This window comes from Paenibacillus dakarensis (assembly GCF_001373415.1).
GTDB classification, from domain to species: Bacteria; Bacillota; Bacilli; order Paenibacillales; family Paenibacillaceae; genus Paenibacillus_AQ; species Paenibacillus_AQ dakarensis.
In genome coordinates, this window is record NZ_CDSE01000016.1 from 1 (window position 1) to 57,671 (window position 57,671).

60 protein-coding genes, 1 tRNA gene, 1 other RNA gene and 1 riboswitch (1 of these 63 running past the window's edge) are annotated in these 57,671 nt (G+C 44.5%); of the genes, 20 read left to right on the forward strand and 42 right to left on the reverse strand.

The window, feature by feature from the left end; translation table 11 throughout:
* Positions 1-1,088, reverse strand: a 1,088-nt coding sequence (locus tag BN1234_RS04350; protein ID WP_054955436.1) for an ammonium transporter, incomplete at its 3' end; no start/stop codon positions are given.
* 291 nt (positions 1,089-1,379) lie between these two features.
* On the opposite strand from BN1234_RS04350, the gene BN1234_RS04355 reads away from it, so the two are divergent.
* Entirely contained in the window at positions 1,380-1,811 is a 432-nt protein-coding gene (locus BN1234_RS04355) for a MerR family transcriptional regulator (protein WP_054955437.1), read from the forward strand.
* Between the two features lie 27 nt (positions 1,812-1,838).
* Positions 1,839-2,513, forward strand: a complete 675-nt coding sequence (locus tag BN1234_RS04360; RefSeq protein WP_054955438.1) for a zinc metallopeptidase — start codon at positions 1,839-1,841, stop codon at positions 2,511-2,513.
* A 170-nt stretch (positions 2,514-2,683) separates the two neighbouring features.
* Here the strand turns inward: BN1234_RS04360 and gltC are convergent, their stop codons facing one another.
* Entirely contained in the window at positions 2,684-3,607 is a 924-nt protein-coding gene (gltC, locus tag BN1234_RS04365; RefSeq protein ID WP_054955439.1) for a glutamate biosynthesis transcriptional regulator GltC, read from the reverse strand.
* 58 nt (positions 3,608-3,665) lie between these two features.
* A complete protein-coding gene (locus tag BN1234_RS04370) occupies positions 3,666-4,292 on the reverse strand; it encodes a rhomboid family intramembrane serine protease (protein ID WP_054955440.1) in 627 nt (208 codons plus the stop codon).
* Positions 4,293-4,414: 122 nt separating this feature from the next.
* Here BN1234_RS04370 and tpx point away from each other — a divergent pair, with 122 nt between their 5' ends.
* The gene (tpx, locus tag BN1234_RS04375; RefSeq protein ID WP_054955441.1) at positions 4,415-4,933 is read left to right on the forward strand and encodes a thiol peroxidase; all 519 of its coding nucleotides are present in this window, start codon (positions 4,415-4,417) and stop codon (positions 4,931-4,933) included.
* A 73-nt stretch (positions 4,934-5,006) separates the two neighbouring features.
* On the opposite strand, the gene BN1234_RS04380 is transcribed toward tpx, so the two are convergent.
* The 3 genes from BN1234_RS04380 to BN1234_RS04385 form a co-directional block, all read right to left on the reverse strand.
* Positions 5,007-5,399 (reverse strand): DUF1499 domain-containing protein, encoded by a 393-nt coding sequence (locus tag BN1234_RS04380; RefSeq protein ID WP_054955442.1) that lies wholly within the window; start codon positions 5,397-5,399, stop codon positions 5,007-5,009.
* A 167-nt stretch (positions 5,400-5,566) separates the two neighbouring features.
* Positions 5,567-5,757: non-coding RNA, 6S RNA (gene ssrS, locus BN1234_RS21750), on the reverse strand.
* Between the two features lie 35 nt (positions 5,758-5,792).
* Positions 5,793-6,602 (reverse strand): YesL family protein, encoded by an 810-nt coding sequence (locus BN1234_RS04385; protein ID WP_054955443.1) that lies wholly within the window; start codon positions 6,600-6,602, stop codon positions 5,793-5,795.
* Between the two features lie 176 nt (positions 6,603-6,778).
* On the opposite strand from BN1234_RS04385, the gene BN1234_RS22595 reads away from it, so the two are divergent.
* The gene (locus tag BN1234_RS22595; RefSeq protein ID WP_211751792.1) at positions 6,779-6,883 is read left to right on the forward strand and encodes a YjcZ family sporulation protein; all 105 of its coding nucleotides are present in this window, start codon (positions 6,779-6,781) and stop codon (positions 6,881-6,883) included.
* A 95-nt stretch (positions 6,884-6,978) separates the two neighbouring features.
* Here BN1234_RS22595 and cshA read toward each other — a convergent pair whose 3' ends face one another.
* The gene (gene cshA, locus BN1234_RS04390) at positions 6,979-8,562 is read right to left on the reverse strand and encodes a degradosome RNA helicase CshA (protein WP_054955444.1); all 1,584 of its coding nucleotides are present in this window, start codon (positions 8,560-8,562) and stop codon (positions 6,979-6,981) included.
* Positions 8,563-8,853: 291 nt separating this feature from the next.
* Between cshA and BN1234_RS04395 the strand changes: the two genes are divergently transcribed.
* From BN1234_RS04395 to BN1234_RS04405, 3 genes are all read left to right on the forward strand, one after another.
* The gene (locus BN1234_RS04395) at positions 8,854-9,675 is read left to right on the forward strand and encodes a YitT family protein (RefSeq protein WP_054955445.1); all 822 of its coding nucleotides are present in this window, start codon (positions 8,854-8,856) and stop codon (positions 9,673-9,675) included.
* A 171-nt stretch (positions 9,676-9,846) separates the two neighbouring features.
* A complete protein-coding gene (locus BN1234_RS04400) occupies positions 9,847-10,041 on the forward strand; it encodes a hypothetical protein (RefSeq protein ID WP_054955490.1) in 195 nt (64 codons plus the stop codon).
* A 284-nt stretch (positions 10,042-10,325) separates the two neighbouring features.
* Positions 10,326-11,492, forward strand: coding sequence for a putative glycoside hydrolase (locus tag BN1234_RS04405; protein WP_054955446.1), 1,167 nt, complete (start codon positions 10,326-10,328; stop codon positions 11,490-11,492).
* Between the two features lie 137 nt (positions 11,493-11,629).
* Here the strand turns inward: BN1234_RS04405 and pfkA are convergent, their stop codons facing one another.
* The 3 genes from pfkA to BN1234_RS04420 form a co-directional block, all read right to left on the reverse strand.
* Positions 11,630-12,601 (reverse strand): 6-phosphofructokinase, encoded by a 972-nt coding sequence (gene pfkA / locus BN1234_RS04410; protein ID WP_054955447.1) that lies wholly within the window; start codon positions 12,599-12,601, stop codon positions 11,630-11,632.
* Between the two features lie 20 nt (positions 12,602-12,621).
* Positions 12,622-13,704, reverse strand: a complete 1,083-nt coding sequence (locus BN1234_RS04415) for a tetraprenyl-beta-curcumene synthase family protein (protein WP_054955448.1) — start codon at positions 13,702-13,704, stop codon at positions 12,622-12,624.
* Between the two features lie 218 nt (positions 13,705-13,922).
* Positions 13,923-14,120 carry a cold shock domain-containing protein gene (locus BN1234_RS04420; RefSeq protein ID WP_054955449.1) on the reverse strand — a complete coding sequence of 66 codons (198 nt, stop codon included), beginning with the start codon at positions 14,118-14,120 and terminating at the stop codon, positions 13,923-13,925.
* Between the two features lie 184 nt (positions 14,121-14,304).
* On the opposite strand from BN1234_RS04420, the gene BN1234_RS04425 reads away from it, so the two are divergent.
* The 5 genes from BN1234_RS04425 (at position 14,305) to BN1234_RS04445 (ending at position 18,226) form a co-directional block, all read left to right on the forward strand.
* Complete coding sequence (locus BN1234_RS04425) at positions 14,305-14,538, forward strand: hypothetical protein (RefSeq protein WP_054955450.1); 234 nt, start codon at positions 14,305-14,307, stop codon at positions 14,536-14,538.
* A 4-nt stretch (positions 14,539-14,542) separates the two neighbouring features.
* The gene (locus BN1234_RS04430) at positions 14,543-14,728 is read left to right on the forward strand and encodes a hypothetical protein (protein ID WP_054955451.1); all 186 of its coding nucleotides are present in this window, start codon (positions 14,543-14,545) and stop codon (positions 14,726-14,728) included.
* 196 nt (positions 14,729-14,924) lie between these two features.
* On the forward strand, positions 14,925-16,715 hold the full coding sequence (gene pepF / locus BN1234_RS04435) for an oligoendopeptidase F (RefSeq protein ID WP_054955452.1): 1,791 nt from the start codon (positions 14,925-14,927) through the stop codon (positions 16,713-16,715).
* A gap of 83 nt (positions 16,716-16,798) precedes the next feature.
* Positions 16,799-17,119: a LapA family protein gene (locus BN1234_RS04440; protein ID WP_054955453.1), complete on the forward strand. Its 321-nt coding sequence runs from the start codon at positions 16,799-16,801 to the stop codon at positions 17,117-17,119.
* A 72-nt stretch (positions 17,120-17,191) separates the two neighbouring features.
* Positions 17,192-18,226, forward strand: coding sequence for a M42 family metallopeptidase (locus BN1234_RS04445; protein WP_054955454.1), 1,035 nt, complete (start codon positions 17,192-17,194; stop codon positions 18,224-18,226).
* Between the two features lie 139 nt (positions 18,227-18,365).
* Here BN1234_RS04445 and BN1234_RS04450 read toward each other — a convergent pair whose 3' ends face one another.
* From BN1234_RS04450 to hemE, 7 genes are all read right to left on the reverse strand, one after another.
* Positions 18,366-20,312: an ABC-F family ATP-binding cassette domain-containing protein gene (locus BN1234_RS04450; protein WP_054955455.1), complete on the reverse strand. Its 1,947-nt coding sequence runs from the start codon at positions 20,310-20,312 to the stop codon at positions 18,366-18,368.
* 47 nt (positions 20,313-20,359) lie between these two features.
* Positions 20,360-21,163, reverse strand: coding sequence for a DUF92 domain-containing protein (locus tag BN1234_RS04455; RefSeq protein WP_054955456.1), 804 nt, complete (start codon positions 21,161-21,163; stop codon positions 20,360-20,362).
* 24 nt (positions 21,164-21,187) lie between these two features.
* The gene (locus BN1234_RS04460; protein WP_054955457.1) at positions 21,188-21,811 is read right to left on the reverse strand and encodes a fumarylacetoacetate hydrolase family protein; all 624 of its coding nucleotides are present in this window, start codon (positions 21,809-21,811) and stop codon (positions 21,188-21,190) included.
* Between the two features lies 1 nt (position 21,812).
* Positions 21,813-22,589 (reverse strand): glycerophosphodiester phosphodiesterase, encoded by a 777-nt coding sequence (locus BN1234_RS04465; protein WP_054955458.1) that lies wholly within the window; start codon positions 22,587-22,589, stop codon positions 21,813-21,815.
* Positions 22,590-22,643: 54 nt separating this feature from the next.
* A complete protein-coding gene (locus BN1234_RS04470) occupies positions 22,644-22,841 on the reverse strand; it encodes a hypothetical protein (protein WP_156337143.1) in 198 nt (65 codons plus the stop codon).
* Between the two features lie 316 nt (positions 22,842-23,157).
* Positions 23,158-24,108, reverse strand: a complete 951-nt coding sequence (hemH, locus tag BN1234_RS04475; protein ID WP_054955460.1) for a ferrochelatase — start codon at positions 24,106-24,108, stop codon at positions 23,158-23,160.
* 46 nt (positions 24,109-24,154) lie between these two features.
* Positions 24,155-25,210, reverse strand: coding sequence for a uroporphyrinogen decarboxylase (gene hemE, locus BN1234_RS04480; protein ID WP_054955461.1), 1,056 nt, complete (start codon positions 25,208-25,210; stop codon positions 24,155-24,157).
* A gap of 233 nt (positions 25,211-25,443) precedes the next feature.
* Between hemE and BN1234_RS04485 the strand changes: the two genes are divergently transcribed.
* On the forward strand, positions 25,444-26,655 hold the full coding sequence (locus BN1234_RS04485) for an MFS transporter (RefSeq protein WP_156337144.1): 1,212 nt from the start codon (positions 25,444-25,446) through the stop codon (positions 26,653-26,655).
* A gap of 98 nt (positions 26,656-26,753) precedes the next feature.
* Here BN1234_RS04485 and BN1234_RS04490 read toward each other — a convergent pair whose 3' ends face one another.
* The 7 genes from BN1234_RS04490 to BN1234_RS04520 all read right to left on the reverse strand — a co-directional run bounded on the left by BN1234_RS04490 (position 26,754) and on the right by BN1234_RS04520 (position 34,577).
* Entirely contained in the window at positions 26,754-28,160 is a 1,407-nt protein-coding gene (locus tag BN1234_RS04490; protein ID WP_370733785.1) for an N-acyl-D-glucosamine 2-epimerase, read from the reverse strand.
* A gap of 122 nt (positions 28,161-28,282) precedes the next feature.
* A complete protein-coding gene (locus BN1234_RS04495) occupies positions 28,283-29,128 on the reverse strand; it encodes a Gfo/Idh/MocA family protein (protein ID WP_054955463.1) in 846 nt (281 codons plus the stop codon).
* Positions 29,128-30,204 (reverse strand): Gfo/Idh/MocA family protein, encoded by a 1,077-nt coding sequence (locus BN1234_RS04500; RefSeq protein ID WP_054955464.1) that lies wholly within the window; start codon positions 30,202-30,204, stop codon positions 29,128-29,130. The genes BN1234_RS04495 and BN1234_RS04500 overlap by 1 nt, the downstream gene beginning before the upstream one ends.
* 18 nt (positions 30,205-30,222) lie before the next feature.
* On the reverse strand, positions 30,223-31,047 hold the full coding sequence (locus tag BN1234_RS04505) for a carbohydrate ABC transporter permease (RefSeq protein ID WP_054955465.1): 825 nt from the start codon (positions 31,045-31,047) through the stop codon (positions 30,223-30,225).
* Complete coding sequence (locus BN1234_RS04510; RefSeq protein WP_054955466.1) at positions 31,048-32,004, reverse strand: carbohydrate ABC transporter permease; 957 nt, start codon at positions 32,002-32,004, stop codon at positions 31,048-31,050.
* An 88-nt stretch (positions 32,005-32,092) separates the two neighbouring features.
* Positions 32,093-33,403, reverse strand: a complete 1,311-nt coding sequence (locus BN1234_RS04515) for an ABC transporter substrate-binding protein (protein WP_054955467.1) — start codon at positions 33,401-33,403, stop codon at positions 32,093-32,095.
* Between the two features lie 241 nt (positions 33,404-33,644).
* Positions 33,645-34,577: an AraC family transcriptional regulator gene (locus tag BN1234_RS04520; protein ID WP_054955468.1), complete on the reverse strand. Its 933-nt coding sequence runs from the start codon at positions 34,575-34,577 to the stop codon at positions 33,645-33,647.
* 156 nt (positions 34,578-34,733) lie between these two features.
* On the opposite strand from BN1234_RS04520, the gene BN1234_RS04525 reads away from it, so the two are divergent.
* On the forward strand, positions 34,734-35,900 hold the full coding sequence (locus BN1234_RS04525; protein ID WP_054955469.1) for an acyltransferase family protein: 1,167 nt from the start codon (positions 34,734-34,736) through the stop codon (positions 35,898-35,900).
* 203 nt (positions 35,901-36,103) lie between these two features.
* On the opposite strand, the gene BN1234_RS04530 is transcribed toward BN1234_RS04525, so the two are convergent.
* Positions 36,104-36,736 carry an O-methyltransferase gene (locus BN1234_RS04530; RefSeq protein WP_054955470.1) on the reverse strand — a complete coding sequence of 211 codons (633 nt, stop codon included), beginning with the start codon at positions 36,734-36,736 and terminating at the stop codon, positions 36,104-36,106.
* Positions 36,737-36,921: 185 nt separating this feature from the next.
* Here BN1234_RS04530 and BN1234_RS04535 point away from each other — a divergent pair, with 185 nt between their 5' ends.
* The gene (locus tag BN1234_RS04535) at positions 36,922-38,070 is read left to right on the forward strand and encodes a THUMP domain-containing class I SAM-dependent RNA methyltransferase (protein ID WP_054955471.1); all 1,149 of its coding nucleotides are present in this window, start codon (positions 36,922-36,924) and stop codon (positions 38,068-38,070) included.
* Between the two features lie 141 nt (positions 38,071-38,211).
* Positions 38,212-40,182, forward strand: a complete 1,971-nt coding sequence (locus BN1234_RS04540; protein WP_054955472.1) for an LTA synthase family protein — start codon at positions 38,212-38,214, stop codon at positions 40,180-40,182.
* 197 nt (positions 40,183-40,379) lie between these two features.
* Here BN1234_RS04540 and BN1234_RS04545 read toward each other — a convergent pair whose 3' ends face one another.
* From BN1234_RS04545 to BN1234_RS04595, 11 genes are all read right to left on the reverse strand, one after another.
* Positions 40,380-40,646, reverse strand: coding sequence for a hypothetical protein (locus tag BN1234_RS04545; RefSeq protein WP_054955473.1), 267 nt, complete (start codon positions 40,644-40,646; stop codon positions 40,380-40,382).
* Between the two features lie 81 nt (positions 40,647-40,727).
* Positions 40,728-40,949, reverse strand: a complete 222-nt coding sequence (locus BN1234_RS04550) for a YuzB family protein (RefSeq protein ID WP_054955474.1) — start codon at positions 40,947-40,949, stop codon at positions 40,728-40,730.
* Positions 40,950-40,977: 28 nt separating this feature from the next.
* Complete coding sequence (locus BN1234_RS04555) at positions 40,978-41,280, reverse strand: iron-sulfur cluster assembly accessory protein (protein ID WP_054955475.1); 303 nt, start codon at positions 41,278-41,280, stop codon at positions 40,978-40,980.
* 80 nt (positions 41,281-41,360) lie between these two features.
* Positions 41,361-41,636, reverse strand: coding sequence for a YkvA family protein (locus BN1234_RS04560; RefSeq protein WP_054955476.1), 276 nt, complete (start codon positions 41,634-41,636; stop codon positions 41,361-41,363).
* A gap of 167 nt (positions 41,637-41,803) precedes the next feature.
* Positions 41,804-43,006 carry a M14 family metallopeptidase gene (locus BN1234_RS04565; protein WP_054955492.1) on the reverse strand — a complete coding sequence of 401 codons (1,203 nt, stop codon included), beginning with the start codon at positions 43,004-43,006 and terminating at the stop codon, positions 41,804-41,806.
* Positions 43,007-43,163: 157 nt separating this feature from the next.
* Positions 43,164-43,970, reverse strand: coding sequence for a glutamate racemase (racE, locus tag BN1234_RS04570; RefSeq protein WP_054955493.1), 807 nt, complete (start codon positions 43,968-43,970; stop codon positions 43,164-43,166).
* 342 nt (positions 43,971-44,312) lie between these two features.
* Positions 44,313-44,651 (reverse strand): YtxH domain-containing protein, encoded by a 339-nt coding sequence (locus BN1234_RS04575; RefSeq protein ID WP_054955477.1) that lies wholly within the window; start codon positions 44,649-44,651, stop codon positions 44,313-44,315.
* 21 nt (positions 44,652-44,672) lie between these two features.
* A complete protein-coding gene (locus BN1234_RS04580) occupies positions 44,673-45,125 on the reverse strand; it encodes a hypothetical protein (protein ID WP_054955478.1) in 453 nt (150 codons plus the stop codon).
* A 237-nt stretch (positions 45,126-45,362) separates the two neighbouring features.
* Complete coding sequence (locus BN1234_RS04585) at positions 45,363-45,782, reverse strand: DUF86 domain-containing protein (protein WP_054955479.1); 420 nt, start codon at positions 45,780-45,782, stop codon at positions 45,363-45,365.
* 68 nt (positions 45,783-45,850) lie between these two features.
* Complete coding sequence (locus tag BN1234_RS04590) at positions 45,851-46,138, reverse strand: Dabb family protein (RefSeq protein WP_054955480.1); 288 nt, start codon at positions 46,136-46,138, stop codon at positions 45,851-45,853.
* Between the two features lie 138 nt (positions 46,139-46,276).
* A complete protein-coding gene (locus BN1234_RS04595; RefSeq protein WP_054955481.1) occupies positions 46,277-47,716 on the reverse strand; it encodes an NAD(P)/FAD-dependent oxidoreductase in 1,440 nt (479 codons plus the stop codon).
* Between the two features lie 102 nt (positions 47,717-47,818).
* Positions 47,819-47,918: riboswitch (purine riboswitch) on the reverse strand.
* Positions 47,919-48,207: 289 nt separating this feature from the next.
* Here BN1234_RS04595 and BN1234_RS04600 point away from each other — a divergent pair.
* Entirely contained in the window at positions 48,208-48,816 is a 609-nt protein-coding gene (locus tag BN1234_RS04600; protein WP_054955482.1) for a helix-turn-helix domain-containing protein, read from the forward strand.
* A 172-nt stretch (positions 48,817-48,988) separates the two neighbouring features.
* Here BN1234_RS04600 and BN1234_RS04605 read toward each other — a convergent pair.
* Positions 48,989-49,072 (reverse strand) — tRNA-Leu (locus tag BN1234_RS04605).
* Between the two features lie 173 nt (positions 49,073-49,245).
* Positions 49,246-50,229 (reverse strand): copper amine oxidase N-terminal domain-containing protein, encoded by a 984-nt coding sequence (locus BN1234_RS04610; RefSeq protein ID WP_156337145.1) that lies wholly within the window; start codon positions 50,227-50,229, stop codon positions 49,246-49,248.
* A gap of 595 nt (positions 50,230-50,824) precedes the next feature.
* Here BN1234_RS04610 and BN1234_RS04615 point away from each other — a divergent pair.
* Positions 50,825-51,892, forward strand: coding sequence for a lytic polysaccharide monooxygenase (locus tag BN1234_RS04615; RefSeq protein ID WP_054955483.1), 1,068 nt, complete (start codon positions 50,825-50,827; stop codon positions 51,890-51,892).
* A gap of 283 nt (positions 51,893-52,175) precedes the next feature.
* Complete coding sequence (locus tag BN1234_RS04620; RefSeq protein WP_054955484.1) at positions 52,176-53,330, forward strand: acyl-CoA dehydrogenase family protein; 1,155 nt, start codon at positions 52,176-52,178, stop codon at positions 53,328-53,330.
* A gap of 93 nt (positions 53,331-53,423) precedes the next feature.
* On the opposite strand, the gene BN1234_RS04625 is transcribed toward BN1234_RS04620, so the two are convergent.
* From BN1234_RS04625 to BN1234_RS04635, 3 genes are all read right to left on the reverse strand, one after another.
* A complete protein-coding gene (locus tag BN1234_RS04625) occupies positions 53,424-54,413 on the reverse strand; it encodes a hypothetical protein (protein WP_054955485.1) in 990 nt (329 codons plus the stop codon).
* Entirely contained in the window at positions 54,410-54,904 is a 495-nt protein-coding gene (locus BN1234_RS04630) for an RNA polymerase sigma factor (RefSeq protein WP_054955486.1), read from the reverse strand. Before BN1234_RS04630 ends, BN1234_RS04625 begins: the two co-directional genes overlap by 4 nt.
* Before the next feature lie 149 nt (positions 54,905-55,053).
* On the reverse strand, positions 55,054-56,889 hold the full coding sequence (locus tag BN1234_RS04635) for a UbiD family decarboxylase (RefSeq protein ID WP_054955487.1): 1,836 nt from the start codon (positions 56,887-56,889) through the stop codon (positions 55,054-55,056).
* A gap of 155 nt (positions 56,890-57,044) precedes the next feature.
* Between BN1234_RS04635 and BN1234_RS04640 the strand changes: the two genes are divergently transcribed.
* A complete protein-coding gene (locus BN1234_RS04640) occupies positions 57,045-57,557 on the forward strand; it encodes a hypothetical protein (protein ID WP_156337146.1) in 513 nt (170 codons plus the stop codon).
* Between the two features lie 30 nt (positions 57,558-57,587).
* Here the strand turns inward: BN1234_RS04640 and BN1234_RS04645 are convergent.
* Positions 57,588-57,671, reverse strand: part of the annotated coding region (locus BN1234_RS04645) for a glycosyl hydrolase family 95 catalytic domain-containing protein (RefSeq protein WP_054955489.1) (this coding region is incomplete at its 5' end). Its footprint extends 1,789 nt past the window's final position; 84 of its 1,873 annotated nt are in view.

The following is a 57,671-nucleotide window of genomic DNA, read 5'->3' on the forward strand; positions in this document are numbered from 1 at the left end:
CCCGCCACACCGTGAACAGAGAATGCATAAACCGGATCATCTACTCCTTTGCGTTCGAACCACTGGGCTGTAAAGAAGGTAATACTTCCGGCTACTGCACCAATAACAACCGCTGCCCAAGGTTCAACGAATGCACAAGCCCCTGTAATCGCCACAAAAGCGGCAAGCACACCATTCAGCATGCTTGGTATGTCCCCTTTGCCCAGAACCATCCATGAAACCAATAAAGATGCAAGAGCTCCTGCAGCCGCTGCAATGTTCGTATTGAGGGCTACAAAGCCGAAGAATCCGTCCGCTAATGCTGATATGGTACTGCCCGGGTTAAATCCGAACCAGCCAATCCATATAATCAATACACCGAGAACCGAAAGCACTTGATTGTGCCCAGGAATGCTGTTCGGTTTGCCATCTTTGTTGTATTTTCCAAGGCGGGGTTTGAGCAAAACTGTTGCAACTAATGCTGCGGTGGCACCGGTTAAATGTACAACTGTGGAGCCGGCAAAATCCTGCATTCCGAGGTTTCCAAGCCACCCTCCACCCCATACCCAATGAGCAACGACGGGATAGATGACGATGGTAAATAAAACACCAAATATTATATAGACACTTAGCTTTGCCCGTTCTGCCATACCTCCACAAGCAATCGCAAGTGAGACAGCGGCGAAGGAGAGATGAAATAAGAACATGATTGTGGTTGGAACATCATAACTAGCCAATGAATTGAAAGATGCCGCCATATTATCTCCGCTTAGAAAGAAACCCTCCAGGCCGAAGAAACTATTTCCGTTGCCAAAAGCCAGACCAAATCCCATTGCCCAAAAAGCAACTACACTGATCCCGAATGTCAACATTGTCTTACCTGCAACATGACCTGCATTTTTCATTCTTACTGAACCAGCCTCAAGCAGTGCGAATCCGGCCTGCATAAAAAATACAAGTAATGCAGCCAAAAATACAAATACCGAGTTTAATCCAGCCTGAAGTTGCGTATTCGTCGCTTCCCCCTCTGCGAATGCACTAACCGGGAAAGCAAGCAAGGCACCTATAGAACTTATGCACATGATTGACCCTAACAACCTCTTTTTCATTCTCCCCACTCCTTAATGTAAGATTATATAACACCAAAATGCTTGTTAATTGTCATTATAAGCACATGATTAACGTTGGGCAATGGATTAATAGTCAAATATACGCATTAATCCATCTTTTATGTTATATAATATAACATAGGAATGAAATCATTCTAGAAAACCGCATTAAAGCATAACGTTTGACTGTATGGTTCACATTCATGTATCATATTTCTAACAGGAAATTATATATTTATAAATCATACAGGCCTGCGGGGTGATAAAAACGTGAGAAGTATTAGTGCACGCATGAATCTGTATCGCATAGGTGAACTGGCCAAGGCGGCGGGGGTTAGTGAGAGAACGATTGACTATTACACCAAGTTGGGTTTGATCCACCCTGAGAAACGAACTGTTAAGAATTACCGTTTATACAGTCATGAAACTTTAAACACGCTTAAACGTATTAATCAATTAAAACAAGAGAAATATACCCTGGAAGAGATTAAGCTTACGCTGGAACGCTGGAAATCCGTTGCTGAAGACGATGAAGTAACCGATAAATTGACCAGACTGGAAATTCAGATTCAGCAGCTGGAACGGGAAGTGAAGGAACTTAATCCGCTGCTGAAGGACTTGAAGCCTAATCAAGCACGTGCGGCATTAACCAATCTGCTTCCAAAGGGTGCGGCTTGCATTGAGTCGCTTCAAATATTACTCAACCAATTCACATCAATGTAGTGACAATATTAAATTGGAGGTTATTCAATGGACCCTATGTTTTTTCTTATTATTATCGCATTTATATTCACCCTCGTTGCTCAATTCCGGGTAAAGGGAACCTTTAATAAGTGGGCACAGGTTGAAAATGCAAATGGCATAACCGGTTATGAAGCAGCACGTCGCATGCTTGACTCTAACGGCCTTCAAGATGTGCCCATCGAGCCTGTGCCCGGTGCTTTGACAGACCACTATGATCCGATTAAACGTGTTGTAAGATTGTCTGAACCTGTGTATTATGAGCGTTCGATCTCCGCTGTCTCTGTTGCATGCCACGAAGTTGGCCATGCCATTCAGCACAAGGTAAGCTATCCAATGCTTGTTGCCCGTCATAAAATGTTCCCTATCGTTAATTTCGCTTCCGGTATCGCTCCGTTCCTGTTCATTGCCGGATTCCTGTTCCAGGCCTTCAATCTGATCGGACTTGGTATCATCTTCTTCTCGGCTGCTGTGGCTTTCCAGCTCGTTACACTGCCAGTCGAATTTAACGCTAGTAACCGTGCACGTGAAATCATGGTGTCCGAGGGTTATATTACGAACGAGGAAGAGCGCGGTGTAGCTAAGGTCCTGAATGCAGCGGCTTTAACTTATGTAGCAGCAGCTCTTCTATCCTTGCTGGAACTGCTCCGTTATATTATGATCTTCCTTAACAACCGCGACTAAAGCAAAAGATTTGAAACAAGCATGAAATACTCCTCTTGCGACAGACAGGTGAAATTATTGAACCTGTTTCCGTAAGGGGAGTTTTTTTGGGGGCAGCATATGAAGAAAAGGGTTCCGGAAGGATTAATGATCCTTCCGGAACCCTTTATTAAATTAATAATTAATAATTACTATGTGGTACAATCCTTAGCCGGCTTGGTTGTGGAATCAAGCCCAAAATAATTAAGCAAAAATGTTCTAAAGGCTTGAGCCACAGGAGATAGTTTCTCATCCGTACGATGAATAAGTCCAATGGAGCGAGTTACTTTAGGTTCAGTAATAGCCACTCTCGCCGGGTGCAGCGGATTCGTCTGGAACAGCGCCATTTCCGGAAGCAGACTCACTCCCATACCTGCTGCGACCAGACCACGGATCGTATCCGTCTCCTCTCCCTCAAATGCAATTTTCGGTGTAAAACCAGCCTCGAGACAAGCATGCCATACAATCGGACGAAGGGAATAACCCTTGCTAAAAAGAATAAAACGCTCATCTTTAAGCTGCTCAAGTTTAATACTTTTTTCATCCGCGAGCGGATGATTGGGAGGCAGGATAGCAAATAACTCTTCTGTCAGCACAATATCACCCTCAACCTGGTCATGTCTTTCCGGAAAAGGGGATACGAACGCCAGATCAACCTCGGCAGAGATAACATCGCGAATAAGTGTCGGGTACATACCTTGTTTAAAGCGAAATTTCACATTCGGGTATTTCTTGCGAAATTCAGCCACGACTGACGGAATCAGCTGTATCCCAAGGCTATGGGGAAATCCTATCCGGATTTCACCCTGCTCGGGGTCTAGAAACTCATGAATCTCTGTCACTGCACGATCCAGATCCTTCATAATGCCTTCCACTCGTTTGCAAAACAATTGTCCGACAGGAGTTAGCTGTAGATTACGCCCCTTTTGCATGAACAGATTCACGCCAAGCTCTTCTTCCAGCTGATGAATCTGGCGGCTTACCGCTGACTGGGCTACATGAAGCTCCTCTGCCGCTTGAGTAACGTGTTCTTTCTGCGCAACCTTTACAAAGTATTGCAACTGTCTTAATTCCACGCAATTATCGCTCCATTCTACATTCCCTTACTACTTCTTTAATATAATTCCTACACGTTCACGATGTGCGTCGTTTGAATATACGAATCATTAACCCGTAAATGAAGAAACCGCCAATCAATCCACCAAAGTGGGCCATAAATCCGATCCCCGGGGCAAACGAAAATATAATACCCATGATCAGCAGTGTAAAAAGCATCTTTCTTGACGCTTCATCCAGCATATTACGCTGGAACAAGGCAATGTATAAAAACGCCCCGTACACGCCATAGATTGCGCCTGAGGCACCGACAAGCACTACTACTGAGTCATTGACATAGTTGTAATTGTAATACGCAACACTGATGATATTGCCGAGTATCCCGCTAAGCAGATATAATAACGCATACCTCATGGATCCCATAATCCGCTCCAGCGGCGGCACAATCACCAGCAGTGCAAAACTGTTAAAGAACAGATGATCGAACCCGTTATGCAAAAAAATAGCCGCAATATAACGCCACCATTCGCTGCGAAACGGCTCGATGTTCGTAACAGCTCCATATTCAAGCAGAGTAAATTCGTTTGTAGACCCGCCATTGAACGTCAAGATCAGGAACATGACGATGTTTGCGAGTAGCAATAACGAAGTGACAGGATAATATCTCAGATAACTTTTCCAATTTTCATAACGAACAAATATCATGGCATCCCCCTATCCCTTAATCGAAACCCATGCTCGCCTTAGGTGGACATTCCCTTTTTAAAAAGATTATAATGTACCTTGAACTCGATCACCAAACTTTGATATTCAAGGAGGAGATATTCATGGCTCAAGAACGTACAGGTGTTGCAACATTCAAAGGTAACCCGCTTACACTAATCGGACCCGAACTTCAAGTAGGTGATACAGCTCCTGATTTCACAGTCAGCAAAAATCTGCTGGAAGATGTTTCTCTTAAGGATTTCGCAGGTAAAATCAAATTGATCAGCGTAGTCCCTTCCCTGGATACTGGCGTATGTGATGCACAGACACGCCGTTTTAACGAGGAAGCAGCAAGTCTCAGTGAAAATGTTGTTATCCTAACTGTCAGCGCAGATCTGCCATTTGCTCAAGCTCGCTGGTGCGGAGCTGCGGGTGTTGACAAAGTCATCACGCTGTCAGATTATAAAACCCGTTCTTTCGGGCAAGCTTATGGCGTACTGATTAAAGAGTTCCAACTCGACATGCGTTCCATCTTTGTTGTCGATCAGAACGATAAGATTTCGTATGTGGAATATGTCAGCGAAATGACTGAGCATCCAAATTATGAAGCAGCAATTGAAGCCGTTAAATCATTGTCATAATCATCATCGTGCGTCTACATATTATCAGCCGCACTTTTAAAAGCGGGAGAGCAGCTCTCCCGCTTTTTCATGTTTAACCTTCGATTTTGTGCTTGGCAAGCTTTTTGTCCAGAACTGAAAAAAGATTTATAATAACTCGATAGTTCGCTCCCAAGTCACCCAAGGAACCACGGGAAGCTGAATACATATCAACAGCGGACCGTACCGGGCCTGTTCCAAGTACAGATACGGTAATATCCAAGGTTCGTCCAAATGAGGTCTTCTTCTCTATTGTAATTTCGCCAACGGACTGAACCTCATGAAGCACTTTGTAACCTGGTACTTTTTTGAGTGTTGAGGATACTTCTTCAAAACATTTCTCTTTTGAGAGATTGTAATAACGCGTTTTCAGCTTGGGGTCTTTAGCACGGTCGCTTGTGCCGTCATAGCTGCGCACGATCCCCGTTAGAACTCGTTTTAATGACAAAGACCGTTCCTCCTTTATAAATGACCGTTCCCTTTTCACTCTCTAGTTTAACATTGTTTAAGCTCCCAGCAAACCTTTATTCTATGTAAATTAATGTACTTTTATTATAAAAAAAAACGCCCCTTCATATCGAATAACTCGAATGAAGAGGCGTTTCATCATAAACTATGTAACCCGCCAATGCCGTCCGGTAACATTGTCTTCGAACCTGCGTAAACAGGTGGGTGACCTCAGATCCGTATATGAATTCCCCTTGTCATATAGACAGGGCTGTTCAGCCACGAAACAATGTCGATCTCCCGAGACATCGTCATTGGTTCAAAACAACGGATTACCGAAACGTACATCGCAGGATGTAGTCTTATTATAGGGTCTTTTTCCGAAAAAGTAAACCTATGATTTTCTCGATTTCGACGGTTTATCGTCTGATTTCACATGGTCCATCTCTTCAAGCATCGCTTTTTCAGCAGATTCTTCCTCTTCCAACTGCTTCATTCGTTCTGCCTGCTCCTGCATCTTCAGGTATGTTCCATAGAAGTTAAAGAAGGCCAGTACAGCCATAAGAGAGAACAAAAAGAAGATAAAGAGGACAGGCATCTTCGTACCGATGAATATTAAGACAGCGCTTCCGGCCAATGTCGAAAAGACACGGAATGGACGAATCAGTGTGAGCAAAACCGCATTTTTTAATAATTGAACGGTTTTCATCTCGTAATGCACAACCATAGAGAAAAAGTTAAACATCGACACAAACAATACCAGAAGCAGCACTAACATGATAATACCGACAAGCTGCATTCCCTGAAGTTGTGTCATATAAACCGTGTAATCCACATACATGATGACGAATAGCAATGTGTATACAAAGCCACCGATCATTGCTTGTTTGTAGTTTTCTTTGTAACCTTTGAAAAAAGTCTTAAAAATCGGAATGTCCGGGTCACCCATGACCCATTTTCTCACTACTGTGAACAATGCTGCTGTTGCCGGAAATACTAGAAATGGGGCCAATATTCCCATCACCCAGTTAGCCATTAGCTGTTCATTGTGAGCATCAGGTGTTTGCATTGCCATTAAAATCTTTGTAAACAGCACAAATAAAAAAGGCGATGAACATAGCACCCATAAAATATTGGTGAAAGCTATGCGGGTAATCCATTCGGTTATTTTATATAAGCCACCCATGGCTCCCTTCATTTCCAAAACGTTTCCTCCTCACTAAATCTCATGCATGTATATATTAATATAACCTATTATATACATCCGTGACCAGAGCCTAATTTAGATTAGAATAGTCATTCATCCAAACTCCGTGAGCATTTCCCCCATATGATATGGACGTAGTACATTACAACCTTACAAAAAGGAGCTGAATGTTGATGTCTTGTTACGGTGGCGGCGGTTATGGCTACGGTTCTGCTGTAGGTATTGTATTGGTTCTCTTTATCCTGCTGGTAATTATCCTCCGGGCTTTTTACATCTAAAAAGATAACCATTCCTCATTCAAAAAAAGACGGGGATGCCGGAATTAGTCGGCATCACCCGTCTCTTTATGCTATGCGGAAATTTCCCAATCCGATTAGCCTTTGTATGAATCGTCATTGCTGCGGTTAGGACGACGATCTCCGCTGTTCGTACGCGGTTTACGGTCACCGCTATTGTTGCGATCACGGTTGTATCCGCCACTACCGTCACGGTTGTATCCGCCCTTGGAGTATCCCCCGCGTCCGCTACCACTGTTGTTACGGTCACGGTTGTATCCACCGCTGCTGTTACGGCCGTATCCACCACCATTAGAAGGTTTACGTCCGCTGCGGATATCCGGTTTCCGGCGTTTAGCACGAATCGGATCTTCCGGTGTAAGCTGTACTTCTGCTTCTTTTTTAGCATCGCCAGTCAATAGCTTCATAGCCGCTGCAAGCAATTGTACAGAGTCATATTGCTCCAGAAGCTGAATAGCCAAACCTTTATACTCGTTAAGCTCACCATTCTCGACAATTTCGAGAACCCGCTCTGCTGTAACACGCTGTTTACCTTCAATAGCCTCAGCCATCGTAGGAAGCGGTTTGCGCGGAATACGGTGGCGTGTTACACGCTCGATAAAGTGTAAATGATCAATTTCCCGAGGAGTTACAAAAGACCATGCAGTACCTTCTTTACCAGCACGTCCTGTACGTCCAATACGGTGTACATAGCTTTCCGGATCTTGAGGAAGGTCAAAGTTCACAACATGGGAAACGCCTGACACATCAAGACCACGTGCAGCTACGTCTGTCGCAACCAAAACATCGATGCTTCCGTCACGGAATTTACGCATTACGGTATCACGCTGATGCTGGGACAAATCGCCATGCAGGCCGTCCGCAGAATAACCGCGTTTTTGCAGCGCTTCAGCCAATTCATCTACCCGGCGCTTCGTACGTCCGAATACGATTGCAAGCTCTGGAGATTCCATATCAATCAAACGGCTGAGAGCTTCAAATTTTTGACGCTCCGGCACTTCGATATATGCTTGATCGATCAATGGAGCAGCTACATGTTTAGGAATAACGGATACATGTTCGGGATTTTTCAGGAATTGCTGTGCAAGCTTATGAATGTTAGGAGGCATGGTGGCTGAGAATAGCAAAGTCTGACGTTCTTCTGGTACTTGCTTCAAGATGGATTGAATATCCTCCATGAAGCCCATATCCAGCATTTCATCCGCTTCATCCAGAACGACGGTTTGAACATCGTCGAGGCGGATCGTTTTTCTGTTGATGTGATCAAGCAAACGCCCTGGTGTTCCGATAATAATCTGAGGCTTCTTTTTCAAAGCGCGGATTTGACGGCCGATATCTTGACCGCCATAAATTGGAAGGGAGCGAATCCCTTTAAAACGGGCTAGTTTACCGATCTCTTCGGCAACCTGAATCGCCAATTCACGAGTCGGGGTCATTATGAGTGCAACAATCCGTTCCTCTTCTTTAGAGATCTTACTGATCAGTGGAAGGCCGAAAGCAGCTGTTTTACCAGTACCTGTCTGCGCTTGTCCAATCATGTCTTTACCTGAGATTGCAATTGGAATAGACTGTGATTGAATCGGAGTGGCTTCTTCAAAGCCCAGCTCTGTTATTGCCTGGAGCACCTGGGGCTCCAAGCCAAAATCTGCAAATGTTTTCAATAGGTTCATACTCCTTCTATATAGTGGACATACCACTTTCTTCTCTGTATTCTTAAGTAGCGGTAACGTTCATAGGCTTTCCCGGCCCGCAGAATCTTCTGCACAAAGGTGAGCCGTTGTTTTTTCTTGCCGCCAGTCCTTGGGTCGGCTAATGTATAATCATCCTGTTAAGCATCCAAAGTTTTCATAGTAACGGACTACTCAAGAATATCCAACACTCATTATACCACAAAACAAATCTGGAATACCAGCAAGCTCCTTTTACTCATACTACTTCAGAGGTGATACCTTTTGCTTAAACAAATTTGGAGCTATGTCGTCATTCTATTCAGCGGGCTCGTCATTGCATGCGGATTTAATCTTTTTTTGATCCCTCATCATGTACTTAGCGGAGGGGTATCCGGCCTTGCCATGCTAATCGGCTACTTCTCCCCATTTAATATTAGTGTCATGTATTTTGTACTTAATATTCCAATCCTGATTGCAGGATGGATAAAACTGGGTAAACGGTTTATATGGCTCAGCATCGTGTCCGTTATCGTGGTTACGGTCTTGCTGGAGATTATTCCAGTTACCCCTGTTGCTTCTGACATGCTTTTATCTTCTGTATTTGGCGGTGTTCTTGTAGGAGTCGGCGGAGGCTTGTCCTTTCGCATTGGAGGCTCAACAGGAGGGTTTGATATCATCGGCTCCATCGTTACCCGTTATCGGGACTTTCCGGTCGGAACCTTGCTTGTAGGAATGAATACCTTGGTAATTCTTGCCGTGGCCTATCTCGAAGGAGACTGGAATCTGGCCCTGGCATCCATGCTGTCGATATATGTTACCGGAAAAGTGATCGACCTTATTCATATCAGCCACATCAAAGTGACGGTGTTCATTGTTACAGATCGAACGGAGGTACTGCTTGACCAATTACTCAAACGGCCTCGTGGAATTACGAAGATCAAGACCGAGGGTGCCTTTAGCCATAAAGAAAAAGACATGCTTATGACCGTTACGACAAGATATGAGCTTGCAGAACTAAAAAGTATTATTACAAAGACAGATCCAGAGGCTTTTGTTAATGTTGTTGAAACGGTTGCGGTCATGGGGCAATTCCGCAGAAGTTAGTTTTTTCCAATCCTAAAGATAAACATCAATAATTTGTGGTATAATATCCGTGTACAGTCCTTACAATATTCTTGAGGAATTCTTAACAGCCCTCAGCAATTTTCTGAGCTTTTCCGTTTTACTGCAGACGTCCAGCCTAACCTAACGACTAGGAAGGAAAGGGTGATTTTTGTGGAAATGGAAACTGTAAAACTGTCAGAAATCGTCTTGAAATGGTTTCCGGACATGATGCCTTTCTTTAGACAGAACGAGCTCAATTCCGTAATCGTTCTGCGGGACGGCTTAAGTATTCTGGAAGAGGACGATGCATTAGAGATTATTCAATACAGTATTTATGAGCATCAGAATCAAGCGTACCTTCATTAACATTTTTATAATCGTCAAAAGATTTTACTGTAAGTGCCGTTTTTCCCGGGTATCGACCGTGGAGAGGCGGCATTTTCCACCTTTTCTCCCTACAAAATTTCTATCCTTTTCTTAACTTTCCGTTTAATCCCTTTCGTTTTCGTTTAAAAACACAAGGTAACTGGTTTATATAAAAAACCCCCGTCAATTACAATCTCATCTTCTAAGTAACAAACCTGTTCTTTTTATTAACTGGATTTCCATTATAATCAATTCGGGAATGCATATAAGGGAGAGAAGCAATTATGAACATCATCTTAGCATTACTGATCTGGGCAGCAGGAGGTATGGGAACAATCCCACAAACAGACGGACAGGCGGTCAGTTTGATTCAAAGTTCCGTAAATTCCGCTATGCAGCAGAACAAAGAAAACACGAATGCTAGTCCACAATCAGCGGTTAAGGAAGACCCCCAAGAAGAAGCGCCTAAAGTTAAAGGAGTTTATGTTACTGCATATAGTGCGGGTGGATCACGCATGAATGAGCTCGTTGATTTATTAGACAAGACGGAATTAAATGCGATGGTTATCGACATCAAGGATGATGAAGGATACATAACTTATAAGACAGATAACCCTAAACTTCTGGAAATGGGAAAGCCTCAGCCGTTCATCAAGGATATGGATAAATTAATGAAGCGGCTTGAGAAGCATGATATCTATCCTATTGCGAGAATTGTGGTGTTCAAGGATACGATTTTAGCCAAGAAAAATCCCGAGCTTTCATTCCGAAAGGCTGATGGCAGTGTATGGGCGAATGGCGGTGGTGACAGCTTTGTTAACCCATACAATAAAGAGGTGTGGGATTATAACATTGAAATCGCCAAAGAAGCAGCCAAACTCGGATTCAAGGAAATCCAGTTTGATTACGTACGTTTTCCGGAAGGGTTCGAGAAACGCGCTGACTCTCTAAAATACACAAAAAATGATCAATCGCGTGTAGATATTGTCTCGGAATTTGTGAAATATGCCCGTAAAGAACTGGCTCCACTCGGCATTCGAGTGTCTGTTGACATTTTCGGGTATGCTGCTTCTGTTCCTGCTGCTGAAGGAATTGGCCAAGACTTCGTTAAAATTTCCAAGCATGTCGATGTAATCAGTCCTATGGTATATCCGAGCCACTACACCACCGGATGGTTTGGTTCCAAAGTACCCGACAAGGCACCTTACCAGACGATCAAAGGCTCCATGCAAGATACTCATAAAAAACTTGACCCGCTTGGTTCGTATAAACCGATCATCAGGCCTTGGATTCAAGATTTTACAGCCAGCTGGCTCGGCAGCGGCAACTATATGAAATATGGAAAGAAAGAAATTGAAGAACAGATCCGGGGGCTCAAAGACATGAATGTTGATGAATACCTGCTCTGGAATGCAGCAAACCGTTATACCAAGGACGTAAATTACAAGTAAACTGTACTGATGAATATGATCGAAAAGTCCGGCATTTCTTGCCGGGCTTTTTTTATGCTCTCTAGAATCCCTTAACAAGGCATGTTGAACCTGAAAAAGTCCCGCAGGATTTCCTGCGGGACCGATAACACTAAAGCTTACTGAGACAGGCGCAATGCAAGCTCGTACATATCCATATCGAAATCTTTCTTCGTATTTACGACTTTATCAATATCCGTAAGAACGAGTTCGCCTTTAATGAGGCCACAGCCCTTATCGGACTCCCCTTGAATTAGACTGCGGACAGCAAAGTCACCTAATCTGCTTGCAAGGTTACGGTCAAACGGAGTAGGAGCTCCACCACGCTGAATATGACCCAGAACCGTTACACGTGCATCAATGGAAGCATGACGCTGCTTAAGCTCCTCAGCGATGTCTTCCCCACGTCCAACACCTTCGGCCACAATAACAATACTGTGACGCTTGCCTTTCTCGAAATTCTCTCTCATCCGATTGGCAATTTCATCCATATTATACGGTACTTCCGGCACCAGAATCGCCTCAGCACCTGAAGCGAGACCTGCATGTAATGCAATGTCTCCACAATGACGTCCCATAACCTCTACAACAGAAGAACGGGCGTGTGACGACATGGTATCACGCAATTTATTAACAGCGTCGACCACTACGCTTACTGCAGTGTCAAAACCAATTGTGTAATCGGTGAAAGAGATGTCATTGTCAATGGTACCCGGCAGTCCCATCGTTTTGATTCCCAGCTTGCTTAGTTTATTCGCACCTTGATACGAGCCATCACCGCCAATTACAACAAGGCCATCAATACCATGCTGATTCAGTACATCCGCACCTCTCTGCTGGCCTTCAAGCGTCTTGAATTCCGGACAACGAGCAGATTGGAGGATGGTTCCCCCGCGTTGAATGATATCGCCCACACTGCGCAGATCCATTTTGTAAATCTCGTTGTTGAGCAAACCTTGATATCCTCTTTGAACTCCATACACTTCAAGCCCATAATACAAACCGCTCCGAACAACGGCACGCAATGCTGCGTTCATCCCTTGGGAGTCTCCCCCGCTTGTTAATACTGCGATTCTTTTAACTTCTGCCATGTAGTTATTCCTCCTTATTGTCACTCATTCTTATGTCTGCGGATCCACTGACTGTTGACAAAAAAGAAAAGACGCGTCATCGGACTTCCCTTCATCAACCGTCTGGATATGGAGCGAACTAATTCTTGTTCGCTGACTTTGGGATCGGATAAATATAAAGCCAGTAATCCCTCAATGATCATGCGATGAAAAGAGGCTGACGGGATATTCCCGATGTCCTTCCGCGCCCACTCAACAATGGAGGTGATACGGTTCAGCATCGTTTCGGCGTCTTCATAATAATTGCAGAAGTTGAGATCGCCCCCGATTCTGTCTTCATCCTGATCGATTAGATAATCCAGCATAATGTGGAGACTGCATACATTGGGAAAATAAGATGCATGAATGGCAGACGCATCCTTATCGTCCAAAAACGGGTCCGTTGCAGCCAAAAACAACATGAATACCCCAAGAGTGGAACCTGTTGCAGCAGCAAATTCATTCCATCTCAGATGAGGTGTCAGATGGGCATGCTGTGACCACCAATCCAATAGTGCAGCCTCTCTTTTTTCCGGGTGGATATGCTTATACACCTGCAGATCAACATACAGCTTGGCCAAATCAAGTATGTACAGCTTGGCGGCTTCATATCCTGCAAGTTGACTAATACATTCTCGACAGGTCTGTACCAGGCGTCCAAGATAACCGCCGTCTTCTTTTTCCGATCGCAGCAAATAATAATCCGCCGCCTCCCGATCCGGAGATACAGCATCAAGCATGGATTGATGCAGCTGTCTGAAATCTGCAGGGTCCAGGGAAGTACTGCGATCGCATAAATTATCGAGATAGTCACTAATCGTTTGATATGCCACAATTAATGGAATCAATATATGCTTATCTGGTAAGCTTGCCGCAGCATAAACCGCTCCGCCCTGACAATGAAATTTTTTGGTCTCAATGCTGGCAAGCGCCTGCTTTCGGAGTTCTTCGTCAGGAATTTGTTCGGCGTCTAAACGCCACTTTTCCAGCTCGGCTTCCACTTCCGGGAGTATGTATTTATACACTCGGCTCATAAGGCTAACCGGACTTCGCGGAACTTTGCGGCTCAGCTCTTGATCATTCAATGAACTCTGCCTCCACATGGTTGTCTTATTTTATAATATCCAAATCAAACCTATTATAATATGATCATCAATTTTGCACAAATAACACATATCACATCATTTATTATAAACGACAAAAAGACGCAGATCTTGTTCAAGATCTGCGTCTTCATGCCTAGTAAACAAACGTTCTGATTAAGAAATTTCTTAATCTATAAGATCTCCAGAATGGAGTTAACTTACAGTTTAGTTACGTTGGCAGCTTGAGGACCACGGTTACCTTCAGTGATTTCGAATTCAACCTCTTGGCCTTCTTCCAAAGTTTTGAATCCATCTCCTTGGATTGCGGAGAAGTGTACGAATACGTCTTCGCCACCATCAACCGAAATGAAGCCGTAACCTTTTTCTGCATTAAACCATTTAACTGTACCTTTCAAATGAACAACCTCCTAAAAATACCGCCATCTATGGCGAATACAGATATTATATCCCATGTTTTCTCACAATGCAATCTGTCATTTTTTCTCAAATGGCCTTTTTTTACGTTTTTCTTATTTGCTTTTCCGGCAGATAGTGCGTTATCATTTACGAAAAAGCCCAATTGTAAACGGAGATATGCATATGATAAAAAAACATGAAATTTACAAGAAAGACAAGTGGAACATGATGACGGTCGAGGTTCAGGGCCGGTATATTATTCTCCGGGAAATTTCCGACCAATGGGGAGAAGAAACACATACTTTCATGAGCCGGCCAGCCTTAGTACAATGGGCTGAAAACCGTTTTTCTAAAGAAGAATATGAAGGAGAGGAAGAAGAATGGCAGCGCATCATGAACGCCATCAAGCAGGTATAGCCTGATGGATTACACGAATGCGGTAATCTTCATTATTCTTGCTTTCAGCCTTGGGCTTATCATGATCATGAATAAAGACCGTATACCTCAGAAGATTCGGAGAGGAATGGCCTTGACCTCTATCGCCTTGATCCTGTTTGCCTTCTACATTATTGTATATAGTTTGTTCACGATGGGTTCCTCTTCCTAATTAATGGATGAAAGCAATGAGCGCGCGGCATACTATCCTGAGAAGTTTTTAACGAGGAGGTATACCCATGAAGTCTGGAAAAGCACTTTGCCTGACTTTGGCGCTCATTCTCCTTCCCTTTCCTGTTATACATTCTGACAGTTCTGCAGAAGGAGCCCGGTCTATATCATACTCTCATCATTTAAGGAGGATTCACATGGATAAGATTCTGAAACGTTCAGAAGTACCTGCCGAGCATCAATGGAAACTGCAGGATTTATTCCCGGATCAACAAGCTTGGGACAATACTTACAGTGAAGTTCAGCGTTTAATGAAGACCGCAAAGGATTTTCAAGGCAAGCTAGACAATGCTGATTCCATCAAAAAGGCTTTTGAGCTTGAAGATGAACTGGGCCTGCACACCGAAAGATTGTACGTTTATGCCCATATGCACCATGATGAAGATACTGCGAACCCTACATATCAAGCGCTTACGCAAAAAGCAAGAAAACTCAGCGTTGAGGTTGGGGAAGCCCTATCCTTCGTCACTCCTGAAATCCTGGCACTTTCAGAAACCGAACTTGATAAGCTGATTGCTGATCCTTCGTTAGCAGATTACAAATTTACGCTCACGGAAATGAAACGCGAGAAAGCTCATATTCTGTCTAAAGCAGAGGAAGCGCTTTTGGCTCAGGTAGGAAATTTGTCTTCTGCACCGCAAACGATTTTTGGAATGATCAATAATGCTGACATGAAATTCCCGAAAATCAAAGACGAGAACGGTAAAGAAGTGGAATTGACACACGGCAGTTACATCCAGTTCCTTGAAAGCCCTGACCGCAAAGTGCGCGAAGCCGCATTCAAAGCGGTTTATGAAACATATGGTAAACAAAAGAACACCATTTCCGCTACACTCACGGCCAACGTTAACAAGAATATTTTTTATTCCCGTGTACGTAAATACCCTTCCGTTCTGGAAATGTCTCTGTACGGAGACAACATTCCGAAGGAAGTATATACAAACCTGATTGATACAATTCATGAAAGCCTGCCCCTTCTCCATCGTTACATGAACCTTCGCAAGAAGCTTCTCGGTGTAGATGAGCTTCATATGTACGATCTCTTTGCACCTCTGGTGGATGAATACAAAATGGATATTACCTACGAAGAAGCTAAGAAGACGATCAAGGAAGGCCTTCACCCTCTCGGTGAGGATTATCTGAATAATCTTCAGGACGGTTATGACAACGGCTGGATTGATGTATATGAGAATGAGAACAAACGAACAGGTGCTTACAGCTGGGGCGCTTACGGCACACACCCTTACGTTCTGCTGAACCATAAAGACAACCTGAACAGCATGTTCACATTGGCACATGAAATGGGCCACGCTTTGCATTCGTTCTACTCAGACACAAACCTGAAATATCGTGACGCCCAATATACCATTTTCCTAGCTGAGGTTGCTTCTACAACGAATGAAGCGCTCTTGATGGATTATTTGCTCAAGAAATCAACCGATCCGAAGGAAAAAATGTACCTGCTTACGTATTATGCAGATCAGTTCCGTACAACGGTATTCCGTCAAACGATGTTTGCCGAATTTGAGAAGATCGTCCACGAGCGTGCTGAAAGCGGCGACTCCCTGACACCACAGGAGCTTTCCGAAATCTACTATGACCTGAATGTTAAATATCATGGTCCAGACATGGTTGTAGACAAGGAAATCGGCATGGAATGGGCACGTATTCCTCATTTCTACAACAGCTTCTATGTATATAAGTACGCAACAGGCTTCTCGGCAGCAACCAGCTTCTCCAAACAGATTCTTGAAGAAGGCCAGCCTGCCGTTGACCGCTACATCGGGTTCTTAAAGAGCGGCGGCAGTGATTTCTCCATTAATATTCTGAAAAAAGCAGGAGTGGATATGTCCTCGCCTGAACCGATCCGGGAAGCGATGAGTGTCTTCGAAAATGTCATTTCTCAAATGGAAGAGCTGACAAAATAAGAAATTGATCGAGCGAATCCTGTAATAAAATCCCTTGCCCATGCCGGCAAGGGATTTTATACTGTGATGGAGGAGGTATCCAAATGAAAATTCAATGGTCTCTGATTGCCGGACTCTTATTCGCATTACTAACGGCGATTTTTGCCGTCATTAATGTCAACCCTGTAAATGTAAATCTATTTTTTAGAACCGTTCAGATCCCTCTGATTCTGCTCATTATCGGCTGCACGCTGATCGGAGGCATCATTGTCGGCTCATACGGCATATACCGGCAATACCGGATGCAGAAAGAGATCAAACTCCTGACAGGACAGCTTATACATATTCAGGAAGCCACAGGCTACACTCCCGATCTCATAAGAGACCAGGAAGCTAAACCCGAAGATCAGAGTGATCTCTCCTAATAGTTAATAATCCATAGAAATCATCTTCTATCATCAATAGCCAATCATTTTCAAGTTAGGAGTGTGTACTACATGTCGATACAACCCAATGAAAATTACGTTCTATCCTTACTCAAAGAATTACTAGATACACCGAGTCCTACCGGATATACTCAGCGTATTATGAAACGAATCGAGCAGGAAGCTGCTTCTCTCGGCGTGCAATTGAACTGGAACCAGAAAGGCGGAGCCATTCTGACGGTACCCGGTCAAGATGACAGCTATACCATCGGTTTGAGTGGTCATGTGGATACACTCGGCTCCATGGTACGTGCCATTAAACCGGAAGGTACTCTCCGTCTGACGAGAGTCGGAGGCTTCATGATGAACAGCATCGAGAATGAATACTGCATCATCCATACCCGCAGTGGACAAACCTATACAGGAACCATTCTATCGACGCAACCGTCCGTTCACGTATATGAAAATGCCCGGACTTTTGATCGTCATGAAAGTCACATGGAGGTTCGAATTGACGAGCTTGTAGAAACGGCAGACGATGTGAAAAATCTCGGGATATCAGTAGGCGATTATGTCTCTTTCGATGCTCGTGCTGTTATTACACCAAGCGGCTACATAAAATCCCGCCACCTTGACGACAAAGCAAGCGTAGCTGCACTGTTTGGTCTGCTGGAATCCATGAAGCGTGAAAATTGGAAGCCGCGCTGTAATGTGAAAATTATGATCTCCAATTATGAAGAGGTTGGCCACGGAGCAGCTTATATCCCTTCTGACATTAAAGAAATGATTGCTGTTGATATGGGCTGTATCGGAGACGACCTTAGCTGTAAGGAGACCGATGTGTCAATCTGTGCCAAGGATTCGTCCGGTCCTTACGATTATGAGATGACAGGACGTCTTATCGAACTGGCAAAGGCTGAAGGAATTCCTTATGCAGTTGATGTATATCCTCATTATGGTTCAGATGCCTCGGCAGCCCTTTCCGCCGGAAACAATATCCGCGCTGCACTCATCGGGCCTGGAGTTCATGCCTCCCATGCCATGGAACGTACACATAAACAGGCTGTGCTGAATACAACCAAACTGCTTGCAGCTTATGTAAAGTAAGTTTAAGAAATGAAACAGGGGCTGCCCGGAAGTGATGAACAACTCGCTTCATGGTTGAGAATTGATCAACCATGAACATGAAGTTGTTTATCTTCCGGGCAGCCCCTTCTTTATATGCTTGCTAATTGAAGCTCAACTCTTACCCCTTGCTCTGCTCAATCCGTTCAGCCAATTCATTGAGATAAGTCCAGCGGTCCATCAGGCGCTCCAGCTCTGCTTCACCAGCCTGCAGCTCGTTCATTAATTCCTGTAGTCGTGAAGCATCACTTGCAGCGGTTTCCATTTCAGACTGAATCCTGGCTATTTTTGCTTCTTCAGCCTCAATCAGCCCGTCGATCTGCTCATATTCCCTCTGTTCGTTATAGCTGAATTTAATCTTCTCACGCGGCGCTTCTTTTGTTGAAGAAATCGCTTGTTCTCCTTGTCCCTTATTAGGACTGCCAGCCGGTGCTTCCCCTTTCTTCGGTGAAGATACTCCTCCGTTACCATGACGGGCCATCCACTCGGCATATTCACTATAAGAACCGACGTGCACCCGGATCTGTCCATCGCCTTCAAATGCCATAATCTTCTCCACTGTCCGGTCCAAGAAAAACCGGTCATGGGATACAACGATGACGACACCTGGAAATTCGTCAAGATACTGCTCCAGCACGCTTAATGTCTGAATATCCAGATCGTTAGTCGGCTCGTCAAGCAGCAGGACATTGGGCGCGCTCATTAGAACCCGAAGCAAATATAATCTCCGCTTCTCCCCGCCTGAGAGTTTCGCAATAGGAGTCCATTGCAGTGCAGGCGGAAACAAGAACCGCTCTAGCATCTGAGCTGCCGTTATGGTTGCTCCCTCAGCCGTACGCACGACTTCAGCTTCATCCTTGATATATTCGATAACACGCTGATTACCATCCATATCCTGATGTTCCTGAGTAAAATAACCCAGCTTAACGGTTGGTCCTGTAATCACTTCTCCCCGGTCGGGTTCAAGCTTGCCCGCAATCAGGTTGAGCAGAGTGGATTTCCCGCTTCCATTCGGTCCTACAATACCGATTCGATCTTCGGGAACGGCAATATAAGAAAGATCATCAATCAGAATTTTATTACCAATCTGCTTATGAAGATGATCAATCTCTAATATCTTCTTGCCAAGTCGTGCAGAAGCTACTGAAACGTCGAGCTCAGCAGAAGAATGAACAAGCTCTTGTTCCTTTAACGCTTCAAAACGTTCAATTCTAGCCTTCTGCTTAGTCGATCTGGCTTTTGCTCCCCGGCGCATCCAAGCCAGTTCATGGCGGAACAGATTTTGTCGCTTTTGTTCAGCAGCAGCTTCCCTCTCCTCCCGCTCTGCCTTTAACTCGAGAAATTTGCTATAGTTCGCTTCGTATCGGAACAGACGTCCATGGTCCAGCTCCAGCATAACATTGGCTACCCGATCCAAAAAATATCGGTCATGGGTAATCATAAGAAGCGCACCGCGGCGTTTCTGAAGATATTGCTCTAACCAAGCAACAGAATCGTTATCAATATGGTTAGTTGGCTCATCTAAAATAAGCAAATCAGACGGCTGAATCAATGCAGCTGCAAGTGCTACACGTTTTCTTTGCCCGCCGGAGAGAGAACCCATCCTGGCCTCATAATTGCGGATTCCTAATTTGGACAGCACCGTTTTAGCATCACTTTCAAGCTGCCAGGCCTGCAGTGCATCCATGCTTTGATTAAGCTTCAGCAGCTTTTCCTGCAGCTCCTTATGCTCAGGATTAATCTCTAACAATTCCATCGTTTCCGTATAGTCGCGAATGAGCTTCATCTCTGGGAGATCCCCCGAAAAAACCTGCTGCAGGACCGTATTATCCGGATCGAATTCAGGATTTTGAGCCATATACTGAATTCTAATCCGGTTTCCTAGCGAGATTTTCCCGGAATCAGCAGGCTCAAGCCCTGCAATAATCTTTAGAAAAGTCGATTTCCCTGTCCCATTTACACCAATCACACCAATTTTATCTTGATCCTCCATACCGAAGGAAGCATCCTGAAACAATATTTTATCGCCATAGCTTTTGGTTAACTGTTCAACCGTCATAATATTCATCGATTCATTTCCCTACTTGTCATTGGATTTAAAAACGTTTATGGCATTTACAACAATCCTGCTGCGAGCCATGCTACAAGCCCCCCGATCATCGAGCTGATCAGGTTTACAGCATCATTCGTCATCCAGCTCCACCCGCCGGAGCGTTTCGTTTGTTCACCGCAATGTTGATGAACCTCTACGGCTTTACCACATACGGAGCATTGGTACATTTTCTGTACGGTTGCACCCATCCATGAATCGGTGAATGCGCCAGCTAACCCGCCCAAAAGTCCTGCCGACACATAAGTCATGAAATGAGATTCCAGCCCTGACCACTGGCTGAACAACCAGGCACCGGCACCGATTACAACTCCACCCAAGGCAGCCGCCATGGAACCAAGCCATGATACCCCCCCTGATGTTCCTGCCGGAAGCTGCTTTCCATTCAGGATAGATCTAGGAGGCTTTCGGCTTAGACTCCCGCATTCCGTAGCCCATGTGTCTGCCGTAACCGTAGCCATGACGCCAACGAAGAGAAGTTTCCATGCCTCATGTGGATATATAAAATGCAAAAGACACAATACCATACCGATTCCACCATTGGCGAATACCTGTCCTGCATCACGATTTCCTGTTTTGGCGTATGATTTCTCTAAATCCTGTTTACTGCTCTGCCGGTATTTGGACAGCACCGTAGATGTGAAGAAAAAAAGAAGCAGGGTTCCAAACCAAAACAGGTTCCCTGCTCCATAATAAATCGTACCCATAAGAATGGCTGCTATCGCTCCAGATCCGGATAACGATTGTTTCTGATAAGCTGCTCCTGCTACTATTAGTGCACCTAATGCACCAACCAGCCAGTTTAACACTTAACCACCTCTATATATCTGGATCTACCCGATTTCACAGCGACCAAGCCGCAAATCGCCCCAGAATAATTCAAAAACATCTCCGCGTTCTACCGGACCCACTCCAGCAGGTGTACCCGTAAAGATCAAGTCTCCCTTACCTAAACCATAGTTTTCACCAATGTAGTCAATGATGTCCTGGAGTGAGAATATCATGTCTGCTGTGTTGCCGCGCTGTACTTCTTCTCCATTTTTCAGCACTGTAAAATCAACATCAGACAGGGAATCATTTCCCGGGAAAGGAATGGAGGGAGTCAGAGGCGCAGAGTTCCTGAATCCTTTTGCTGCAGTCCAGGGATGTCCCTTCTTTTTAATGACAGTCTGAACATCTCTCAAGGTAAAGTCAATGCCAAGCGCCATAAATTCGATCAGCTCATCTACTTTCATCCCTGGAACATACTCCTTGGACGCTTGAATGACAAGCTCCCCTTCAAAATGAACCGTACCACGACCCTCCGGCATCACCAAGACACTGCCATCCAGTGGAACAACCGCATGAGACGGCTTGAGAAAAATCATAGGCTCGTCCGGCACATCATTACCTAATTCAGCTGCGTGAAGCCGGTAATTACGGCCAACACAATATACGTTATTGACTAAAGCACACATCTTAGAACCATCCTCTCCATTTTCGCCAAAACGGAATACGCGGTGCAAATTTGTTCAAAAATAACTGTCCCCAGGTATCGGGCCGATTGGTACATATCATGATCTCCGGATTCATCCTGGCCAGGGCTGCCATACTGCGTCTATCATCTACCGTCCAGGCCATAGGTGTAATCCCGTTTCTGATCAGTTCAGCTGCAAAAGATGCATCAAGATGAGAATACCCGATGGACAGAAAGGAACAGCCCATTTTTTTCAATCGGGACAATAAGTCCCGCGGGTGTGCATCGATAATCAGGCCAACTTGTACATCAGAGTCTATATCCTTGGCTCGAAGAAGCGCTTTGGGCTCAAATGATGTCAGGACGACGTCGGACATCATCTGATGTTCACGAAGTCTCGTAAGTACAGTTGCCTCAAGCCCCGGGTACATATCTCCACTCGTCTTTAATTCAATATTCAGTTTCAAGCGTCCTTTAACGAGTGCCAGCACTTCATCCAAAGATGGAACTTGTTCCCCTTGAAACTGCCGGCCTTTCCATAACCCGGCATCCATAGAGCGGATCTCCTTCCAGGTAAGATCCTTCACCTTTCCTTTCCCGCTGGTCGTCCGGTCAACCGTATAGTCATGAATAACTACCGGAACACCATCTTTTGTTAACTGAACATCAATTTCCATCCAATTGACAAAAGGCTCATTCATCGCCAATTTAATGGCGGCTTTCGTATTCTCTGGCGCTTTAGCGGAAAACCCGCGGTGAGCCACACATAAATTGTTCACGTTAGATCCTCCTCCGTGATTCTGCTGCTGCCACGTTATCCGCCCTCACAATAATCACTGCGTTTGGTGAGTCGTAATTAAATAATCATAATGAGAGGAATCCAATGTACCCGGATTATAGTTTAAAGGTACAGGATTCGGAACCTCTTCTTCTATATTAAAATAATAAAAAATTAAAATAGCAATAACAATAATAAGAAACAAGTTAATAAAGGTCCATACACGCAGCTGAGTTGTTTGTTTTGTCTTCATTTTTTCTTTTTTTCTTTCTATACGTGATGGGTACATAATCCACCCCTATTCCCTTCTCATATGCGGCTCACTATGAGCTCTTCTATTATAGCAAATAACCATCAACCAGCAGAACAGAAACCATTTCGTATCCCGCCACATTCAGGAAAAAGAAATACTATAAGGAACTATAAGCAATTTTGCAAATAATAAACAATAACCCTCCGGCAGGCCGGAGGGTTATTTATCTTATAACATCAGCATGATGCGCAGAATACTCAGATGAATAATTTACTTTCAGCCTGCACAGCCTTCAATTATAAATACTGATGATCTTTTACTCAGCGCTCGCTTGCTCCCATGCCTTGATGACACAATCACTCAATGTCTCCATGTAAAGTGGATCACTATTGAGCGAGTCGATCCGCTCTAAACGCATGTCCATCTCTTTAGCGACTGCTTTTGCCTCGATATCCAGGTCATACAGCACTTCAAGGTGATCGGATACGAACCCGATGGGAGCTACAAGCACATCCTCAACTTGTTCCTGATTCAGAGCCTGAAGAGTGTCCAGAATATCAGGGCCAAGCCAAGGTTCATGTGTTCTTCCGGCACTTTGCCATGTGAACTGCCACTTTCCTACCTTCGCTTGTTCAGCAACTGCTTTAGATGTTTGAAGCAACTGGTCCTGATATGGATCCCCCATAGACAGGATTCGCTCAGGCAAGCTGTGGGCGCTAAATAATACACGGACGTTATCCCGTAGTGCACCTGCTTCCTCAAACAGATCAAGCTTAGCACTTACCCGCTTGGAAAGCGCCTCAATCAACGATGGATGCAGATGATAGCTTTCGACAAAAGAGATGCGGAGTCCCATTTCGTCAGCTTTTGCCTGGGCACGCTTCATATAAGTACCCACACTCATAACAGAATAATGCGGTGCAAGAACGATGCCGACCGCTTGCTTGATGCCGTCCTTCACCATCTGTTCAACACCATCTTCGATAAAAGGAGCTGCATGCTTAAGCCCCTGATAGCATACAAATTCTACACCTTCTGAACGCTTGTCACGGTTAAGCGTATCCTGCAGCTTACGCACTTGATTATCCGTGTTCTCACGCAGCGGAAATACGCCGCCAACAATGGCCTCATACCGGTCAGTCAATTCCTTAAGCTGCTCTTCAGAAGGTTTGTTTCCGCGCCGAATATGTGTGTAATATGCCTCAATATCCTCCATACTCTCAGGAGTTCCGTAAGACATAACCAATACCCCTATTTTATTACTCAATGTAATCACCTCTACTGTTTAGAGTACCTGCAACTATTTACCCGATTTATGGACGAACCGTCTCTTTAAGCGCCTCAGCCGAATACTCATGAATGTATTCTGTTAGTTCACGCAGCTTATCCAATGAGGCCTCAGGGAACAACCCATGCCCTAAATTGAATATATATCCCGGTTCCTGGATTCCCTCATCGATCAATTCTTTCGCATACTGTTTAATAACTTCTATAGGCGCAGTCAGAACGGTAGGGTCCAGGTTCCCTTGCACAGCATACTTCCCGTTTAGCCGCTTACGTCCTTCCGGAATAGAGACCCTCCAGTCCAGGCCAATAACATCGGCTTGCAGTCCGGTTAGTGTCGGGAGCAGTTCACCCGAGCTGACGCCTGGAAAATAAATTTTAGGTACATTCAAATCCTGAAGTTCGGCAAAAATACGAGTAATCGTTGGAAGCACATATGTCTGGAAATCACGAGGAGAAAGTGCACCTACCCAGCTGTCAAAAAGCTGAAATGCCTTTCCACCGTTAGCGACATGGGCTCTTAAATATGTAATGACCATATCTCCAAGCTTGTCCATTAAAGAAAACCATACCTTAGGTTCACTGTACATCATTTCTTTCGTACGTAAATAATTTTTGGATGGACGGCCTTCAATTAAATAGCTTGCAATGGTAAATGGTGCGCCCGCAAACGTAATGAGCGGAACGTCCAGCTCACGGTCAAGAATACGGATCGTTTCAAGGATATGCCCGAGATCACCCTCCACATCCATGGGGCGAAGTTTCTCAACATCAGCGCTGCTGCGGATCGGATTATCAATCACAGGACCGATGTTCTTCACGATATCAAAATCTACTCCAATCGATGCTACAGGATTCATAATATCCGAATATAAAATGGCAGCATCTACGCCAAGCTTACGAACAGGCATCAAAGTTACCTCTGCAGCCAGCTCAGGCTGTTTGCAAATCTCGAGAAGTGAATATTTCTCCTTAATTTTACGGTATTCCGGATCATATCGGCCTGCCTGCCGCATATACCATACGGGAACATGCTCCACTTCCTGCTTTCGACAGGCTCGTATAAATTGATCATTATATGCCATGACTATGCCCCCATCAATGTATATAGAATATTCTAAAATCCATTATGCCCTTTTTAAAAGACAGTAACAACCGTCTTATCTGGTATTCATATGAATATCCGATGACAATACTATGACATTATTTACTTTTGGGTATATATTTATTGTGCTATACTGAAAAAACGGCATTTTTTGAAACTATACTTTTTCCTCTGTTTTGGGAAGGACAGCTTAGAAAGGAAGTGAAGAGCTCCTTGCAAACATGGAAAGTAAACCTCATTGTACTATGGTTCGGGCAATTTTTGGTCAATGCAGGTATGACTATGATTACTCCCTTTCTGACGTTATACCTGGCACATGATTTAAACGTAGTAGGAGAGCATGAGATAGGAGTATGGGCAGGCATGATCTTCGCCGCCAACTTTTTAACTTCATTTATTTTTCAGCCTATTTGGGGAAAGGTTGCAGATAAATACGGCCGCAAGCTTATGCTTCTACGGTCAGGATTCGGTATGGCTATCGTTATCGCTTGCATGGGATTCGCTACACATCCTTGGCATCTCCTTGTGCTTCGCCTGCTGAATGGTACGATCTCCGGTTTCAATCCGGCTGCCATTTCTCTTGTATCCGGCACAACACCCAAGAACCGAATGGGCTTTTCGATGGGGATTATGCAATCCGGTCAAGTTGCCGGTACCATTCTTGGTCCTTTGATCGGTGGATTACTGGCAGATTGGGTCGGTTTCCGTCCGATATTTTATATTACAGGTACGCTGATCTTCGCAGCATCGATGCTCGCTCTATTTCTCGTTAAAGAGAATTTTAATCGTGAAGAAGCTGCACAGGTTCCTCAAGTTTCGGTGTTAGGCGGTTTGAAAGAACTGAGCCACACTCCACAGCTTCCTGCATTGTTCGCTGTTACCTTTCTGCTTCAGTTTGCTATGATGAGTCCGATGTCCCTATTACCGCTTTATGTGCAGAAGCTTCACGGCTCAGCCGTGGATATTGCGCTCTGGTCAGGATTTGTCATCGCGGTTACGGGATTATCCAATATGATCGCCTCACCGATTCTTGGCAAACTAAGTGATAAGGTCGGGGCTCACCGTATATTAACCTATGCACTTATCGGTACAGGTCTCACCTTGATTCCCCAGGCGTTTGTCCAATCTGTATGGCAGTTAATCATTGTTCGGTTTATGATGGGAGTATTTATGGGCGGATTGCTTCCAAGCGTAAATGCGTTGATTCGCTCCTACACACCAGATGGCATGGAAAGCCGTTCATTCGGTTTTAACACCAGCGCTCTTGCCCTTGGCAATATGCTTGGTGCAATGATTGGCGGATTTTTATCCGGGTTTATCGGTATTGAGGGGCTCTTCCTCGTCTCGGGAAGCCTGCTCATCATCAATATGATCTGGGTTCGAACCAAGCTGTACGCCAAAAAGCGTACGCCGAATTTCAGATAGATAACAATTAGATAGTGAAATATTAAAAAACCCAGCATACGAACGGATTCCTGATCTATAGGAAGCCGGACGTATCTGGGTTTTATTTTGCTCGAGTTCTATTTATTCTTCTTATTTACAATAACAACCGTATCGTCTGCAATCACGTTGGCAGGCTGTTCCTTATTATATAACCAGTAAGATGGTGTATCCGTTACATGTTGAATCCTCAAACGAAACTCCTTCTTAGGCAGCTGGTCGGACTGAATAATCAGCATGTTACCGTCAGAAGTTATATCATCTGGTGCGATTGGAATTTCACTATTGTCTGTAACGATTACTAAACTGCCGGGAAGCTTGGCAGAATAGGCATCAATTCGTTTTTGAAATGAAATGATCACTTGATTATGATGTGGACGAGAGATTGTGACGGGTACAGGCGCTTCTTCGTACATGTATTTCCCTAGATGATACTCGTACGCAGTCCATGTCTTCATTCCCATTTCTAGCGCTTCTTTTCCGAGCGACTTATACCAATTTCGATCTTTTACCATCCAGAGACCTGAGCCAATGTCTGCTTGAACACCAAGCGGTATATCTGAATGTACAGCCCGAATTTGATCTACAAAATTTTGATATTGCTTAATATAAGTTGGAGGCAATGCCTCTTGGGATTTCATCCAATCAGGCCAGTGCGTCTGCAAAAAGTGGACGTCAGGACGAACAGTTGAAATCATCTCAGCAGCGTCAAGACCTTGTATTTCCCTTAATTTAGACACAGAATCAGAACCTGCATCGATGGCGAGTGACCAGGTGGCAACGCTTATGTCTTTCCTGACAGCTCGAATACCATTTTCCCCGTTGATTACCTCATTTAAAAAACCATTCACAGCTTTCACTCGAAACTCAATCCAGTCGCGATAAAGCTCTTGGTTCGTAAGATAGTAATCAGAATGATTCGGATCTGTGAAATTTGGTGTTCTGTCATAGCCATACTGATGTTGAAATGCGGATTTAGCGATTGGACCAACATCACCGTAAACTCCGCGATTAATACCATCCCATTCAGGGAAATAAGGCTCCGCGATTTCAATACCATCAAAAGGAATGTCTTTTACCAAACCCGCAAGCTTCTTTTTCTTCCAATCCACATAATCCGCACTGTGTGGAGAAAAACGATAGTAGCCATCATTCACAGGAGTCAGAAGTTCCATCTGCCAGCTACGCCATTCCGGAGGGAAATTTTCAACAGAATAAGATCCATTACCTAGGACAAGAGCCCATACGAATAACCCTCGATCTTTAAGGGTTTCAACGAGTTCACGGTTCACGTGGTTCTCATTGACAACAAAATACCGTACTGTAGTGTATCCATTCTGTACAAACTCATCTGCAATACTTTCAGCAGAGCGATCTTGATAGTATTTAAAACTCGGATCGAACTGAATAGAGGCACCCGACAGACCAGACTGCCTGTCTTTTCCTTGGTTTTTCTTATCAGCGTGTGCTTCCGTTATGGGAAGCATTGAAATGAGAAGACAAGTGATAAGCATATATCTTCCTACTTCGCGGATGAACCGGAACTGGTGAGCATTGTACACAGATACTCCTCCTTATCAAACTGCCAATTTGATATTTCTGGGCTCCCTTACGAATTTTGCGGCAGCTCCACCCATTCATACGGACGGGAAGCCGCCTTCATTCCATATTCTATAATCGTAATGATAGAGATTGTTTGAGAAGAAGAAACTGATATCCGGCCTGTATCAAAAAACGTGATCAGATCCTGAATAAATAAATTAAAAAAGTCCGATTCCGGCTTCGTTATTCTACAGCTTCCAGAATGATAATTAACAGCCATTGTGAAAGGACAATCTGCACCAAGGTGATGAATGGTCGCCTGTCTCCCATCGTCGAACTCGATTAAAAGCGCTGGCACAGATGTTGTACCGATATACATCACTCGCTTCGGCTCAGAACCCATCATGGATATGATAGGTTCTATCTGGTGAATGGAGTAGTTCTCAAATGCCCCCGGTCCCCAGCTGGAAATAACCTGAATCCCCTCACGCTCCATCTGAATATATTCAGTTGCGAATCGCAAAGCCGAGGAGGAATACAGCGGCGTACCATGCTGTTCCGCAAGCTCAAACAATCGAATAGCCGCCTCACGATCAGGTGCAAATGTCTTATCTATATAGGTTGGCTTTCCTGATCTCAGCGGTAATTGTGCAAGTGCTTCATGCTGTTCAGGATGGTCGGGAGACAGGATCACTAAATAATCGCTCTCATTCACGACCTCTTCAATGGTATCCAGCAGTTTAATATTATTTTGCAAGCACCATTCCGCATTCGTTAAACCATGATCGGCGTTCTTCGCGCCATACGCGCATGTTACCTGCATTCGTCCACCAGAAGTGCTGCGAATCCATTCCGGATACTTATTCGCATGCCATTCGTCTAAATAATAATCGATAAAACCAATCTTTTTCATTACAGCACTTCCTTCTTCAAGAAGGATACTTCTTCCCCTTGCTCGGAAGATTGGTAGATGGCTTGAATAATTTTCGAAGTCAAGATAACGGTATCAATATGCGATGGTAACTTCTCACCCGACTTGATACAGGCAAGGTAGCTGTCAATTTCATTCTGAAAGTGATTCGTCTTTGTATATTTAGGTGTACTATCCAGCAATGCACCATGCTTCGCACTGTAAATCGTGAATTCTCCTCCGTACTGCAGCCGGATTCCCGCCTTATCACCCAGGAAGTCGATATACATCTCCTCAACTCCTATGTTCTGCGCCCAAGCTCCGTTAACCGTAATAGAAGGGCCCGATGTGCGGATCAATGCAGTCACATAATCATCAACATCATAAGTACCGGAGAAATTCGGTGGTCCTGCCCACATGTTGAGATAGCTGTAATTCTCTAAATCTCTACCCAATTTTGAATACGTCTGTCCTGACACGGTCTTAGGCTCCGGATCACCTGCACAATACATCACAAGATCTAGGAAATGAACTCCCCAATCAATAAGAGCCCCTCCTCCGGCGACAGCCTTCGTCGTAAAATCCCCACCCAATCCCGGAATGGAACGGTGAGCGCGAAAACTAGCGTATACGTGGTATAGTTCGCCCAGCTCCCCATCTTCGATTAGCTTCTTTATAATATTAACGCCTGTATTAAAACGATTCACCACACCAATATTCAAAATTCTGCCGGTCTCGTGCTGAACTTTTTGCATTTCAAGCGCTTCCTCATAGGTTCTGGCAGCCGGCTTTTCGCAGAGCACATGCTTTCCTGCTCTCAAACAATCCATAGCGATTGAAGCATGACAGTTGTTCGGTGTGCATATGGAGACCGCTTCAACTTCCGGATCGTCCAGAATTGCATGATAATCATCAATCGCGATCCCTAAGCCGTATTGTTCCACGGCCTTCTCTGCCCTGTCTTTGCGAATATCACAAAAATACTTTATCTCAGCATCCGGATTTGCAAGATAAGCCGGAATATGGGCATTATTGGCTATCGTGCCGCATCCTATAATTGCAATTATGATCTTACTCATGAATGTGTGTCCCTCCTATTATTTAAACCCGGTTAAGGCAGATCCGGATTTCATGAAATATTTTTGTCCGAAGAAATAGATAAGTATCATAGGTACCGCCATGATCGTAGATGCAGCCATGAGTTTCTCCCATTGTGCTCCGTGATCTTGCTGAAAGCTTTGCAGCCCGACGGTTATCGTCCATTTCACTGAATCGTTCAAATAAATCAAAGGTCCCATGAAATCCACGTAAGACCATACAAAAGAAAATAGCGCAACTGTTGCAAGGACTGGTTTCAAAATCGGCAGGACGATTTGTAAATATATCCGCGGTTCAGAAGCCCCATCAATTTTGGCTGCCTCTGATAACTCCATAGGCACCCCTAACAGAAACTGGCGCAGCAAAAATATGAAGAATGGTGCTCCAAAAAAAGCTCCAATGGTGAGCGGCATAATCGTATTTACCCAGCCAAGCTTCGTGAAAATAATATATTGAGGAATCATTTGCACTTGAGCAGGCAAAATCATTGTTGCTACAACGATGGTAAATATGATATTACGTCCTTTCCACGGAATCCTGGATATTGAATATGCAACGAGTGGAGCAGCAAATAATTGTCCGATTATATTAATTATGCATATTATAAAAGTATTCATCATATAACGGGTAAACGGAATTGCCTCAAACGCCGCTTTATAATTAGACCACTGAAACGTCTCAGGCAGGATGCTTGGTGGAAACTTCAGAATTTCCTCTGGCGTCTTCAATGAGGTCATAACCAGCCATACGAATGGAAATAAGAATATAACTGCAAATAGAATAAGCACAAAATGCGGTAAAATAGTCCGTAACCTGACAGCCATTTACTCACCTCCGTAATAGACCCAGCGGCCTGATGTTTTTAAAAGAATAAATGTAATCAGCAATACGATAATAAAGAGAATCCAAGCAAGTGCCGAAGCATACCCCATTTTTAGAAATACAAATGCCTCCTGATATAGATTGACCGCATAGAACAATAGTGATTGTTCGGGTCCGCCCAGTGAGTTACCGCCGGCAACCTTTCCGCCAGCCAAAATATATGACTCTGTGAAAATTTGAAACGCTCCAATTAAGCCCATGATGAGTTGAAACAGGATAATCGGTGATAACGCAGGAATTGTGATTTTCCAGAACCTATACCACCCGTTCGCGCCGTCAACTTGAGCAGCTTCATAATATTGCTTAGGAACACCTTGGAGGGCTGCCAAAAAGATAAGAGCGCCTGCTCCAGCTCCCCATAAACTCATTAAGATAAGCGATGGTTTGGTAAACCGCGGATCTAGCAGCCAGGCAGGATCAGGAAGTCCGAGCGCACGCAAAGCCATATTAATCAAGCCGAAGTCCGGGTTTAGCATCCAGGTCCACAAGAGTGCGCTCGCCACAATCGGTATAACCGACGGTAAATAATAAATTGTCCGGTAATAGTTAATCCCTTTGACTTTGAAGTTAAGCACCACAGCGATCAGAAGAGATACAGCCAGAGTGATCGGTACAGAGATAAATGCCATGAAAAATGTATTTCCAATTGACTTGTAGAACCGATCATCTGCAAATATCTGCTCATAGTTCTGGAATCCAATCCATTTCGGTGAATTGAACAAATCATATTCTGTGAGACTTAAGTAAAATGATCCGAAAAATGGATACACGGTAAATGCCAGAAAACCGATAATCCACGGAGAAGCAAATGCCAGGCCAATGAAAAAATAATGACGTTCCTTCTTCGACCAGCCTGATTTTGTTTTCTTCTGCTGGTTTGCTCGTGTGGAGCTTATCATTCTCGTTGCTCCTCCTTCCATTCATGCATAACCCTCAGATTCGCCCCATACATGACTGGGCCCAGGGCGAATCTGAGATCTATTGAAATTATTTCACTAATGGCTGAATCTTTTCCTTCACTTTGCTCAAACCTTCCTCTATACTGATCTTCCCTCTTAGAATAGCGTTATACTGATCCGTGAATTCCGTCATATACTCATTTGTGAACGATGTAGCAGGGAAAGATCGTAAATTTTCGCTTGAAGAGTAGTCCAAGAACTCCTTAAATCCAGGAACATCTGCATAGATTGGATTGGAGAAAGCCGAAGTCCTGGTCGGTAAATTACCGATGGCTGCTGTGAACTCTGCCATTTGCTCTGCATCTGTAATCCACTTCAAAAACTTCCAAGAAGCATCCGGATTTTTGACCCCTTTCGGGATATAAAATACGCTGGTCGTCACATTCCCCGAGTTCTTTAGCTCAGGCTTATTTTCATCATAAGGAATCGGCGCAATTCCATAGTTCAGATTAGGAGCAAATTGTTTAATAAAGGTTGGTAACCACTCCCCGTCAATCGTCATTGCGTATTTGCCTGAGAAGAATGGATTCTGGGCAGACATATATTGACCTAGACCGGATGAGAATCGGTCAAGATTTTCAGAACCATATTGGTCCCATATTTCCTTCGATAGCTTTATGGCAGACTTGATGCCTTCATGATCAGGTGTCACCTGTTTAGCAGCCTCATCATAAAACGAACCATTAAAAGCGTAGGAGAATGTGTATGTATCCATTCCTGGCCACAACCCCAATCTCTGAAGACGCCCACCCTCCTCCACAACACTTAAAGCCTTGATGTATTCCTTCAATTCGCTTATTGTTTCCGGAGGACCATCAAAGCCCGCTTCCTTCAAAATATCCTTGTTGTAAAACAACATCGAAACGTGCATGGCAATCGGAATAGCATATGTTTTGCCTTCATGTTGCGAAGTGCTGATCGCTGCCGGCACAAAATCTTTCAAGTCCATACTATCCTTGGCTATATAATCATCCAGCGGCATCATCGCTCCACGCAATCCCCAAGGAACTACGTCTTGCCCGAACTGCGAAGCAATATCCGGCGGGTTACCTCCTGTGATCGCGGTAAGCTGTTTCTGATAATCACTTTGGGACAACCCTTTAACCTTGATATCCGGATTAGCTTCATTCCACTTGGTAATCAATTTCTCTAATGCTTCAGCTTCAGGCCCCGTCCACCCGTACCAAAAGCTGAGCTCTACTGCTTCTTTAGGAGATTCACTTCCCGGTTTACTTGTTGAACCGGCAGGATCACTCGTTTTTTGATCACCCCCACCTGAGCAGGCTGAAATGATTGAGATCATGAGAACAAGACACCAAATCAACGATTTTCTTTTCATCCCTCTTCCTCCTTTAAGCAACTTGAGTTCCATGCAAAATCAAACTTTAGAAGCGCTTACATTAATCCAAACAACACCCTTGTTTCATAAAGTTATATTAATCTTCCCTCCCGCAACCGTTGACTCAACAACTGGCCCCTGATCCAGTTATCTGTAAGAATTATGGATATATTAGCATTTAAAAAGTGCTGTTCATTTCACTATCGTGTTAAAAAGTAGGATTATCGTACGGAAATCAGTTCTACTTGATAGCTTGTTTCCGAAACTCAGTTGGAGATATACCTGTATACTTTTTAAATATTCTGCAAAAATAAGACAGTTCATTAAATCCCGTAGAGTAACAGACATCGGTTACGGATAATTCAGGTTGCTTCAACAGGCTCATGGCTTGAAGAATCCGAAGGTCCGTGACATATCGATTAAATGTTTTGCCTGTCCATTCTTTGAACAAATTGCAGAAGGTAGACCTCGATAAATTTGATATTCCGCACAAAGTATTCAAATTCAAATCTTCGTCATAATGATTATTGATATAATCAACCACTCGCGTCATGATCCCTCTATACTTTTCTAATTTCTCGAACCCTTCCCTTATGATCTCCCCGTTAACTTGCCGCACCAGTATGGAGAGCAAAACAAGCAAGTTAGCTTTTAAGGAGATTTGAAAAAAAGGAAGCCGTCTTTCATATTCCATGAGCATTTCTTTCATTACATTTCTGACTGTAACCTCAGTTACACCATCTAACGAAATCTTGGACTGGACGTTCATTTCTTTACGAAGAAAATGCTCAAGAAATGCAATATCAAAGAAGTTATTCTCAACAGGCATACCCTGCAATCTTTCATTTACAAAGCTCGGCATAAATTCACACCCGTATATTTCAATCTCGACTTGGGGTGCTATGGTCACGCTGTGTAATGTAAAAGGAGGAATAACAAAAATATCTCCTTTCGATATCTCGTAAACTTGATGATTTACCGTATGCATAAATGAACCTTTTGCCACATACCAGATTTGAAAATAATCATGACAATGCGTCCAGAGGCTTTGTTGATAGGTCAATTTATACATTTTGCATGGAAGACCTTCCAACATTTCCATTTTTGAGTTAAAATAAACAACACCTGATCCAGTTAATTCATCAATGTTAACTTGACTCCAATAAATATCCAAATTTTTCCCTCCCCTGATCAATTTCCACCTTTTTCGGAAAGCGTTTGCAACAATCCAATAATCTCATCATAGAAACAATTCCCTTATAAACAATTATCCCTATAAAGTCCTTAACGTGTACAGTATTCCTATTTCAGTGGGAGCTGAATTAATGTTATGAAAATTGTATATTTAGACGGTTTAAGAGGCACTGCTGCCTTTATTGTGGTTGTAGCTCATTTTTTCCAAGTATTTATGCCTTCTGTATTTGAGGGTAAAAAAGAGATTGAGCATTTCGCGTTTGAGGGCTTAGCAGCCCGTACTCCAATGAACCTTATATTTAATGGTAACTTCTCTGTGTGCCTATTCTTTGTTTTGAGTGGATATGTGCTTAGCTGTAAGTTTTTCAAAACAAAAAATAACTCTGTTATTCTGTCTTCTGCAATCCGAAGATACTTTCGCTTAGCTGCGCCTGCCTTTTTTTCCGTGATTCTTGCTTATTTGATTATGATCATGGGTCTCGGAGCCTTTGATAACATACGTGAAATCACATTATCTTCCATGCCGGATCCCTTTGCTGCAGACGCTCGCCTGCTAACCATGCTGCAGGAAAGCTTGTTCTATACTTTTTTCACATACGGTTCCGGCTATAATCCCGTACTTTGGACCATGACCTACGAACTATTTGGATCCTTTCTGATCTTTGCTTTTCTTCTGACTTTAGGCAGACGGAACATTCGTTTTGCGGGGTATGCTATCCTCTTCTATTGGTTTATAGATTCATACTATCTGGGATTTATACTCGGCATGCTTCTGAGTGATTTAAAGAACAGTGAAAGGGACTGGTTAGCTTATATTAATAAGCCGTGGATTAACTTCTTCATGTTAATTACCGGGGGTTTTATGGGATCATTTCCCTATATCAATCCTCAGGGTACAATGTATTCATTTCTCGTGTGGGAATCTTCTGACTTTTCTTTTTTTGTGTTCTATCATGTGATTGGATCATCCCTCATCATAACGGCCTTATTGAATTCGAGGCGGATGCAATCCCTATTTAGTCTCAAATTGTTCGCTTATCTCGGTAAAGTGTCCTTCTCACTATATCTCGTACACTTCACCATTATTTGTTCATTTGGCAGTTTTATATTTTTAATGTTAAGTCCATATCTTGCTTATTCGTTAAATGTAATCCTAACAATCACAATTACACTTCCAGTTATTTTTGCGATAGCGCATTTGTTTTACAGATTCATTGATGCCAAGACGCTTTACTGGCTCGCACGATGGACTGATCAGCTATTTAACGCAAACAAAAGTACGAGAAGGGACCTTCCCATGTAAAACAAACAGGTCTGTCTCACTAAATCTACGATCTTGAGGACGACCATCTTTCTGCTCTGAGGCGCTACGAGCAATAGGCCAAAGACAGAAATGGCGGTGCGGGGATAAGTGATACACTCCCCGGCACCGCCATTCTTTGTTTCTGTAATTATCATGAAGTGAGACGTCCAATCGTGGAGCTAATTTACTTATGGGATGAATTTTTACTTCACCCGTGCAAGTATAAGTCCATCGTATGCCGGAAGGAGCGTGCTGGTAAGCCGTTCGTCTGAGGCAATCCGTTCATTAAAATGTCTGACCGCCTGTACGGATGGGCCATTCTTCTCCGTGTTCAATGTCCGGCCGCGCAAGAAGCAGTTATCTCCCGCGATGATTGCACCCGGATTGGCAAGTTCTATCGCATAATCCAGATAAACCGGATAGTTCTCTTTATCCGCATCTATAAAGAAAAAGTCAAAGCGTCTTCCTTCACGCTTGAGCTCTGCCAAGCTATCTGCCGCAGGTCCGATCCGGTACTCAACCATCTCCCGGAACCCCGACTTTTCCAGATGAGATCCCGCAAGAGCTGAATATTCTTCTTTTAGCTCCAGTGAAGTCAATCTTCCGCCCTTACCTAATCCACGGCAAAGACATATGCCGCTGTACCCGCCTAGTGCGCCAATTTCCAGAACCTCCTGTGCTCCGGATATCTGAACCAGCATCGTCAACAATCGGCCGTATGCCGGCGCTACAGACACTTCAGGCATTCCACGCTCCTGGATCGCCTGTTTCACTTCCACCAACTTCTCATCTTCCTGATATAATTGGTTAACATAATCATCAGGGGTAATATGCAACGAGATTTCCTCCAATACATTTAAGTCTAAACCGTACCAAACCAAGTAAACTTGCTTCTTAAAGGGATATCACCCGAATCCTATCATATGATAATTGTCTTGGCTTGTGCAATCGCCTATAATATAAGTTTAACCGGCGGTGCTGCCCTGCGCCGTACACATCGTAAATGGAGTTGACTTCGTTAATGCCTCGATTACAATTAATCGCTACCGCCCCTATGGGCCTTGAAGCTGTCGTTGCACGAGAACTGAAAGACCTGGGATATACAGACACTGAGGTGGAGAACGGAAGAGTTACCTTTTCAGGAGACCTCATCGACATATGCCGATGTAACCTGTGGCTCCGCACTTCAGATCGCATTCTCGTCAAGATGGGGGAATTCAACGCTCTGACCTTCGACGAATTATTCGAAGGTACGAAGGCTCTTCCATGGGAAGAGTGGATTCCCGCCAACGGAGAGTTTCCTGTAGAAGGACGATCCCATAAATCGCAATTAAGCAGTGTTCCTGCCTGTCAGGGGATTGTAAAAAAAGCCATTGTAGAGAAGCTGAAGCTTTCACACCATACGGAATGGTTCCCTGAGAATGGACCGCGTTATCTCATCGAGGTATCTTTGCTCAAAGACAGAGCTATTCTGACCCTCGATACGACCGGGCCTGCACTCCATAAGCGCGGATACCGAAAGCTGATTACGGAAGCTCCGCTGAAGGAAACCATGGCTGCTGCGTTAATCCAGTTAAGCCGCTGGGGTCCGCACCGCCCACTGTACGATCCATGCTGCGGTTCAGGAACGATTCTGATTGAAGCAGCTTTAATGGCCTGGAATATTGCTCCCGGCCTTCGCCGTTCGTTTCCTTCGGAGCATTGGGGCATTATCGGCAGCGATACTTGGGCGGATGCCCGGGATGAAGCTTTTGATGCGGTTAAAGATGACATCCCGCTCATGCTCGCAGGCAGTGATATCGATCCGAAAGCTATTGAAGTTGCCAAGGCTGCTGCAAAAAGCGCTGGTCTGGCTGGCGAGATCGACTTTCGGGTGCTCCCGGCATCCAAAGCCCTGCCAGAAGGCGATTACGGCTGTCTCATTACCAACCCTCCGTATGGTGAACGGTTGAGTGAGAAAGAGGAAGTGGAACGGCTTATCCGCCAGCTCGGCGGGATGGCCCAGCGTCTTCCGACCTGGTCCTTTTTCGCGCTCAGTCCGACCAAACAGTTCGAGCATTATTTTGGCCAAAAAGCTGACAAACGCCGCAAGTTGTTCAACGGACGCATTGAGTGTCAATACCTGCAGTACCTCGGTCCGCTTCCGCCTCGCCCTCGTCCTGCGGAATAGCCCCACTTATATATTCGTTAACAGCCGCCGCTTAGGCGGCTTTCTTATTATTAAGCCAGGTTTGAAACCACGTTTTATCGTTATATAATAAGTAGACTCGGAAGATTAAGGCTGTTGCAGCCGTTCAAGGAGGATTATTCATTGCAAATTTCATCGGCAGTGGGCATCCGCAGCAGACTTATCCGGTTAATTAATAACCGGTATGCGGCCTATGCCCTCTTTATTACGATCATGCTCATTAAACTTGTCATTTTTCATTACAGCCTGCAGGTTAAGAACATCGATATGAATCCGGTCGATTATATTATTGCGGTCGGGTCGCTTCTATTGGTCTCATTTTGGACTTTCTGGCTCCCTCCAAAAGGCAGAATTGCATCCTTAATGCTGCTGAATCTAATCATTACAGGGTTTATTTATTCTGATTTGGTCTTCTATCGCTATTTCGAAGACTTCATAACGGTTCCTGTCCTTATGCAGGCCGGGCAAGTTGGTTCTCTGGGCGAGAGCATCCGTTCATTGATTCATTGGCAGGACCTGTTTTTCTTTATTGATTGGATCATTCTCGTTCCTGTCACAGCATCAATTCTCTTTCGCAAGCGCCGTGTATCTAACTATTCAGTACAGCCCCTTGCGAATGCCCGGTCCCGAAGCAATATTATGACCCGGAGATTAATCGCGGGTACGTTGACACTGATCCTCGGATGCGTCCTGACCTTTGTCCCCATCAAAGCAGCTTCAAAGACATGGGCTGTCGGCCTGTTTGAGAGCAACTGGTGGAATGTTACGCTGTACAATGTTACCGGTATCATCGGTTTTCACGGATATGACATCTACCGCTATGCTAAAGATCATCTCGGCCTGCAGCCAGTATTAGCGCAGGAAGCAAAGGATCATAATCAATTGTGGTTTGATAAAGCACGCGGCGATCGAACGGTTCGTGACGATAACTTTGGCAAGTATAAGGACAGCAATGTCATTATGATTCAGGTGGAAGCCTTTATGAATTTTGTTGTAAATCAAACCATCAACGGTCAGGAGATCACGCCGAATTTTAACAAGCTGCTCCAGGAAAGTATGTATTATAGCAATTTCTATCATCAAACAGCACTTGGACGAACTTCGGATGCAGACTTTGTGACGCAGAGCTCACTGCTTCCGCTGCCGTCGGGTTCCGTCTTTACACGCTTTCCTTCCCATGTATATGACACCCTTCCATCCATTCTGAAGCAGCATGGATATGCAGCAAATGTATTTCATTCTTACGACAGCAGCTTCTGGAACCGCAACACCGTTTATAAGGAAATGAATTATGACCGCTATTACAGTAAAAAAGACTTCAAGCAGGACGAGATGATTGGCTGGTCCGTAAGCGATGCATCTTTTTTCAAACAATCGCTGGATATGATGAAGGATATTCCTGAGCCCTTTTACTCTTTTCTGATCACATTAAGCAGTCATCACCCTTATGGCCTACCTAAAGAGAAGCAAAAGCTGGACACGGGCGAGTTTCAGGGAACGATATTCGGAGATTATCTCCAATCCATACACTATGTTGATGAAGCGCTGGGAGAGTTCGTAGAGCAGATGAAGTCCCAGGGATTATGGGACAATTCCATATTAATTATCTACGGCGATCACGACAATTCAATCAAGGACGAGACGTTCTATGAGCAGTTTCTTGGCCGGGAAGTAACGGAGCTGGATATGAAACAAATTATGAACCAGGTTCCTCTCCTTATCCACTTACCGGATGGCAGCGGTGCCGGAGTATACCCTGAACCTGCCGGCATGATGAACACCGCTCCAACGCTTTACCATTTGCTTGGAATCTCCTCCGAGCCGTATTATCTGATGGGAGGCAGCCTCCTAAGCGGAAAGGAACGGCTGGTACCTTTGCGAAGCGGTGCTTTCTCGGATGATAAGGTGTTCTTCATTCCTGCCGAATCCGGAGGCTTCGAGAATGGAACATGCTACAATCTGTCCACCCGTCAACCAACAGACGTTAACGCGTGTAAGCAGGGATATGAAGAGACTAAACAGCAGTTAAAGATATCCGATGAAACGATCACATATAATCTTCTAAAACAATTTAAAGAAACCAGCGTAAAATAATAATTTTCTCTCTTGGATGCACGAGTCCTTTGATTACCAGGGCTCGTGTATTTTTATTGCAAAAGAATGCCGCCCCGCAAGCTTAGTTTCTCCAATCCAAAAACATGCTAAAAACTGGCATCTAACAACAAAAAAAAGGAGCCCCCGAAAGATCCCGGATCTTTTGGGGCAACTCCTTTTATAACAGGGCTTACTGTTTACCTTTCATCTGAGTGAAGCTTGGACAGACGTTCCTTCTCTTCGCCGAGCAGCTCTTCCGCTAATTCAACCGCGTTCTTATTCGCATGTCCCTTCGCTTGAAGGACAGCCTGCTCGGTATGAACCAAGGAATTGTCGGCTTGCTGAATTAGCTGTTCCGTAGGATGGGACAATGCTGAGGAAACAGCTCGGTGCAATTTCTCAACCGAGTCTAAAGCACTGTTGGCCGGGTTATTCGACTGAAGGCTGGAATCGTGACTGTTCATTACGGTCGCTCCCTTCTCAACTACCAGGTTTCTGCCTGCATCCTTAGCATGGATGTGTTGAGAAGGAACTATGCAACCAAATTATTTTATGAACGGTTTGGCTTTGGCCAATACCTCTTCTTCAGTAGGGGCACTGATATAACGGCCGTTTACATATACGAAGGCACGCTTTTTGCAAGGTCCGCAGTAAGATTTACAGCCGACTTTAATATCAGCATCGGGCGCCATCTTTTTCAATTTTGGAATAATTGTCTTTAACGATGTTGCTTTGCACTTTTCACATACCCGGATATCGTTTGCCATATTCACGTAACCTCTTTATATGAACGACCTAATGGTCGCCATGATTTCCTTTGGATGGATTAGTAATGACGAATCCTTCTTCCGGGAGATAAAGGTAGTCGATCTTGACGCCGTCAAGAAGCTCTTGACCAGATTCCAGGATCACATCAATCTCCTTGTCTGTTGAAACCACTACATCTGTTTCTTTTGGTGTATCGAGATCGAGCCCATAGTGTGCATGATCTCCATGAGCGTGTGTAATTACAACACGGAGCATTTTACCTTGATTCTCCTGTTTATCCAATTCCTTCTTTATCACTTTAGCCGCATTGCGGGTGATTTTGCAGTTCATTTATGTTCATCTCCTCATGATTCAATCACTCAATATTTTATTGTAGTCCTCACTGTTTATTTTCGCAAGCAACGATTCCGTTAACGGCCCGGTGGAATTTGCTTGGGGTTGTCCGAATTTAGACCAGGATATTTGCGTTCCGTTCTATCCACGAACCAGTTCATTAACAGCATGGTTACACCGATATCATCAATCGGCATAAACGGCAAAAAATCAGGCAGGACCCAGTATAATATAGCAGGAATAAAGAACAACAGCTTGTCTCCTTTTGCAACTTGCGGTGAAGACAAATACATAAATATGCGCTTAAAGACGTGGGACCAACGCCGAAGCGAAAGAAGCTTTCTCCATTTCATGGCGTTCCTCCGATATAGTATTTAATTTAGATTCACTTTTAATTATACCCGTTAACTTCCTTTTTGAAAGAAAAAGACCCCCACTGTACCTTGTTGAGGTATAAATACAGTGGGCGCCTCTCCTGTTATAGTTTGCACATTTTTAATGCAATTATTTCATGCCAAATTCAATCTAATGCCATGAACGCAGCCATTACAGAGCACACTTCAAAACACAGATCCTCGAAATCTTCCAAGGGCAGAGGATTCATTCCCCGACCAATCTCAACCGTATATCCGGGCCTGCGGAAATGCTGGATATACCAGTCTTTATATCCCGCATCACTGGCATCCAATTTAACAGCACGATACCCGCTTGCCTGACCTAAACGAACAGCCCACGGTTCACTTTCCGCAGGTTCATATCCCCTGTAATTCCAGTAAATTTCTTGACCCTGACTATGAAAAGATATGACTCGCTCTGGAGATATCTGGATCGTGTAATGCGCCAGTGCCTCCGCTTCAGGTTCACAAAGCGGTGCGGTACCGGCATAATCCTGAGGACTCGGAGCGGTCTTCCCCCTCCTTTTGACCTCTTCTTCCCAATGAGCAGGAAACTGGTCTCCAAGATCCACTCCGTGAATATTAGCCTTCCAACGGCGGAAGTCTTCCCTTCCTCCATTCCAATTCATCAGTTGATCATAATACCTATGGTTCGGCATCGCACCCTCTTGAACGAGCTCAACACCGTCTGGATTTACCATCGGCACCAGCCATAAGGTGTAATTGTGAAACCAATTCGATGGATCCATCCCCTGAACAGCAGCACCGGTCGTTAATGCCTCTGCATAGACTTCCAGAAACCTCAGCAGACATGGAGTCGTTATCCATTCATTTGCATGGATTGCTGCATTCACATGAAGATGCTTCGGACCCTCTCCAATTTTAACCGCCAAGAGTGGTTTTCCCATCACACTCATACCGATTGTACAGCACTCAATGATCGGGAACTCAGCAGCAAGACTTTCCAAATCTGAACACAACTCTCTGTAACCATATTCACCAGCCAACCTGATGCGATATTTAGGCTCAGATGGCGGAAGTACAATCGTCTTGCCAATCGGGAATGTATAAATAGACATCCCTGGGTTCATCTCCTCCAGAGCAGCTGGTTGAAAATTAAAAATACGGGCGATGCTTTCTGGACTGTCTCCTTCTTGAATGACATATCTTCGCCGTAAGGATACTGGAAGATATATGATTTGCCCTGGCAGCAGATAGGTCTGCTGCCTCGCCCATGGATTGGCTGTAATCAGCTGTTCACGTGCCAATCCATACCTTGCCGCAATCCTCAGAAGTGTATCTCCCTTTTGTACAATATACTGCCGCATGACGTATTCCTTTCCGGCAGCCGCAGCCACCCTATTTTTACCGTCCAATGCAAGTATATGTCGCAAGGGTTGTTCGAAATGTTTCAGCTGTGCAGATTAACGGAAAGAAGCCGGACTCCTGAAGGACTCCGACCTCTTAACAATCATAATAAATGGATTAGAGCTTTGTAATCTGCCAAACAACAGCTGTCCGCTTAATCTGTTCACCAAGCCATTCTGTAGCAATGCTCTGGAACATCTCCGCATCACCTGTGCAGAAAAACTGATGAACCGGGGTTTCCTCACCATTTGACAGTTTTCCCTTATCGTACAGAATGGTGCTGATCTCCCGAGCAGTCTCATCGGCAGAACTAATCAGCTTTACCCCGGGCCCCATCACCTGCTGTATCGTATCCATGAGAAAAGGATAATGAGTACACCCCAGAATCAGGCAATCCATTGTAGTTTGTTTAATACCATCAAGTGAATCCCGAACTACATCGAATGATTCAGGAGAGCGAAACAGACCATGCTCTACGAGAGGAACAAGTTCAGGACAAGCCTGGCTCTCTACCTCGACAAAAGGTGAAAGCTGTTTAAGGGCGGCTGTATAAGCCCCGCTTTTTATTGTACCAACTGTGCCGATGACACCTACATGACCGGTCTTCGTAGCACTAATTGCTGCACGGGCACCTGGATGAATTACACCAATGACTGGAACAGAAACTTTGGCTGAAATATAATCTAGCGCTGCCGCAGTTGCCGTATTGCATGCGATAACAATCATTTTAGGATTATATTGAAGCAAATAGTCTACGATTTGTTCCGTAAATAATCGGACTTCTTCCGGGGTACGCGGTCCGTAAGGTGCGCGGGCGGTGTCTCCGAAGTAAATAATTTTCTCTCTTGGGAGCTGCCTCATCACCTCTTTGGCGACAGTCAGCCCACCTACACCCGAGTCTAATATTGCGATTGCTTGCTGCACGAACACACCGCTTCCTTCTTGTCATTATTCAAATCTTAGCTGTGTTACCATATGACGTTCTTACATAAAACGTACCTAAATCTTAACCCAATTCGCTCCCTTCTTCAACTTGGGGGTACCTTCTAAGGTCACTCTATTCAAGAGGTTGACCACAAACTGGAAGTAAATTCACACCCTGGATGGGACAGGCTGTTCTCATACGTGAGAACATGAAATTTCATGTCCAGCTTGTCCAACCTAGGTCTCCAAGTAAAAGAGGCATAGTATAAATTACACAAAGAGCAGCCCTGTCAGAACCTTTATCAGGTTTGATCAGGGCTGCATGATATTAAGCCGTTGTATTCAATTCTCTTCGTCTACGGGATCATAATTCTTAAAAGAAGAGATCTTAGCAATCCCCTCTTGATCTGATACTGCCCATGCCTCTTTCTGGTTTCGCCAAGCCTGAATGTCTGAAATCACACCTTCAGCGCGATCAGTAACAACCCCAATCAGATGGACCCCCTGCTCACCAACTTTACCAGCCACTTCCTGCACCTTATCTCCAACCTGGCGAGCGCCACTTGCAATATCCTCACGCAGCTCTTTACCTGATTTTGGTGCCAACAGCAGTGCGGCTACCGAGCCGGCAATACTCCCGATCAGTGCTCCCCACAAAAGGCCCTTGCTCTTCTCTTTCATCGTCCATCTCTCCCTCTTGATCTATTCGGCACGCCCGTCACCTGACCCAGGAGAGCGGTGATTCCACGTATGCCAGAGCGTTAGTCCTGCATCAACCCATCGGAACACTTCACCAATGCGGCGTTCATTCTCCAGACGGGCCCGTTCCATATGTTCCATAGCCGAAACGGTTGCCCGCTCGCTAACGGAATGCACAGCTTCCGCGGTTTTTTGTACTGCAGCTGCTGTCTCGCTCATCGATAACATAATCGACTCACCTGTTTTAAGCTGCCGCTGAAGACTATCTAACGATATAGATGCCCGATCAAGCACCCTTGCAGCTTCAATCGACAGCTGTGTACATTCGACTTCAAGCTTATCCAGAACGATCTCTGTTCGCAGCAGCATTTTTCTGACAGACAGAAAAATACCAATCGATGCTGCAGCCATCAACGCAATACCCATAGCTACCGCCAGCGCACTCCACTCCACCATATGACCACCCTCCCTTAATTTCAGGCTGACCGGGCGAATGCCTAGTCGCATGATGCATTATAAGCAGAGTGGGCTTGTCTTGACACAAGGTTTCATATTTTATTTCATCAAGGTCCGTATTTCTCCAATAAAAAAAGCCCCGCACAGAATAAACTTCTGCACAAGAGCTTAATCGATCATCTCGCTGTTATGTAAGCTTCACACTTCACTACAATGCCTCTGATAACCTTTTGGGCCTTATAATTCCTGCTTGAGATAGTCACGCACATTTACAGCGAACTGTTCCAGAGTATCAGGAACAACGGAAGACAAAGGATGAAGCACATGACGCGGCCAGTCATAATAATCCTGAACAAGAGGCTTCCGCAACCGGACCAGCTCTTTCAGAACGGAATGAACTTCGCTTGGCATCACTTTTTCTTCATGAATAATGTCAAGAATATCCTCATAACTGCTGGCATCCCGCATAATAAAGCCATCAATTAGATAACTCCCAACATCAGTGACCACTTCAATCGCCAAATGAAGAGCCCGTTCCTGTACCAGTCCGCTGACTAGTTCGCCATCCCATGACTCTGCCGTCTTACGCAGCCCTTCTGTAATTTCGGGTATGGCGCTCAAGCGACGCTCAATTTGTTCCTGATTAACATAATACACGGCTTATCTCCTCCAGCATTTCTTATATGTGATTTGATTATTTTTGCTTATATCCCATCTGCAACATTCTAAACTTCATAATCTACGCTAATGGTTTGTTCCTTAACTGTATTAATATAACGAATAACTTCCTGATGAACAGGATGCACTTGATAGGCTTGCAGATCTTCCAGTGTCTCCACTTCTGCAATCAGTGCCAGGTCATAGGAACGTTCGGAATGAATGACATCACTTCCAACTTCAAGCGAACGAAGCTGTGGAATTTTGCCGTTCATATCTCTCAGCACTTGCAAGGTCCGTTCAATATTGTCAACTGTCGGCTCTTTCAATTTAAAAAATACGATATGTTTGATCATAATCCGTTCCTCCGTAACTGAAATATAGTTTATCCTGCTCTATCATACCTCTCCTTTAAAGAAAAAGAAATCGCTCTCTCTCCTCAAAAAAGAACGGGCCTGCCGGCCCGCTCTCTATGTGCATCTAATTATCAGGTTCTAAACCTGGTTCATACGTTCAATCATATTCTGCGCAATCCACACTCCAGCTGCTCCGGCTTGAGCCAGGCCCCGGGTAATTCCAGCACCATCTCCACCGCAAAACAGCCCTGCAATCTCCGTCTCAAACGTATCTTTCAGCTTAGGCCGTGCGGAGTAAAACTTCGCTTCTACACCGTAAAACAGCGTATGCTCAGATGCGATACCGGGAGTTACCTTATCCAAAGCCTCAACCATTTCGATAAGGCTCTTCATTGTGTTGTAGGGGAGGACGAGTCCCAGGTCTCCAGGGACCGCTTCTTTCAAAGTCGGTTCCAAAAAGCCCTCTCGTATTCTTCCTTCCGTAGATCTGCGACTCCGGAGTATGTCGCCATATTTCTGAACAATTACGCCTCCGTTTGACAGATCATTCGCTCTTTTGCATATTTCACGTGCATACTCATTCGGTTTTTCAAAGGGCTCCGTGAATTTATGGGAGACAAGCAGAGCAAAGTTCGTATTTAAGGATCCAAGTGCCGGATCTTTATATGAATGTCCGTTAGCTGCCATGACGCCGCTGTGATTCTCAACCACGACATGACCTGACGGATTACTGCAGAATGTACGGACACGTGTACCAACCGATGTATTATAAATAAACTTACCTTCGTATAAATGCTCATTAATTTCTCTCATGACAATGTCAGAGGTTTCAACCCGGACACCCACGTCAACCTGGTTATTATACATTTTGAGCCTGCGCTTCTTTAACACATTGGTCAGCCAAGCCGATCCGTCGCGCCCGGGTGCAATCATTACAAGGTCCGCTTCATAAACGTCTCCATTCTTCATGGTTATACCAGTAATCCGGTGCCCGCCATCCTCTTTCACTGTGTTGATATCTTCCACTTCCGCTTTAAAAACCATATCAATTCGAGTATTTAAATACTCGTAGATGGATTGTAATATCTCCAAATTCTGCTCGGTACCCAAATGTCGTACCTGAGCGCGCAGAAGCTTAAGCCCTGCAGCATAACCACGCTGCTCAATATTACGAATTTCCGCCGTCATCGGATCTGTCACGTTAGTCGCAGCTCCATGCTTGAGGTTGATATCATCTACATATTTGATGAGTTCAAACACTTTCGATCCAGGCAAATAATCTGTCATCCAACCGCCGAACTCTGTCGTGATATTAAACTTCCCGTCGCTATATGCCCCGGCTCCGCCAAATCCAGCCGTTATTGAACAAGCAGGCATACATCCGGCATATTCTTTTCTTCCTGCAGCAGGTGGGCACAGCTGGATCTTCCCTTCCAGAATCGGGCATCTTCTGCGATAAATATTATGTCCCTTATCCACAAGTAAAATCTTGCTGTGAGGCGCCTTCAGCGTTAATTCATAGCATGCAAAAATTCCGGCTGGTCCGGCTCCCACGACAATCACATCATATTTACTCATCCATCTCATCTCCCTGTTAAACTGACTATTCTCCGTAGATGGGTGCTGTAATCTGCAAGCTTATAACCAGAAGCAGACACAAAAAATCCGACTATGAACAGGTATATTTATGCACCCATTCGTAGTCAGGAATTTACGGTCCCTTGTAGAAACCCTCAAGCCTTATTATTGAGGATATACGAATTTGTTCCAGTGTAGTATTGCTCACTCACTAAGAATGTAACTCAAAAACACGAATAAGTCAATTTTTATACCACTTATCGTTCGTGTTTAGCTGTATTTATACATATAAAAAAGCTGATTAATATCACATTTTCTAAATATAACGAACGTTTAACATACAACCAAGTAATTGTTACAGGAATGAATCGATGGAATGCATAAAGATAAATTAGTTATAAGTTCTGTATTTGGAAATAAATGATAGGCCCATCCTATTGAAACTACCTTGTCGAATAATGTAGTATGGTTGTAAAAAAGTCGGAGGAATTATGCCTACACAACAGCAGCAAGTCAAACACTCCATTGAGGCGTGGTCCCTGATCAATCGCAAATATTTAGGGAAAGGTGTGCGTGTTAAACGATTCCGCAGACCAACTCGTTGTCAGATTCGTAACCGCGTGCTCCTTGCCATTCTTATGGCCAATGACATTAAACTATCACAGTTAGCCGAAAAACTTGGCGTTTCTTCACGAAGCGTCAGTGCTTGGGTATATGAAGGCCGTATTCCAGGGAAAAACAACCTAGAGAAAGCTTGCGACTACCTCGGTTACCCTCGCCATATTTTATTCAGGGAAGAATTGCTTGAGAAATCACCAGTGATTTGTCAGCCCGAAGCTTCCAGATTCATGAAAAGAACTCTAACACGTTCACCTGTAAGCAACCGTATTCTCACTGGCCTATGCATGGTCCACGATCTATCCGTAAGCGATGTGAGCCGATGGATTGGCGTTCATCCTGGTACATTCCGCAAGTGGCTGCACCAAGGTACTCTGCCTTCCAGTGCTTTTCAGGATAAAGCGGAACAATTCTTCCGGATTCCTAAATCCGTGTTATTCGCTGATTGCGTTTTGCATCCGAATAAAAAAGTATCCCGTTAATCACAAAAGCTGCCTCAACCACTCTTTATATGAACGGTTGGGCAGCTTTTTCTTATTACTCCTCCTATTCGGCACACTCGAAGCTTCCCTCTGATCTACTATGTATTCAGCTCATCTGAGATCATATATACAAAAAAAGAATCCCTTGAAAAATTTCAAGGGATTCTCGGGATGCGGTCGAGAGGACTCGAACCTCCACGGGGGTTAGCCCACACGGACCTGAACCGTGCGCGTCTGCCAATTCCGCCACGACCGCAAATATGTATCTTCCTCAAAAGATTGATGAAGATTTCACTTGTGAAATTGAAACTTCGTTTCAATCACCGTGATTAAGAGTATACCTTGTACCAACATAAAAAGCAAGCATTTTTTCAAAAAAAATAAGAGGCTTGCAGGAATATCCTCCACAAGTCCCTCTCATTCTCGCAATCAGATAGTCCACTGATCATGAACAACACCGGATAACACCCAGTTTCCATTCTCTCGCTGAAGCACGAGCCGAAGGCTTTGCCAATCAATTCCGGCATACTCCGGTTTAAATCCTGTGAAATGATATTCAACAATAACTGAGCCAGAGTACGCCTTGCTCACATTGTTCACGGTATTTCCCATACTCATCGATTCATTGAATCCTATAAACGGTGCCTTGGCAAAATCCACATTGTATATAAATTTATGAAAATACGTTTCAAAATTCATCGAGATGGTCTCACCGCTGCCATCATAGCTGCCCCACTCATAAACCTTGGAATTAGCAAACCCTTCGGCTAATTTAGCTTTACTTAAGATGACATTCCTGCCGCGGTCTACATAACCATACGGGGAAAAGGTTACCCCTTGGGAATGAGAAAGCTTAGCCAATCTATCAAAATTCTGATCAAATAATGCGTGAATGGCTTCCTCTGCTAATTCCCCCACCTCTTGCTTGGCGATCTCCGGCGTCAAATCAGGATAAATCTTCGCTTCCTTCAAAGCTTGATTCCACCGCACCGTTCCCCCAAGCCCTTCTGCCGAAAATCGAAGGGGAATAAATAATCGTCCCTCTCTCATTACGGGTGCTGTATCCAGCTTCACGGGATTACCGTTACGAACAGCCTTAACTTCATTCGCAGACAGTTCAAATTGGTGTTCTCCCCTGACTACAACAGCTGTCTTCCTGGATGCATTCCAAGTTACCTTGGCTCCCATCGCTTCTGAAACGATACGCAGAGGGACCATAACCCGGCCATTATGCAGGAATGGAAGAACGTCTGAATGCACTGCGGCTCCATTTACTTTGATGACTACAGGAGTATCAGAATTTGAATAAGCCGCAAAGGCTGCTGCTCCCCCTTTGTCAATCAGCGCCAATGAGAAGGTCAATACGATAGCCAAGGCTGTGACAGCGAGCATCTTATGCTTAATCCACTGCATTTATCATCCCTCTTTCGAACCCTATTATATGAATATCATATAGCTAATCAGAGTTTTTGGCGAATTATGTAAGCCTGGTATCGTGTTTATACTAAATTTTAAGAGAAAGTAAGCGAATTTCGACGGTCCATGTCTAGGTAAAATTATCAAAATGAAAATTATAATAATCAACTCTTTTTTACACTTTCCAATTATTTGCAAATTTTATTCACACAAGCTTCACAAATGCGTTTATAATCAGAGCAAGTTTTCAAATTAATTTAATACTTGATAGTCTGTAAGCGATTGCAAGGCTTATCCAACCTGTTTCCAACTTCCATCACGACACTCTCATCCAATTGGCCGAATCTCTATTTTGCAGGTAAGATCCAAAGTTCGACAGCGAAGCATATAAGCTCTTATTTATAGAGTTTATATATAAATTTTTCAGGTTTGGAAAGGAGAGATCGTCAGCATAGTATCTCACAGGCAAGGCATCTTGTGTTTACCTGAAAGGAGGAATCAAGTTCTACATCTGCCCGGTTTTGTAATAGGATACACAGCTACCCTTTATCAATGCCACATTCATTTCTTAAAACCAAGGAGGAATTTACTAATGACATCAATCCGTTTATCCGATTCAAAAGCCGCAAAACTGCTCGCCGTTGGCGGAATCATGATACTTGCTGCAATTCTTATGATCATCCTGGCTCAAAAGGCGTCTGCTCACGGTTATATTGATAACAGCCGTGCAGCGCTTTGTAAAAGTGGACAAAACACCGACTGTGGTGCGGTTATTTATGAACCTCAGAGCCTGGAAGCCCCTAAAGGATTCCCAGCTGCAGGACCTGCTGACGGTAAGCTTGCTAGTGCCGGCGGCATTTTTCCGAAATTGGATGAGCAATCCGCTACACGCTGGACTAAAGTGAATATGTCTCCTGGACAAAATACATTCACATGGAAGATCAGTGCTAATCATGCAACTACAAGCTGGAAGTACTATATTACGAAGGCTAACTGGAATCCAAATGCTCCGCTTTCCCGTGATTCCTTCGATCTTACTCCGTTCTGCTCTGTTAACTATGGCGGTGTAAAACCTCCTTCAACCTACTCCGATACTTGTAATGTTCCACAAAGAACTGGCTACCACGTAATCCTTGCAGTATGGGAGATTGCGGATACGGCAAATGCATTCTACAACGTTATTGATGTAAACTTCAGCGGTAATGGCGGTACCCCTATCCCAGGTGATACTCAAGCTCCGACAGCTCCAACTGCACTTGCGGCTTCCGGTACAACAGCTACATCCACATCTTTATCATGGAACGCAGCCTCCGATAATGTTGGTGTAACAGGATACAATATTTACAATGGCAGCACGCTCGTTACTACCGTTTCCGGCTCAACCCTGAACTACACTGTTACCGGCTTAACAGCAAACACAGCTTATACCTTTACCGTAAAAGCTGCAGATGCTGCAGGCAATCTGTCCAGTGCAAGCAATGCTGTTAGTGTAACAACCTCCTCTGGCGGCGGTTCTACTACTTATCCGGCATGGAATGCATCAACAGTCTATGTTGGTGGCAGCAAAGTATCACATAACGGTGTTAATTATGAAGCCAGATGGTGGACACAAGGTCAAACTCCAAGTGCAACATCCGATGTATGGAAAGTAATTCAATAATAATTTTAACCTGATACCTGTTCCTGCTCTTTGGAAGCTAGTATAAATATATTCTTCAACTGATCTTTTAGACTAGAAGATTCAAAGATAAACAAAGATCCCTTTGAGTAAGAACCAAGCTCTGAAAGAGCATCAGGTTTTTCTCAAAGGGATTTTTATTCAGACCAACTCTAGCATTCTCCACAACCTGCAACGGGAACACGGGTCATCCGGCTAAAAACGTTCCGCTTTATGCTAAACTAATGATAGTTTATCTGTTGTACCCTATCAAAGGAGTGATCCCATGACCCGGTATATCGATCATTACATACGTAATGAAGCAGAACGCGATCGTTTGGATAGAGTTGGAGTGCTGACAGAGCTTTTTAATAAAAGAGCTGCGAATTATGATCGGGAAGGAAGCTTTCCCTTTGAAAACTTCGAGGATCTTCGCGAAATAGGCTACTTAAAATGGACTGTTCCACAGGAATATGGCGGTGATGAGATTTCACTGTATGAGATGGTGCAGGTACAGGAGCGCCTGGCTTACGGTGATGGCTCTACTGCTTTGGCTGCAGGCTGGCATCTGGGACAAATCCTCCATCTGAGAATAAGCCGCAAGTGGCCGGAGAAGCTGTTCGCTGACTTATGCCATGATATCGTTCAACATGGTGCTATGATGAACGTATTTGCCAGCGAAGCAGGTACAGGAAGTCCCAGCCGGGGCGGAAGACCCGAAACAACTGCTGTAAGAACCGAAGGAGGATGGCTTATATCGGGTCGAAAAACCTTCAGCACCCTGGCCCCTATTCTCGATCGGTTCGTTGTGACCGCTCATGTGGTCGAAGAAGATACCGTCAGCGAATTTCTGATCCAGCGAAGCGAACAAACCACCATTGACGAAACTTGGAACACCTTGGGCATGCGCGGAACGGGAAGCCATGATGTGATATTAAACAAGGCCTTTGCTGCAGATCATGCCCGCATTACCGGTAAGGGAAATGATGATGGCGGCGGATGGCTTCTTCACATACCGGCTTGTTATATGGGCATCGCACTGGCTGCCAGAGACTATGCCCTGAATTTTGCCAAAACGTATAAACCAGGCAGCATCCAAGGCTCGATTGCCACACTTCCGACAGTTCAGCAATCCATCGGCAAGATGGAGGCAGAGCTTCGAACCGCACGATCCGTTCTGTACGAGGCTGCCGAGCTCTGGGATCAGGACCCTTCTTCCCGGCAAAATATGCGTGCTCAGCTCGGACTCGCCAAATATGTCGTTACCAATAACGCGATATCGATCGTTGACCAGGCTATGCGTATTGTAGGCGCAGCAAGCTTATCTAAAGAGCGGCCGCTTGAGCGCTATTATCGTGACATTCGAGCTGGACTGCATAACCCTCCGATGGATAACAACGTAATGAATCAACTCGCGGCTGAAGCGTTGGGAGAGGAATAGTTACAAAGGGACGACTGCTGTTCTCTAATCATCTCAAAGGATTCCCCAGGACATCATAAAAAAGCCCTTGCTGAGCAAGGGCTTTTAGAGCTTCTACATCTGTTCCCAGAATGCATCAAAGACCGCCGAATCCACTTGAAAGAATACACTTGCAATACCATAACTTACGTAATTTCCGTCTTTAAACAATCGCAATTGAACCTCCGTATGATCCTGGAGTTTTAAATAAAGAAACTTCTGATTCTCGGGCGCTGTTTCATATATTCCCGCCTCATACAACTTGTCTCCTGCTACAGGTTTAGCTTCATATAGCGCAGAAATAAATTGCTGTAATCCCTGATCAGCTTGAAGCTCCTTAAATTTCATTTCACTATTGTTCCAGCTGTTAAAATCCTGCCACTTCACCGACTCGACATGGTCCTTCAAATTGAGCTTGCCGATTAAATCTTCGCCTTTGGTAATTGTAATTCCGTTCAGGTGTTCGTACAATTCGGCATATATTTGCCCATCAATTTCGAGATATGACATGATTCTAAAGTCTGGATCGTATCCCTTTACTGAGAAAACATCCATCTCGCCAATCGTGGAGGCCATTTCTGTATAATCAGACGCTGAACTCCATTCATCAATCCCTGACGTCGTTCGTCCAAGCTGATCTCCTCTCAGCTGCTTTGCGATTTCAGGTGTTATGGAAGTGCTCGTTTGTGTGTAGACATTGCCCTTATAAACAATTAATCCAATCATATCCGCACTCACATTGGATTCTTTCGGTAATTCAATCTTGGGTATGGTCACCGATTGAGGATCATCGATTTTATTTACGTTAGGGCTTAGACCCGGATCCACTGAAGTAACCATTGTCTGACTCTTATGGTTCCAGGTTAAAGCAATAACTAACCCAAGACAAGCGATTACCGCGAGGCCAGCCGCTCTCTTTAACCATTGATTCATGCCACTTCGCCCCCTGCCCTTATTAATATTCATATTTCCACTCGCAGCTCTAAGCTTCTGAATTATCTGCTGTTCCAGTCCTTCATCCGGCTCGATCTGATCTATCAATCGCTTGTAATCCTTCCGGTTCATGCTTCATCCTCTCCTTCCAGGTCGATTCGGAGCAGCTTTCTGCCGCGATTCAAACGCATTTTCACCGCTGATTCACTGATTTGCAGAATCTCTGAAATCTCATGAATTGAATAATCCTCATAATAAAATAGATGAATCACCGTCTTATACTTGAAAGGCAATTGTAATACATGATCCATTAGCGCCCTGTCTGTAGAGGTGAATTCGAAATAATCATCGATTTGCTCCACCCTCATAACGCGTCTGCGCCATATACTTCCCTGCATATTTTTGCAGTGGTTCGTTATGACCCTTATCAACCATGCTTTTTGATGCTCCTGATCACTGAACTCAGGGGCTTTATAGAACAGCTTGATAAATGTTTCCTGAATGGCTTCTTCCGCATCTTCTTTATTTCCAAGATGAATCATCGCTATTTTATACAGCATACTGCCGTAGGTTTGATAGGCGTCTGCTAATTCTCCGCCCGGCCGGAGCGAATCGATCTGCATGATGTTCTGACCTCCTTTTATCTCTAACACAATTATGGACGGTAAAAGGTCACATTTAGTTTAAGATTTTTTTGCGAAATATTGCTTTAAAAAATAATACAAAACAAAAAAAACACGCCATAAATGACGTGTTTCATTGCAGGCAGCACTTACTTCTCCATATTGCCTAATACTGCACCTTTTTCAAAAAATCGTTCGATTTTCTTTTCAACCATTGGATCTGGGATTAACGGCGGTGCTTGATGAGGCTTCGTGCGGGCATCAAGGATGACATTATCGCAGCCCCAGTGCTTGTGCTCATAGCTGCTGTTCACGCCATAAATATCATGTGACGGATTGCTTCGTGTGAAGGCAGCCCACAGGAAGTTGTTCAGCGTGTCGCTCATGAATGAACTGTCATCACATACGATCAGCATCGGGCAGGAATCCAGCTTGCCTCTTGCCTGTATCGCATCACTAAGCCCTTTCATATGCTGCTTCTCTTCCTCATAGCTTGTAAAGCTCGGTCCCTGAATTGCCACTACACCTGGCATCACCAGACGTGGGTTCTCAAAGCCTGGAATATCCTTCAGGATATCCGGAACCTCACGGCATAGCTCCCTCTTCTTCTCCCCTACCGCTGCAAAAATAACTTTACTGCCGGTATTTAAGCCAGTTCCCGAATAATCAAGCGTATCGATTGTTGTATTCGTCTGGAAGTGCAGGTCGCGCTGCAAGTCGATTCGCTCCAGAATGTAGGTTAGATACTCTTCAATTCGGTACGTGCTGATCGGCTGCTTTTCTTCCGCGGTAATGAACAGATATTTTGCCAGACTAAGCTGGCCTGTACCCAATATCCGATTCGCAAGCGTGAGAATTTCAGCCGGCTGCTTAACTTGCTGATAAGGGGTGTAACGCTCACTGCCGATTGCAAACAGCAATGGATGTACGCCTGCGGCATCGACCGCATGCACTTCCTTAACGCCCGGGATCTCCTTACGGATCGCTCCCCCTGTAAGCTCATGAATCAATTCACCGAACGATGTATCCTCCTGCGGCGGACGTCCCACAACAGTAAAAGGAAGAATGGCATTCTGCTTAGCGTAAACTTTATGCACTCTCATCACCGGGAACGGGTGTGTTAAGCTGTAATAGCCAAGGTGGTCCCCGAAAGGCCCTTCCGGCTTGGTCTCTCCAGGATGAATTTCGCCTGTAATCACAAAATCCGCATCAAGGCTTATACAATACCCGTCTACATAGCTGTATCTGAAATGTCGCCCGGCAAGCAGCCCGGCAAAAGTGAGCTCACTCATCCCTTCAGGCAGGGGCATGATGGCCGAAAGCGTATGAGCGGGCGGACCTCCGATAAACACACTGACTTTCAGAGGCTGGCCTTTTTTCGTCGCTTTGTCCTGGTGAATGCCGATGCCGCGATGAATTTGGTAATGAAGCCCCACTTCCTTGTTCATTACATATTCGTTCCCGCTCAGCTGAATACGGTACATTCCCAGATTTGAATTCATAATGCCCGGCTTCTCCGGATCTTCCGAGTACACCTGAGGCAGGGTGACAAATGCTCCGCCGTCCTCTTTCCAGTGCTTGATCAGCGGCAGATCGGATATCTGTATCTCCTGGAAACCTGCTGGCTGATTGCCGGATTTTTTCAAAGGTAAAGCTTTGCTTCCTGAAAGCCCGGTACCGATATATTTAAATGGATTTTTAACCACTTGCATTGGATTATTACGAACAGCTATTGCATTCTGTGCTGCATTCCAAGTATCCTTGAAAATAAACTTGCTTCGCTCGATCGTACCAAACAGATTAGACACCGCCCGGTATTTCGAACCTTTCACATTCTCGAACAATAATGCTGGGCCACCAGCATCATAAACTCTCCTATGTATCGCTGCCATTTCAAGATCAGGATCAACCTCTTCATGAATACGAACCAGATGGCCGTTCTTTTCTAAATCGATAATGCATTCTTCTAGATTCCGATAGCTCATTATATTACTCCAATCCATAGAAGGTAGTGAACGCATACCACTTTCGTGAATAGTGGCTGTGTAAATCATAACACAAATAAGCACCAATTCCGATCAGGTCAAGCACACTTCCATGACATGCTTTGAAAATATGATTTCATATCAAAGGAGAATGAATGATGAGACTGCCCTACCTGTTGTCCATCCTGCTTCACCTGATTCTAACCTGGGCTCTGTCCCTGTACTTACATAAAGCAGGATTCATGCTGCTCATTCTATTTTTAATCATAGCAAGCGCTATTTACAGTGCCAGAACCGGGGGTGTGCTGCCGGATGCTGTTTTTATTATTTCCGTACTGCTAGTGGATCTAATCGTCATCGCAATCAATCTCAAGTTATTTAAAGCGCTCCAATTTTTTAAGAAAAAAAGGCCGGACCTCCGCTTTTTCCGGTACATTGTCCCCGTGGAGAATTGGTTATATACCGCTTCAAGAATCATCTTAGTGAACATTCCCCTAGCAGAATCAGTACTTAAGATGAATGACGACTCCCTACGCATACCCTGGCTTGAAGCCAAGTCCCTCATACCCGTCTGCATCCTGCTCACCATCATCATTACTTATCAGACCATCACCGTTGATCGTAACCCTGCCGAGCATAAAAAAGCACATAACCCCCGTGTCAAATGATCCTCTGGGATTATGTGCTTGCTACCGTGCTTAGACATCAGCAAAATCAATAGAATAGCTTTTTCCTGCTTCCGTATCTAAAATGATCTGTTGTCCTGAATAGGAAACACAGCA

Bases quoted from the DNA above. Each gene is read 5' to 3' on its own strand.
- BN1234_RS04355 (WP_054955437.1), top strand. From the start codon at position 1,380: ATGAATCTGTATCGCATAGGTGAACTGGCCAAGGCGGCGGGGGTTAGT.
- BN1234_RS04360 (WP_054955438.1), top strand. From the start codon at position 1,839: ATGGACCCTATGTTTTTTCTTATTATTATCGCATTTATATTCACCCTC.
- BN1234_RS04370 (WP_054955440.1), bottom strand. From the start codon at position 4,292: ATGATATTTGTTCGTTATGAAAATTGGAAAAGTTATCTGAGATATTAT.
- tpx (WP_054955441.1), top strand. From the start codon at position 4,415: ATGGCTCAAGAACGTACAGGTGTTGCAACATTCAAAGGTAACCCGCTT.
- BN1234_RS22595 (WP_211751792.1), top strand. From the start codon at position 6,779: ATGTCTTGTTACGGTGGCGGCGGTTATGGCTACGGTTCTGCTGTAGGT.
- BN1234_RS04405 (WP_054955446.1), top strand. From the start codon at position 10,326: ATGAACATCATCTTAGCATTACTGATCTGGGCAGCAGGAGGTATGGGA.
- pfkA (WP_054955447.1), bottom strand. From the start codon at position 12,601: ATGGCAGAAGTTAAAAGAATCGCAGTATTAACAAGCGGGGGAGACTCC.
- BN1234_RS04425 (WP_054955450.1), top strand. From the start codon at position 14,305: ATGATAAAAAAACATGAAATTTACAAGAAAGACAAGTGGAACATGATG.
- BN1234_RS04430 (WP_054955451.1), top strand. From the start codon at position 14,543: ATGGATTACACGAATGCGGTAATCTTCATTATTCTTGCTTTCAGCCTT.
- pepF (WP_054955452.1), top strand. From the start codon at position 14,925: ATGGATAAGATTCTGAAACGTTCAGAAGTACCTGCCGAGCATCAATGG.
- BN1234_RS04440 (WP_054955453.1), top strand. From the start codon at position 16,799: ATGAAAATTCAATGGTCTCTGATTGCCGGACTCTTATTCGCATTACTA.
- BN1234_RS04445 (WP_054955454.1), top strand. From the start codon at position 17,192: ATGTCGATACAACCCAATGAAAATTACGTTCTATCCTTACTCAAAGAA.
- BN1234_RS04450 (WP_054955455.1), bottom strand. From the start codon at position 20,312: ATGAATATTATGACGGTTGAACAGTTAACCAAAAGCTATGGCGATAAA.
- BN1234_RS04460 (WP_054955457.1), bottom strand. From the start codon at position 21,811: ATGTGTGCTTTAGTCAATAACGTATATTGTGTTGGCCGTAATTACCGG.
- BN1234_RS04470 (WP_156337143.1), bottom strand. From the start codon at position 22,841: ATGAAGACAAAACAAACAACTCAGCTGCGTGTATGGACCTTTATTAAC.
- hemE (WP_054955461.1), bottom strand. From the start codon at position 25,210: ATGGCATATAATGATCAATTTATACGAGCCTGTCGAAAGCAGGAAGTG.
- BN1234_RS04490 (WP_370733785.1), bottom strand. From the start codon at position 28,160: ATGCTTCCCATAACGGAAGCACACGCTGATAAGAAAAACCAAGGAAAA.
- BN1234_RS04495 (WP_054955463.1), bottom strand. From the start codon at position 29,128: ATGAAAAAGATTGGTTTTATCGATTATTATTTAGACGAATGGCATGCG.
- BN1234_RS04500 (WP_054955464.1), bottom strand. From the start codon at position 30,204: ATGAGTAAGATCATAATTGCAATTATAGGATGCGGCACGATAGCCAAT.
- BN1234_RS04505 (WP_054955465.1), bottom strand. From the start codon at position 31,047: ATGGCTGTCAGGTTACGGACTATTTTACCGCATTTTGTGCTTATTCTA.
- BN1234_RS04510 (WP_054955466.1), bottom strand. From the start codon at position 32,004: ATGATAAGCTCCACACGAGCAAACCAGCAGAAGAAAACAAAATCAGGC.
- BN1234_RS04515 (WP_054955467.1), bottom strand. From the start codon at position 33,403: ATGAAAAGAAAATCGTTGATTTGGTGTCTTGTTCTCATGATCTCAATC.
- BN1234_RS04525 (WP_054955469.1), top strand. From the start codon at position 34,734: ATGAAAATTGTATATTTAGACGGTTTAAGAGGCACTGCTGCCTTTATT.
- BN1234_RS04535 (WP_054955471.1), top strand. From the start codon at position 36,922: ATGCCTCGATTACAATTAATCGCTACCGCCCCTATGGGCCTTGAAGCT.
- BN1234_RS04545 (WP_054955473.1), bottom strand. From the start codon at position 40,646: ATGAACAGTCACGATTCCAGCCTTCAGTCGAATAACCCGGCCAACAGT.
- BN1234_RS04550 (WP_054955474.1), bottom strand. From the start codon at position 40,949: ATGGCAAACGATATCCGGGTATGTGAAAAGTGCAAAGCAACATCGTTA.
- BN1234_RS04555 (WP_054955475.1), bottom strand. From the start codon at position 41,280: ATGAACTGCAAAATCACCCGCAATGCGGCTAAAGTGATAAAGAAGGAA.
- BN1234_RS04560 (WP_054955476.1), bottom strand. From the start codon at position 41,636: ATGAAATGGAGAAAGCTTCTTTCGCTTCGGCGTTGGTCCCACGTCTTT.
- BN1234_RS04565 (WP_054955492.1), bottom strand. From the start codon at position 43,006: ATGCGGCAGTATATTGTACAAAAGGGAGATACACTTCTGAGGATTGCG.
- BN1234_RS04575 (WP_054955477.1), bottom strand. From the start codon at position 44,651: ATGAAAGAGAAGAGCAAGGGCCTTTTGTGGGGAGCACTGATCGGGAGT.
- BN1234_RS04580 (WP_054955478.1), bottom strand. From the start codon at position 45,125: ATGGTGGAGTGGAGTGCGCTGGCGGTAGCTATGGGTATTGCGTTGATG.
- BN1234_RS04590 (WP_054955480.1), bottom strand. From the start codon at position 46,138: ATGATCAAACATATCGTATTTTTTAAATTGAAAGAGCCGACAGTTGAC.
- BN1234_RS04595 (WP_054955481.1), bottom strand. From the start codon at position 47,716: ATGAGTAAATATGATGTGATTGTCGTGGGAGCCGGACCAGCCGGAATT.
- BN1234_RS04600 (WP_054955482.1), top strand. From the start codon at position 48,208: ATGCCTACACAACAGCAGCAAGTCAAACACTCCATTGAGGCGTGGTCC.
- BN1234_RS04610 (WP_156337145.1), bottom strand. From the start codon at position 50,229: ATGCAGTGGATTAAGCATAAGATGCTCGCTGTCACAGCCTTGGCTATC.
- BN1234_RS04615 (WP_054955483.1), top strand. From the start codon at position 50,825: ATGACATCAATCCGTTTATCCGATTCAAAAGCCGCAAAACTGCTCGCC.
- BN1234_RS04620 (WP_054955484.1), top strand. From the start codon at position 52,176: ATGACCCGGTATATCGATCATTACATACGTAATGAAGCAGAACGCGAT.
- BN1234_RS04625 (WP_054955485.1), bottom strand. From the start codon at position 54,413: ATGAACCGGAAGGATTACAAGCGATTGATAGATCAGATCGAGCCGGAT.
- BN1234_RS04630 (WP_054955486.1), bottom strand. From the start codon at position 54,904: ATGCAGATCGATTCGCTCCGGCCGGGCGGAGAATTAGCAGACGCCTAT.
- BN1234_RS04635 (WP_054955487.1), bottom strand. From the start codon at position 56,889: ATGAGCTATCGGAATCTAGAAGAATGCATTATCGATTTAGAAAAGAAC.
- BN1234_RS04640 (WP_156337146.1), top strand. From the start codon at position 57,045: ATGATGAGACTGCCCTACCTGTTGTCCATCCTGCTTCACCTGATTCTA.